Here is a 57,671-nt window from a genome sequence, read left to right on the forward strand (position 1 = left end):
AGCCAGCTCCTACAGAAGGGATGTGTATTCAGCGCATTTTTGTAGGAGCGAGCTTGCTCGCGAAGAACGCAAGGTCGCCGCGTTTCTTCAGGCTTCCCGCGTTGATGGTCCGTCCCTTGAGCGGGCTCCAGGCCCTTGGTGAGGAAATGGGCCGGCGCCTGGCACCGTTCCTGGCCAAGGCCAAAGGCTAACGCTGCAGGAATGCCAGCAGCAGCGTGTTGACCTGCGCGCTCTGCTCCACCTGGATCCAGTGCCCGCAGTTGGCCAGGACATGCTGTTCCAACTGCGGCACCAGCTCGGGCATGCGCTTGAGGGTGTGAGCCTCAAACACCCCCACCGGATCACGGTCGCCGATCAGGAACAGCGTCGGTTGCAGCACCTGCCGGCCCGCCAGGAACTCAGTGCGCTGCCAGTTGCGCTCGAAGTTGCGGTACCAGTTCAACGGCCCGCGAAAGCCATTGGCGAAGGTTTGCACATAGATCTCCAGGTCGTGCTGGCTGCACCAGGCCGGCAAGGCACCCGGCAGCGCGACGCCACCCAGCAAACTGGCCGTGGCCGGCTTTTGTTGCAGGAATACATCCTGATCCTGCATGAACAGGCGCAAGGTGCGCTCGATATCCGCTTCCAACTCCTGCTCCGCCACGCCGGGCTGCTGGAAGTACAGGATGTAGTTGAACCGCTCGGCATACAGCTCACGCATGATCTCGATCACCGGCCTGCGGGAGCGACCGGCGAACGGCACCGACAAGGTGACCAAGGCGCTGATACGCGCAGGTTCCAGCAAGGCCAGGTGCCAGGCAACCACCGCGCCCCAGTCATGGCCGACCATCGCCACCCGCTGATGACCGAACAGGTCCATGGCCCCCTGGATGTCCGCACACAGGGTCAACAGGTCATAGTCGGCAATCTCGGCAGGCGCGCTGCTGCGCCCATAGCCACGCATTTCAGGCACAAACACGCGATACCCGGCAGCGGCCAGCACGGGTATCTGCTGGCGCCAGGAGTGCCAGCACTCGGGAAAGCCATGGAGCAACCACACCGGTGGGCCGCTTTCGGGGCCTGCGATGTACAGGCTCAATTGAATGCCGTTGACCTGGATCGTCTGTTGTTCGATAGCACTCATCACGCAGCTCCATGAGGGGATTGCTGCAGACTGCCCCACCGGCGCGGCTCGTACCAGCATCATTGATGGGGCAAATACCTCAGGTCACCGACCACCAGCGCGGCAGCAGCGGCCGCACCTTGGGCTCGGCAAAGCGGTCATCGATCAGCATCACCACCCCCTGATCCTGCTGGGTACGAATCACGCGTCCGGCCGCCTGCACCACCTTCTGGATCCCGGGATACAGGTAGGTGTAGTCATAACCGGCACCGAACATCGCACCCATGCGCTGCTTCATCTGCTCGTTGACCGGATTGAGTTGCGCCAGGCCCAGGGTAGCGATAAAGGCGCCAATCAAGCGTGTACCGGGTAGGTCGATACCCTCGCCGAACGCCCCGCCCAGCACCGCAAACCCGACGCCCTGGCTGTGTTGGGTGAACTGGTCGAGGAAGGCCTGGCGCTCGGCCTCGGCCATCCCCCGTGATTGATGCCAGGTGGGGATCGAGGGGTGAAGTTGGGCCAGCAATTGCGCGACTTGCTGCTGGTAATCGAAGCTGCTGAAAAATGCCAGGTAGTTGCCGGGGGTACGCTCAAACTGCTGAGCGATCAACGCGACAATAGGCTCCAGGGATGCCTGGCGATGCACGAAGCGCGTGGAGATGCGGTCGATGATGCGCACCTGCAACTGCGCGGCCTCGAAGGGTGATTCCACGTCAACCCACGCCGTATCTGCCGGTAGCCCCAGCAGGTCGGCATAGTAATGCCGGGGGCTCAGGGTCGCAGAAAACAGCACGCTGCTGCGGGCCGCCGTCAAGCGCGGGCGGATGAATTCGGCCGGCACCACATTGCGCAGGCTCAAGCGCGAGAAGCGGCGCTTGGCCAGCGGGTCGCGCTGGCTGATATCAAAAATAAACTGTTCGTTGAACAGCTCCGCCACCTTGGCGAACTGCAATGCGTCGAAGTAGAAACTTTGCAGTTCGCCATTGAGCGCGTGCGGGTGGTCGTTGAAATACTCACCCATGGCGCTGGTACACAGGGCCAGGGCGTGCAGCAGCTTGTCCGGTTTGTGGGTATAGGCCTGATACACCGCGACCTGCTCCTTGTGCAGCGCATTCCATTCACGGTTGAGCCGCTGCAAGGGCTTTTTCAACGGTTCGGGGGCCGTATCGCGCAGGGTCTTCAGGGCGAACTGATCAAGATCGGCGCTGTACATTGCGCGGCCCCGTTCCACCAGGTTATGGGCTTCGTCCACCAGCACCGCGACCCGCCATTGATTGAGCTGGGCCAGGCCAAACAGCAGCGCGCCAAAATCGAAGTAATAGTTGTAGTCGGCAACCACCATGTCGCACCAGCGCGCCATTTCCTGGCTCAGGTAATAAGGGCAGACATCGTGGGCCAATGCCACTTCCCGCAGGTTGCGCTGGTCCAGCAGGCGGACCTTGGCCGTCGCTTCGCGCGCGGCCGGCAAACGATCGTAAAAGCCTTTGGCCAGCGGGCAGGAGTCGCCGTGGCAGGCTTTGTCCAGGTGTTCGCAGGCCTTGTCCCGAGCCACCAGTTCCAGCACACGCAATGGCAGGTCGGCGCTTGCGTGCAGTACCTGCACCGCGTCCAGGGCCAGTTTGCGGCCGGGGGTCTTGGCCGTCAGGAAGAACAGCTTGTCCAACTGCTGCGGCGCCAGGGCCTTGAGCATCGGGAATACCGTGCCAATGGTCTTGCCGATCCCCGTGGGCGCCTGCGCCATCAGGCATCGCCCGGTACTGACCGCCTTGTACACCGACTCAGCGAGGGTGCGCTGGCCGAGGCGAAAGCCTGCGTGGGGAAAGGCCAACGCCTTGGCCGCAGCATCGCGGGCCTGGCGCTGGCGGGCCTGCTGCTCGGCCCAGTCGAGAAACAACACGCATTGCTGATTGAAGAATTGTTCCAGCTCATCCACCGGGTAAACCTGGCTGATCACTGTTTCACGCTCACTGACGATATCGAAGTACACCAGCGCCAGTTCTATCTCGGGCAACCCCAGCTTGCTGCACATCAGCCAGCCGTACACCTTGGCCTGGGCCCAGTGCAGTTGCCGGTGGTTGGCCGGCTGGGCATCCAGGTCGCCACGGTAGGTCTTGACCTCTTCCAGCACATGGCGATCCGGGTCAAAGCCGTCGGCACGACCACGCACGGTCAGTTGCTGGTAGAGCCCTTCCAGCGCGACTTCGCTCTGATAGTGCGCGCTACGGCGTGACGCCACGGTGCGATGGCCGAGCATGCCTTCCTGGGCACTGGGCGACGGCGTGAACCGCAGATCGAGGTCCCCGACCTTGGCGGTGAACTCGCACAAGGCCCGTACGGCGACCGTGTAGCTCAAGCGCCCTGCTCCGCCCAGCGCACATAACACACAGTGACTGGCATCTGGTGCTCGCCACAGAACTCCAGCCAGCGCAGTTGGTTGTCTTGCAGGCGGTCGCCCGGGCCTTTGACTTCGATCATGCGGTAGGTTTTCTGCGCCGGCCAGAACTGGATCAGGTCCGGCATCCCGGCGCGATTGGCGCGGATATCCAGCAACAGGCGCTCGAACCAGTGCCGCAGGTGGTCGGCGGGCAGGCAATCGAGGGCCTGGTCGAGCAGTTCTTCGCTCAACACATTCCAGAATACAAAGGGCGACTGGATCCCCCACTTTTCGGCGTAGCGCTGGCGGATCGTGGTTTTGTAGCGCTGGTCGTGCAGTTGGTCCAGGCAGGCGGCAAACAGCTCGGCACGCCGCTGGTGGAAGTCCTCACTGTGTAAATCCACCGGCCCGCGCTGGAACGGGTGAAAGAACGAGCCGGGCAACGGCGCAAAGATCGCCGGCCAGCACAATAGGCCGAACAGCGAGTTGATCAGGGTGTTCTCGACGTAGTGCACCGGCCCCTCCTCATCCCCCAAGTGCGCCTGCACGCAAAACTCCACGCCAGCCACCGGTTCCGGGAATGGCAGTTCCAGGTCCAGGCGCTGGATCACCTGGGGTTTGGGCCTGGGCTGCGCCGGCTCGCCCAGTTTACGCCGCAACCGCGGCAGCACACGTAACAGGTGCTGCTGCTCGGCCGCGCTGTGGGGGGCGGCGTGTGCCTGCAGTGCCAGGGCCAGCGCCTGGGCAAAATCCTCCTGGCGCTCCAGCACCCGGATCAGCCGTGCGCGAGCGCCGGGATAGGCACAATCGCGGTAGATCGTTTGCGCCAGGGCCAGTTCGGCGAGGCGTTCGCAATGCTGGCCGACCTGGAACAACAGCTTGGCCCGGCGTTTTTCCAGCCAAGGGTTATCGGTGTTCAGTGTGGCAATCTGGGCCAGTACCTCTTCCAGTGGTGCGCCTGCCTCGAAGGCTTGCTGGCACTGGTGCAGGAACAGCAGGCCAGACACATCGTCACGATGGCGCAACCCACGGGACTCGGCGCAGAACTCGACCTTCTCGTAGGTGTAGATCCCCAGGTCCGCCAGTACAAACTCCGACCAGTCCTGGTACAGATTGCCGAAGAACATCAGGCGCAGGCGGTCACACAGGTCCATCACCGTGAGGCTGTAAAGCCGGTCGTCCAGCGCCGGGCACCATTGGTCGAAGGTGCGTTGCTCTGTGAATTGGCTGGATAACGGCGCCAACCAGTCGGTTTTCTTGCCTTTGGGTTGCTCGATCCAGGGCTTGAACGCCTGCAGGATCTCTGCTTTCTGTAACTGGCCCCACAGCTCGTCAATCGATAACAGCCCCTGCTCACTGACCCAGCCTTGCGCCAACAGCGGCTGCACCGCCGCATCGGCCACGCCAATTTCCCCATAGTTGAGCTTGCTGGCGCGAAAGTGCACGCCCTTGCGCATCACCATCCGCACCAGCAACGCCTGGGAAGTCTGCGGCAACTGGGCAAACTGCGTCATGAAGAGCTGTTCTTCGGCGTCCAGCAGATCGGCATAGCGCTGCTCCAGCCAGTCGAGCACTTGCTGAAAGTTATGCAGGTAGTAGAACGGCTCTTCGAGGGGATTGGACATGACAGGCACTTGGGCAACCACTGGTTATGCATACAGAGTGCCGTTGCATGGCGAGTGTTGCAATCGGTAATAGATCAGTGGCGCACGCAACTTTTTGTATAAAAACGATCAGATGGGGGGTGTATCCGCGTAACATTTGTTACCCGCCGCCGTTGAGCACGGGGTTTTCGAAGGATGAAGGTAAGGGTTATGAACATGAAAAACTGTGGCCTGGCGCTGGTTGCAATGACTTTTCTGGTATTGGCCGGCTGCTCGACGCAAACCGTCGTGACCTTGCAAAACGGTACCCAGTACCTGACCAAGGACACGCCGAATGCCAAGACACCGGATGGTTTCTACGAATTTACCGATATCGCGGGCAAGCGTGTACGCGTCAAGGCCGCTGATGTAGCCACCGTACGCGAAGAAAAATAAGAGATTCCCTGTAGGAGCTGGCTTGCCAGCGAAAAACGCCCAGGCACTGCAGTGATCCAGGTGCCCGGCGTTTTCGTTAACGACCATCGCCGGCAAGCCGGCTCCCACAGGGGCAGTGCCTTGCCTCAGGTGATGACGATCCCATCCGCCGACAGACTGCCAAGCCCTACGCCCACCAACGTCACCGAGTTATCCCCGAACGTCAGCAGCGTGTCGCTACCCACCGCCTTGGCATGATCGAGGTAGTTGTACTGCCCATTCACGCCCTCGACACCCATGAACACCAATTTGTCGCTCGACTGGTAGCCCACGATCCGGTCCTGACCAAAGTCCCCGTCAAACAGAAAGGTATTGCGCCCTCCCCCCGCTTCCAGCAGGTCATTGCCCGCACCGCCCACCAGCACATCATTGCCCTTGCCGCCGATCAGGTGGTCATTGCCGTCCAGGCCAAACAGCCATTTCCCGCCATCGCCCGCCTTGAGCAGATTGGCACCGGCATCACCCTTGAGCGATGCGGCGTAGGCCGTCAGGTCCCGGCCCGCCAGCAGACCTTGGTCGGTGACGCTGTGGGTCACGTCCTTGCTGAGAATCCACAGGTAGCTTTCCTTGCTTACCACCGCGCCCATATCGCGGGTCATGCTGATGCCGCCTTGTCCGTCGCGGATATACAAAGTGCCTGCGCCATCGTTGGCCACTTCGACGTTTTTCAGCGACTGCTGCAAGTCCAGGGTATTGAACCCTTTGCCGCCCAGCAGGATGTTGTAGCCACCGCCATCGCGGAAGGTGTCGTTGCCTGCACGGCCTTCCAGATAGTCATTGCCCCGGCCACCCTGGATCAGGTCATCGTTATCGCTGCCGATGATGAACGTGCTGCCCTTGTGGGGCTCGGCATTGCGATTGAGATCCTGCACCCAGGTATTGGCCCGGGCCGGGTCGGACAGGTTGGCGACAATGATGGTCGAGTCCCGCGTGGTCAGGTCATAGAACTGCGATTCAAGGATGCGGCCCATGCCATCGCCATAACCGGTGGGTAAATGGGAGATCCAGGTCGGCAGGTTGAGGATGGAGAACGGCAGGATGTTCCACAGCGTCGAGGCGTAGTGGTCGTTGAAGCTGACGATGTTATCGGCGCTGGATGCGTGCGGTTGGTCGTGCACCCCAAGGGACGACAGGTTGAACGACGAACCGTCGAGCGCCCGATACACCGGGTCGTTCTCATAGCCGATGTTCAGCACCTTGTCGCCACTGCTCTGGGTCGGCGAGGCATAGGCCACGTAGTTGGCGTCCTGGTAGAAACCCGCCCAGCTATTGTTGCTCAAGTCCGCCATGCTGTTGACCGCCAGGCCACCCAGGCTATGGCCACTGACCAGTACATCCTGGCCACTCAGGCCTTGGGCGCTGGCATACGCGGCGACCTTGCCCAGCAAATCGCCAAACGCTTGGCCCGCGTAGTTTTTCGCATAGTCCGCAGGGCCGAAAGCGGCCAGCAAGTCATTGATCACATCGCCGATTGAATCAAGGATCAGGTTCTCCCTGGGCCCTGAAGTCCCACGAAAGGCGATGCCGATTTCCAGCAGTTTGCCGGCGTCATCGTATTTGCCCAGCACCTCGACCTGGGCGCTGGTGTAGCCGGCTTTCTCGCCAAAGAACGTGCCCCGGGCATCGACCTTGCCGCCATAGTCGAGGGTGCTCGCGCTGATGGGTGTCCAGCCAGCCTTTTGCACCGCATCCAGGGCAGCCTTTTCCGAGTCGGGGTTCCACGGGATACCCGGGATCACGCCTTGGGAGTTGCCGCTGCCTATCAATGCCTGCACCAGGGTGGCCGGCAACCCCAGGCCGAAGCCGTATTGCTGGTACCCCGCGGCAAAGCCGTTATCCAGGTTGTGGTAGGAATACAACGTGATCGCCATGGCATCGGCGAACAGTGCTTTGGAATCCTCGGTCGTGAGGTTTTTGTAGTCATAGACACCCATGGTATTGCCTCTCTTTTGTTGGAATTGTCGAGAAAGCCAAAACAGTTGGAATGCGGTCAGTGTGGGAGCGGGCTTGCCCGCGATAGCGGTTTACCTAGCCAATACGCGTTATCGTTGACGTCCTTCGCGAGCAAGCTCGCTCCTACAGTTTCGATCTTCAGCGTTTAAAAGGCCCAGTCGAGGCTCAAGCCCACGCCGTGGATTTTCTCCTTGCTGGCCAGCAGGCCGTTGTAGTCAAAGTTCAGCCGCGCCTCCTTGCTCAGCGCCAGGCTGGCGCGCGCGCCCACCAAGGCGGCATCGCGCACCATTGGCGAACTTTCTACGGCAAACGAGGTGCCGCCCGAAGCAAACGCCAGGTGACGTTCGGAGTCGGTGGAGCTGAGGTTGTGCTGCCAGCCCAGGGTGCCGGAAACGTCCAGCGCCTGATGGTCGGTGAGGTTGAAGGTCTTCAAGGCCCGTACACCGAGGGTGCTGAGGACCAGGTCGCGCGTGTCGTCGCCGCCCTTGAGCGCTGCGGCATCGCCTTTCTCGCTGAACCCATCGCTGTCCAGGTGTACATAGGCCAGGTTGGCGAACGGCTCCAGTGCCAGCGGTTGCAGGTTCAAACGGTAAGCCGCTTCGGTGAAGACCTGGGTACTGCGAGCATCGACCTTGGCTTTTTGCTTGCCGGCAACCTCGCCGTATTGCAATTCACGCTTCACATCGGCGCGATGCCAGCTGTAGGTCGCCCCACCGCTCAGACGCCAGGCACCGATTTCGTGACCGGCATAGGCGCCAAAGTGGTAGCTGTCCACTGATGCCCGCGAGTGGGTGCCATCACCCATGTTCAGCGACGTGTCGCTGTAGCCGGCAACCAGTCCCAGGCGCGTGTCTTCATCCAGTGCCCCGTCCACACCGGCCAGCAGGCCGCCGATAGAGGTGGTGTAGCCCGCCGTGTCGCTGCTGCTGTCGGTTTTACCCCAGGCGCCGAGGGCCTTGACCCAGACGTTGCCACGCGTGTCGATGGTCTGTGGCGAGGTGCCCATTTCCCCCTGCTGCAGGCGCTCGCCCACCGCTTCACGCAGGTAGCGGTTGTCATTGACCAGCGCGGTTTCCAGGGCCGGGTAGATTTCCCCCGACAGCTGTTGGAACGCACCTTGCGCCGACGACGCACTCGGCGCCAGCAGCAGGCTTTCATAGACACCGTTACCAGTGCCCAGTTGCTCGGCAGCGGCCGCCACGGCACGTTGGTTATCGGTCACTGCCACGCTGGCGAAGCTGTTGGCCGTGCGCGCGACATCCAGTTGCACGCCATTGGCGCCATAGTTCAGGTTGCCGCCGACAAACAGGTAGTTGGGCAATACCTGCGCGAAGCTGCCGGTAATTCCCCCGGCCGCCTGCAAGATGTTGTACTGGCGGCCGATCAGGCTTTGGGCTTCAGGCTGGCTGAGCAGTGTCGGGCTGTTCTCCAGGGCCAGGGTCACGGTGCCGCCGTTGAGGGTCGCCTTGCCGCCGGCGACGATGCGGTCACTGCTGGTGTTCGACAGCTCTACCGCATAGGTGGAGCCGGCATCGAAGTTGACGTCGCCAGCCACGTTCAAGGTGCCGATGGAATTGCCCGGGGCCACGGTGCCGCCGCTTTTCGCCGTCAGCGCGCCGATGCTGCCGGAACCGCCCAGCACCCCGCTGTTGCTGACCGTAACCTGCGATGTAAGCGAACCATTGACCGCCAACAGCCCTTGATTGACCAGGGTCGGCCCGCTGTAGGTGTTGTTGCCGGTCAGGACCAGCGTACCGATACCCTGCTTGGTCAGGCCGCCGTGACCGGAAATGTCGTTGCTCCACACATCCCGCCCGCAGTGCACATCGTTGCACACACGCTCGGTGGGTTTGCCTGCGTCGACCACCGCCCCAACCCCCGGCAAGTCTGCGACAAACTGGCCGCTGCCATAGCCGCCGTCGATGCGAAACTCAGCCGGAATGTCCTCGGCAGTGATGAACATCCCCGGCCCGCTGACCGCCTTGCCCAGGTTGATCATGCCCCAGCCGTACAACGAGTCGATGCCTGCTGCGCCAAGGTCGGTGGCCGTGGTCTTGAGCAGCGTGGAAATCTGCTCGCCGCTCATATACGGGAACCGCTCCATCAACACGGCGGCGGCGCCAGCCACGTGGGGGGCGGCCATCGAGGTGCCGTTTTTATTGTTCCAGCCCAAGGTCATGTTATCGACCGTAGTGCCTACCATCACCGAGCTGTAAATCGCGGTGCCCGGTGCCGACACACAGAAGCTGGCGGCATAACCGCAGCGCGATGAGAAGGTGCTGATCACATAAGGGTTGGCGCTGCTGGTGTCCGGGTTGCGCTGCAACGCCGCCACTGACAGCCAATTAGGCGCGATCTCGGGTACAAAATAGGCCAGGCCGGAAATCGCATCCGGGTTGTTCAGGTTGTAGTCGTTACCGGCGGCAAAGATCGTCAGCACCCCGCTGCGCGCTGCATTGATCGCCCCCGTATAGGCGCCACCGGGTGCCGTGCCCAGCAACGGCTTGATCTGGTCGAACTGGGCCTGCGCATCGCTGAGGCTGAAATGCGGGAACGCCGGATCCTTGCCGCCCTTGGCAAACTGGTCACCGATGCCGATGCCCCAGCTGTTGTTGATGATGCGCGCGCCATGGGCCACCAGGCTGTCCCAGCCGGCCTGGTACACCGCACCGTCGTTGCCCAGGATGATCCCGTCTTCGGGCCCCGGGTCGCCGTTCTCGGCGCTGAGGATCTGCGCGTTGTACGCCACGCCATGCATCGGCCCACCGTTACGGTCGCCGGCAGCAATACCGCCGACATGGGTGCCGTGGTCACCCAGTTTGCCGTTGGAGCCCAGGGACGGCGTGCCGTCGTAGCGGAACGCATCACCGGCCTTCACCGGGATATACGGGTCGGTGTATTGGCGGATGCCTTCGGTGACCAGCACCTGCACCTTGCCAGGGCTGGAAAACTCCGGGTGCTGGGCATACACCGGCTGGTCGAAAATCCCCAGCTTCACGCCCTTGCCGCTATAGCCGGCGGCATAGGCCACATCGGCGTTGACCGCGCCCAGGCCCCAATCAGCCTTGAATTCACTGCTGCGCCAACTGGCGGCATCCCCCAGTTTGCCGGTTTCCACGTAGGGTGCGGCCTGGGCGGTACCCAGGCTGGCCAGGCAACACAGCAACGCGCCGTATGGCACGCAGCTCAGGGCCTTGAGCGGGTAGCCCGGGCCTGTTGGGATGGCGGAGTGAAACCCTCGTTGTTTTACGTTCACGGTGACCTTCCTTAGTTTTGTTGCGTTTGTTGTTCTTTTTGTTGGAGCCGATTCAGAACTGCCAATCGAGGCTCAAGCCCACGCCTTGGTTCTTCTCCCTGGAAGCCAATTGGCCGCTGTAGTCGAGGTTGACCCGCGTCGCCGCGTTCAACGCCAGGCTGGCCTTCAACCCCACCAGCGCGGCATCGCGTTGCAACGGTGTACTGCGCACGGCGAACGATGGACCGCCGGCAACAAAGGCCAGGTGCTCCTCGGATTCCACCGGCGACAGGCTGTGCTGCCAGCCCAGGGAAGCGGAAAGCTCCAGTTGCTGCTGGTCATTGAGCGCCAGGGTTTTGAGGGCGCGCAGGCCCAGGGTGCCGAGGGTTGCGTCACGACGATCACTGCCGCGCTGCAGGGCTGCGCTATCACCTTTTTCATGGAAACGTTCGCTGTCCAGGTGCACATAGGCCAGGTTGGCAAACGGCTCCAGGGCCAGCGCTTGCAGGTTCAAGCGGTAGGCCGCTTCGGTGAATACCTGGAGGCTGCGCGCATCCAACTTGGCCTTTTGTTTGCCGCTGACGTCGCCGTATTGCAGGTCGCGCTGCACATCACCGCGATGCCAGCTGTAGGCGCCGCCTGCACTGAGGCGCCAGTTACCCAGCTCGCGCCCGGCATAAGTACCCAGGTGATAGCTGTCGACATCGGCCGACGAGTGCGTGCCATCGCCCATGTTCAGCGAGCTGTTGCTGTAACCGGCCATCACGCCCACGCGGGTCTGTTCGTCCAACTGGCCATCAACCCCGAGCAGCATCCCGCCGATCGAACGGGTGTAACCGGCATATTCGCTACGGCTGTCGGCCTTGCCCCAGGCACCGAGGGCCTTGATCCAGAGGTTGCTTTCGCCCGTGGCCGGCACATGGCGCAGGCGCTCACCGACCGCATCGCGCACATGGCGGCTGTCATTGATCAACATCGCGCCAACCGCCGGGTAGATCTCACCGGACAACTGCTGGAAGGCCTGGCGGGCAACCACCGTAGAGTCGGCACTCAGCACGCTTTCATACACCGGGTTGCCGGCCCCCAACTGCTCGGCAGCGGTGGCCACGGCGCGCTGGTTGCGGGTCGCTGCGACGCTGGCAAAGCTCGCGTCATTACGGGCAATCGCCAGTTGCACACCGTTGGCCGCGTAATCGAGGTTGCCCCCCAGGAACAGGTAGTTGGGCAAGACCTCACCAAAACTGCCGGTAACCCCGCCCGCCGCCTGCAAGATGGTGTACTGGCGGCCAATCAGGCTTTGCGCCTGGGGCTGGCTGAGCAGGGTCGGGCTGTTTTCCAGGGCCAGGGTCACTATGCCGCCATTGAGGGTGGCCTGGCCGCCCGCGACGATCCGGTCACTGCTGCTGTCCGACAGCTCCACGGCATAGGTGGAGCCTGCCTCGAAACGCACATCCCCGGCCACGTTCAAGGTACCGATGGAGTTGCCCGGCGCCACCGTAGCGCCGCTGTTGGCGAGCAGCGCACCGACGCGCCCGGCACCGCCGAGGGTGCCACCCTTGTTGACCGTGACCTGCGATACCAGAGAACCATCGACCTTCAACACGCCGGCATTGACTGTGGTCGGGCCGCGGTAAGTGCTGTCGCCACTGAGCACCAGGCTCCCGGCGCCGGACTTGATCAGGCTGCCTTGATAGATGCGCTGGGAGGCCGCCGCATCGCGGGCCATGCCCACGGCATAGTCGGTCTGCTCCTGCTGGCTGGCATTGGCACCCAAGCCATTTTCCCAGCCCTTGTCATTCAAGGTCTGCTGCCATGCCAGGTGCTCGGCGCTGTCTTCGGCCTGACGCTGCAGCAGTGCCTTGTCCGAGATGCCATTGCTCCATACATCGCCCTGCCCGGCCGCCAGATTGACGTCCATCGTCCCAAGCAACTGCCCTGGCCCGTGCATCGCCCGATCCAGGTCTGGCACGCCCCAGCCGACCTTGGTGGTTGGCGCCTCGGTCACGGAACCATCCAGTTGCGTGGCGGTGGTCAGCAGCACTTGCAGGGCCTGCTCATTGTTCAGGTACGGGTAGCGTTCCATCACCAGCGCCAAGGCGCCCGTGGCATGGGGCGCCGACATCGAGGTGCCGGACTTCACGGCGTAACCACCGCCGGGAATGGTGCTGTCGATTTTTGCGCCGGGGGTGGAAATGCACCAGTACTTGGCAATGCCACACTGGTTGTATTTCTGGTTGTTCGCCTGGTCCAACCCCGACACCGCCAGCCAGTGGCCTTCCAACTCCGGTTCAAAGTACGGCAAGGCCGAACGCACGCTGGCGTTGGCATAGCCGCTGTTACCGGCGCTGAACACATTGATCACCCCGGCCCGGGCCACATCGGCGGCGGCATCCAGCCACGTGCCCTGGTTGAAGTGTTGCGCGTAGGCGGCGTGCAGGCCGGCCAGGGTCTGATAGCTGACATCCTTGGGTTGGCTGCCCCAACTGTTGTTGATCGCCCGCACTCCAGAGTCGACCATGGCGCTGTACACCGCCTTGAAATATTTGGGGTCGGGTGTTGGGCCAAACAGGAAGCTGTCGTTGGCGTTGGTATTGCCCACATAGATCTGCGCGTTGTAGGCAACGCCATGCATGCCGTTGCCGTCACGGGCCGCGCCCATGGTGCCGGTGACGTGGGTGCCGTGGGAGTCGTTGTTGGGGTTCAGTGCGCCAGTGGTGGAGAACGGGTTGCCATCTACATAAGTACCGCTGGCGGTCACTGGGCGAAAGCGCTCCGGGGAGGCCTCCGGATGGCTGGCATCGAAGCCCGAGTCCAGCGCACCGATCTTGACCCCGGCACCGCTGATTCCCGCGGCATAGGCTTGCTCGGCCTGCATACGCCCCAGGCCCCAGTCCCGCTGGAACTCGGCCGAACGCCAACTGGCGGGGTCGCCCAACTTACCGGTTTCCACATAGGGGGCGGCCTGGGCGGTCCCCAGGGAGGCCAGCCCACACAGCATCACGCAGTGATAGCCTCGTTGCTTTACGTTCACGGTGACCTTCCTCTTTTTATTGTGTTTGTTACGCCCCTGTAGGCACCGGCTTACCGGCCCCTACAGGGTCAGCGTTGGGCTGGGCCGAAGGCTTCGTCGACCTTGGCCAGGTCGGTGTCGCGCAGGCTGCCCGCGTAGTAATGCAATTTGGTCCAGGCCATCAGGTAGTCGTAACGGGCCTGGGCCAGGTCGCGACGGGTGCTGTACAGCTGCTGTTCGGCGTTGAGGGCATCGAGGTTGACGCGCTCGCCGCCAAGGATGCTTTGCTTGGTCGACACCACCAGCGCTTCGGCGGAGGCCAGGGCCTTTTGATAGGCGCGCAGCTTGCTCACACCAGACAGACAAGCGCTGAACTGGCGGCGCAGTTCGATCAGCGTTTCGCGGGTCTTGCCCTCCAATTCGTACTCGGCCTGTTCCATCGAGCGGGCGGCCTGGCGAGTGGACGCCGAGACACCGCCACCGGCATACAGCGGCACGCTGACTTCAATGCCGATGGTGTTGGTGTCGTAGCGCTGGTTGTAGGTGTTACTGCTGTCGGACTCTTGCTGGCGCGAGCTGGCGTAGGCAGTCACCCGTGGCAGGTGCCCGGCACGGTTGCGCTCCACTTCATAACGCGCCACTTCCACGGCCTGGCGCTGAGAGGCCAGTGTCGGGTTGTTGGTGATTGCCAGCTCATGCCAACTGTCATAGTTGGCCGGTGTCAGGGTGAAGGCGGCAAAGTCCTGATTCAACGGTGCCAGGTCGGCGATATCGACGCTGTGCACACCGAGCAATGCCCCCAATTCACGCAGCGACGCATCCTGCTCATCCAGGGCCTGGATCTCTTCGGCGGTGGCCAGCTCATAACGCGACTCCGCCTCCAGAATGTCGGTGCGCGTGCCCTCGCCTTGCTGGAACAGGTGCTGGTTCTGCTGGAACTGCTGCTCGAACGCCTTCTTCTTGGCCCGGGCAATCTCGATCTGGTCCTGGGCGAACAGGGCCTGGGTGTAATAGGTCAGTACCCGCACCAACAGCGCCTGGCTCTTGTCGCGGAAACTCTCGTCGGCAAACAGCGCCTGGGCCACGCCCTTGCGGTAGTTGGCATAGGCTTCGTAGTCGAACAGCGGCTGTTGCAGGGTGAAGGTCGAGCCGAAGCTGTTGTAGTTGCGGTCGTCGTGATAGTGACCACCACGGCCATCGGGCAGGTTGGCCTGGGAGTTGTTGCGGCCCTTGTTGTAGTTGTAGGACAGCCGGGGCAACAGGCCGGCGCGGCCAATGGTGCGGTTTTCCAGGCCGGCGTCACGCTCCTTGATCGCGCCAAGGAATACCGGATCATTACGCAGGGCCTGCTCATACACATCAAACGGTCCCATGGCGGCCTGGGCGCTGCTGCACGCGAGCAGCAAGGCGATGAACACTGGTTTCATGCTCATTCCTCGGTCAGCGCCGAGCCGGCACGATCGAGCAGCGGCTTGAACAGATAGTTGAGCAACGAGCGCTCGCCGGTACGCACAAACATCTCGGCGGGCATGCCGGGCTTGATCACCAGGCCGTGGAGTTTTTCCAGGGCGTCGTCGCTGACCGTGGTGCGCAGCACGTAATACGGCGCCCCGGTCTTTTCGTCGAGCATCTGGTCGGCAGAGATCAGGCTCACTTCCCCCGGCACCCGTGGCGTACGGCTCTGGTTGAAAGCGGTGAACAGAATGTCCACCGGCAGATGAGTGCCGACCTTGTCCACCAGGTTCACCGGCAGGCGCCCCTCCACTTCCAGGCGCGTGCCCTGGGGCACGATTTCCAGCAGGGTTTCCCCGGCCCGCACCACGGCACCTTCGGTGTGTACGCCGAGGTTGACGGCAATGCCATCGGCTGGGGCGTTGATTTCACTGTGTTGCAGGTCGAAACCGGCCGATGTCAGTTGTTGCTCCAGGGTCAGGCTGCGCAGTTGCGCGTCGGCCAACTGGCTGCGGACTTCCTTTTGATACTCCTCGCTGTGCTGTTGCAACTTGAGGCGTGATTCGAGAATGCCTTGCTCGATACGCCCGCTTTCACCGGTGTTCTGCGCCAGGTCCTGCTGCACCTGGGACAGTTGGCGCTGGTACTCCAGCAAGCGGTTGCGCGGGATGTAGCCATTGTCGGCCAACGGTTGCAGGTTGCTCAGTTGATCACGCAGCGATTGCGCCTGGGCGTTCAAGTCCGTGCGCGCACGGCGCATACCATTGAGCTGGGCGCTGGCGCCTTCGATACTGGCGCGGATCCCGGCCTGTTCGCGGGCAAAGGCCTCACGCCGGCTGCTGAACAACTGGCGCTGGCCCTCCAGCACCAAGGCCAGCGCAGGATCGGGGCTAGCGCTCAGTTCGGCGGGAAACATCACCGAAGGTAAGCTGTCGCGCTCGCTCTGCCAGCGGGCAACACTGGCCCAGGCCATGCGGTACTGGGCTTGCAAGGAATGCACGTCGGCCTGGCTTTGGGTCTGGTCGAGGCGAAACAACGGCTGGCCTTGCTTGACCACCTCGCCTTCGCGCACCAGGATCCGGCTGACCACGCCAGGGCTCAGGGTTTGCACGGCCTTGCGTTTGCCGGACACCACCACCGTACCCTGCACAGGAATGCCCTGGTCCAGGGGCGCCAGGCTGGCCCAGAGGAAGAACCCGCCGGCACCGACCACCGTCATCAGCCAGCCCAGGCGGGAGAAAAAACGCGCATCGCGCTCGGGAAAGGTCTGTTCGTTTGGCAGGCTGTTATCGGTGCTCATTGGCCTGGATTCCTTGCCGCAGGGTATTGACGGTTGAGGCTGACGCCGGCCTTTTCACGGGGTTGTTCCGGTTGCCCGGACAGCGCTCGCAGCACCTCCTGGCTCGGGCCGAACGCTTGCAGGCGGCCCTCGTTGAGCACCAGCAGTTTGTCGGCCTGGGCCAGCGCCGAAGAGCGGTGGGTCACCAGGATCACGCTGCTGCCCTGGGCTTTCATCTGCATGATGGCGCTGGCCAAAGCGGCCTCGCCCACGGTATCGAGGTTGGAATTGGGTTCGTCGAGCACGATCAGGCGCGGCCCGCCATACAGCGCGCGGGCCAGGGCCACCCGTTGTTTCTGCCCGCCGGACAGGCCGCTGCCGTCGTCGCCCAAGACCGTGTCGTAGCCCTGGGGCAAGCGCAGGATCAAGTCATGCACACCGGCTTGCTGGGCAGCCTGCACCACCTGCTCGGGGTCAGCCTGGCGAAAGCGCGCGATGTTATCGGCGATGCTGCCGCTGAACAGTTCGATGTCCTGGGGCAAGTAACCGACGTGCGGACCGAGGTCGTCGCGGTCCCAGCGATGAATGTCGGCGCCATCCAGGCGCACCGTGCCGGCCAGGGTCGGCCACACGCCCACCAGCACCCGCGCCAGGGTCGACTTGCCGGAGCCGGAGGCCCCCAGCACACCCAGTACTTCGCCGGCCGCCAGGTTGAAACTGACCTGATGCAAGGTCGCCACCCGCCGCCCCGGAGGCCCGGCGCTGACCTGCTCGAAACTCACCTGCCCCTTGGGCGCCGGCAATGCCATGGCCTGCGCCCCGGGCGGAAACTCCTGCAACAGCTCATCCAGGCGCTGGTAGGCCAGCTTGGCCGAGCTCCATTGCTTCCACACCGCGATCAACTGGTCGATCGGGCTGAGCACTCGGCCCATCAGAATGGTCCCGGCGATCATCATCCCGGCGGTCATCTGGCCCTTGATCACCAACAAGGCACCGAGCCCCAGCACCAAAGATTGCAGGAGCAGGCGCAGGGATTTGCTCAGGGAACTGATCACCGAACCGGTGTCGCTGGCCTGGTTCTGCAAGCCGAGGAACCGTGAATGCACCTGGAACCAACGGCTGCGCAACGCCCCAAGCATGCCCATGGCCTGGATGGTCTCGGCATTGTGCAAGTGACTGGTGGCCAATTGGGTGGACTGCTGGGAATAACCGCTGGCTTCGCGCAACGGTTTTTTGGTCAGGTATTCATTGAGGCAAGCCAAAGCGATCAACAACACTGCACCCGCCGTGGCCAACACCCCGAGCCACACGTTGAACAGGAAGATCACCAGCAAGTAGATGGGGAACCACGGCGCATCAAAGAAGGCAAACAGCGCAGGCCCCGTGAGGAACTGGCGAATATGGGTCAAATCCCCCAGGGATTGCCCGGCGTGGCCTTCGCCACGTTGCAGGTTGCGCTCGAAAGCAGCCTTGTACACCTGCAGGTTGAACCGTCGCTCCAACTGGCTGCCGATGCGGATCACGATAAAGCTGCGCACCACTTCCAGGGTGCCGATAAAGGCAAAGAAGCCCACCACCATCAGGGTCAGCATGACCAGGGTGGTTTCGTTCTGTGATGACAGCACCCGGTCATAGACTTGCAACATATAAATGGACGGCACCAGCATCAGCAGGTTAATCAACGCCGTAAAACAGCCGACGCTGATCAGGATACTTTTATAAGCGCCAAGGGCCTTAAACAAGGGTGCGGCAGGAGTGGTCTTCGCCATGTTGCTTGATCTTCCCCGGGGCTGAAATACACACAGCAGTTTGCCCGGCGCGCCATAATGGGGCAGGCAACTACTTCAATTATGCTTAGTTCATCAAAAGTGACAGATAGACGACTATCACTTTCAATAAATGACTCTACGGTCAGTGGTTATAACGATATAACCATTTGTTCAATTATTGTGTGCGCTGCAATATCAAGGCGAGTCCGGACTTGGAAGTCACCGTATATTCACCGTCTTTCTGCCGGCTCAAATGGGCAATCCCCGTCCCCTCGGCATTTATCAGCAGTATTCCATCTGGCGTGGGCAGCCATGTCTGGGGTTTTTCTCCCAGCCACTGTTGCGCACACTGCACATCCCCTTTGAGGCCGTTGGGCTGGGCAATCAGATCCAGCTCGCAGACCTGCTCCTGCTGTCGCAGCTGCCAATGGCCGGCCAGTTGCGTGGTGCTGGGTAAAACAAGACTGCTTGCCATTGCGTGGGCTCCTGCCGACACCAGCAATGCCGGGATCAACCAGGCGATTGCGTTGCGAAAAATAGTCATCACCATTACCCGTTCACGGGGTTGTTGCAAGCAAAGAGCAGCGCCAGGGCGCCGCCCTTCGTTAAGCCTTGATCAAGCCACGATGTCGCTGTAGGCCGCCTGGCCTACGGTGGTGACGAGGAAGTCCGCCACGCCGTGCCCAGAGAAGTCCACCGCCAACGTGCCCAGGTTGGTACCCGAGGCGTAGGTCAGCACGGCATCACCGGCGCTGCCTGTGAAGGCGTTGACGAAATTCAGGCCGCTCCCCTGGGTGATACCGGTCAGGTCGATCTTGTCCGAACCCGAGGTGAAGTCGAGGATCTGATCCGCTGCACCTGGCTTGGAATCGGAACTGGCACCGAACACAAAGGTGTCCGAACCCGCACCGCCCCACAGTTTGTCAGCACCGCCGCCACCGTAGATCAGGTCATTGCCGGCACCACCCTTGAGGGTGTTGGCCGCCGCATTACCGATCAGCAGGTCGTTGCCCGAGCCACCGAAGGCGTTTTCCACGGTCACACCCTGGGCGATCGACACGTTACCCACCAGGCCGCCCACGTCAGAGAACGAGGTCTCGTTGAGGTTGATTTTCTGGTTCTGGGTAAAGCCGGAGAAGTCCAGGGTGTCATTGCCACCGCCGTCCCACACCGAGAACACCAGCTTGTCGGCATTGGACGTGGCGCTGAGGTGGTCGCGCCCGGTGTTGGAGTTGAACCCGTAGGTGGTATCACCGGCACGGGTGTTGTAGTTGGCACCATAGAGCTTCTGGATTGCCGCAATATCGTCGATCAGCGGGCCGGAGGCATAGGCCTCTACCCCGCCCTTGGTGAAGTTCTGGTTGGTGTTGAACTCACTCCAGTAGCTCATGACGCTGTAGCCACGGGTGTCCTGGCCGTAGTCCGCGTCTTTGTAAGACGGGTTGCCGGTCCCGGCGTTGTAGTCGCCAGGGTGATCCAGGCCCAGGGTGTGGCCGATTTCGTGAGTCAGGGTCTGGCGTCCGTAGTTGTTCAGGCCAGGGTTGATGTTATCGGTGTAGCCTCGGTTGATCAGGTACCAGGAAGTGCCATCCGTGCCACTTGTGTTGTACTTCTCATTGGTGCCCGGCAGATAGGCAAAAGCCGCGGCGCCATCCTGGCCCGCACTGTAGTTGCCGAAGGTCATGTGGAAGTCGCCGCCCGAGGCTTTCTCGGTGAAGGTGACATTGGCCACATCGGCCCAGGATTGCATGGCCAGTACGGCCTGGCCTTTTTGCAGGTTGCTGAACTGGCTGAACCCGGAGATACCATGCTTGTTCATGGTCGCCGAGGAGGCCGAAGTCAGGAAGGTGTAGGTAAGATCGATCCTGCCGTTGCCGTCAACGTCCCGGTAGGCCGCGTTTTCGCGCAGCAAATGGTCCGCTGCCTGGTCGACAGAGAACGAAGGTTTGCCATTGACCGTGAGATTGCCGCCACGGTCATACAAATGGCTAAAGCTATCGATCTGTGAATAGGCACTACTTGCTTGAGCTGCCGAGACAATAGCTTTGTCTTTTACTTTCGACATAAACGTACTTCCTTGTTTGCAAGTGGAACAGTTTTTGTCCGATAGCGACGCTCTCCGGCGAGAGCGTCCTATCACTCGCCTCTTATGAAGGCGAAAGAAAACTGACACAATTTTAAATCAGACGTCCAGCACTTTTTTTGCCAGGAAAGTGCGCAGAACGAATAATGCCTGCAAACATTGGGAAATACGTCTTCTATCCTGCGTAATGAGCAGCGCGACGCAAGCCCGGCTATTTAAATATTAAATAATGCTAAACAGTTAAATGCCAGACAGGTCACATTTCAATATTGAATGGATCCAATATATTGAGTGGGGTGCACTTTTAAAGTGCCACCGTGTCATTGTAAATATTAAGCAGCCATTGTTTTATTATTATTGACAGCTTGCTAATACGTCGATGATTCGCTGGCGATTTCAAGGTCGTTGCCAACCAGTCTGGTGCAGCGCTTCGAGCAACGTCCGCCCATCCAAACCCGGCACCAGCACACCTTCGGCAGTGGTCATGTCCTCCCCTGCGAGGATCGCGTTGATGATGGCTTCTTCCACCGCCTCCGCCGCCGCACTGAACAACGGCGAAATATGATCGTTATTGACCATGTTCAGTGCCGTGCTGAGCGGTAAATCCTTGCGCCCGTAATCTGCCGCCGGCAGGTCCTGGTTGCCGGTGGCAAACGCCAGGAACAGATCGCCACTGGAATCCTCGGTACCGCCGCCGGTGCGTGCAATACCGATGGATGCGCGTTGCGCCAGGCGCTGACACTGGTGGGGCAATAACGGTGCGTCGGTAGCGATAATCACCACAATGGAGCCCATGCCCGGGGTGCCACGAGCGGCAAACGGCGAGGCAATTTCCATCAGGTGTCGCCCCACCGGATAGCCATCGACTCGCAGTTCCTGGCGCTTGCCGTGGTTGGCCTGCACCAGCACGCCAACGGTCCAGCCGCCCTGCTCCCCTGGCAACTTGCGCGAGGCGCTGCCAATGCCGCCCTTGAACTCATGGCAAATCATCCCGGTGCCGCCACCCACCGCGCCTTCCTGCACCGGGCCCGATTCTGCATTGGCCATGGCTTGGAGCACATGCTCCGGGCCGATGTGCTGGCCCCAGATATCGTTGAGCAGGCCGTCATAGGTTTCCATCACCACCGGCATGCACCAGTACACCGCCGGGTCAGCCAGGCTGTCGCGCTCCAGGGCGATCAAGGTGTCGCGCACAATACCGATACTGTGGGTATTGGTGATCGCCAGGGGCGTGGTCAACAGCCCGGCTTCGCCGATCCACTCAAGGCCGGTGGCGTCGCCGTTGCCATTGAGCACGTGATACCCGGCAAAACACGGCTGCAGGCGAGCAGCACCGGCCCGCGGCTGGATCAGCGTGACCCCGGTGCGCACCTGCTTGCCATCGATCTGCGCCTTGACCGTGCTGTGACCGACCCGAACCCCAGGGACATCGGTAATCGCATTCAATTCGCCGGGTATCCCCAGCCCCAACGTAATGCCCAATTGACGTGCGCGCATAATCACTCCTTACAGTTTCTGAAACGCCGGACTCGACCGGCCGCTGATGCAATACAGGACCACCGACAACGCCAGCAGGCCGATGATAATCATGATGTCGCGCATGGATGCTGCGATAAACAAGGTGAGCAACAGATAACCCGCGCCGGCCACGGCCAGCAATGCCGGTACCGGCCACAGGGGCATGCGGTACGGATGCTCGCGGTCGCGCAACAGCACCCGGCTCATCAGCGCGCTCAAGGCGACGATCAGGTACACCAGCATGATCAGCAACACACTGAAGGACGTCAGGTCGGCCAGGTTGGAGCTGAAACTGAGTAGCGCCGAAGGGACCGCCAGGAACAGCGTGGCCAGCCATGGCGAATCCCAGCGCGGGTGGATACGGGTGAAGAGTTTGTTGATGGTCGGTGTCCACAGCGCATCGCGACCGCTGCTGAACACTACCCGGCCGATCTGGATCACGATGGCGACAATCGCATTGAACACCGAGAGGAAGATCCCGGCACTGACCAGCCGCGACAGGGTTTCGTTGCCATGGCTGGTCAGCAGATAGCCGATGGGGTCCGGGCTGCTGATCATCTCACTGAGCGAGGGAGCGCCGATCAACAGCGCGGTGATTGGCACCAACTCGATCACCACCACCAGGCCCAGGGACCACAGCACTGCCTTGTGCACGCCCTTGCCGCCGCATTTCATGTCTTCGGCCAACAACACCGCCGGGCCATAACCATTGAACGAGAACAGGCCGATGCCGACAGCACCGATCACCAGGGCCCAGGGCGCGAGGTGCAGCACGCCGTTTTCGACGATCTGCGGCTGGAACAGCACGCTGGCGGGCTGCACCGGGTTACCGAAACCGATAAACACAATCACCAGCAAAGCCGCCACCTCCAACAGCAGGCAGGTGCCGGTAATCCATGCATTGAGCTTGATGTTGAGAATGCCCAGGGCGTAGCTGCACACCACAATCACCAGGGCCACGGTTTGTGAGTCGAACTTCGTACCCAAGGCGTTATTGAGGTAAGTCGCCGCGCCGGTGGCCAGGACCGGCGGGATAAACAGCAGCATCACCAGCACCGTGAGGAAGGTCGCGTAGCCGGCCATGCCGCCAAACACGCGCTTGGCGTACACATACTCGCCACCTGCACTGTTATGGGCGCGCCCCAGTTCGGCGTAGCAAAAGGCGAACATCAGCGCCAGCAGCCCGGCCATTACAAACGCCAGGAACACACCGCTCCCGGCTTGCTGGATTGCAAACGGGGCGATAACAAACACGGAACTGGCCGGAGTCACCGCCGAAACGGTAATGGCCACCACATCGAACACACTCAAGGTAGGTTTCAGCACGCCGTCGGGCGCGGGGGTTGTGCTCATATCGTTATCCTCTTGTTTATTCTTGGTTTGAGGCAGAAACGAAAAAGTAGGGGCGATCAATTTTTTTATTGTAGGAGCGAGCTTGCTCGCGAAAGACGTCAACGCAAACCCGTGCTGACTGGGTAACCGCAGCGCGCTCAGGTTTTTCGCGAGCAAGCTCGCTCCTACAGGGAATTTAGGTGTTGCCACTGCGCCGGCCAATTCCCCTATTGGAGTACTCCCCTTGACGGGGCCGGGTAAAAACCGAACCCTTGGCCAATCTTTCAGCCATCGGAACCCTTCACATGAGCCTGTTTCGGGAAATCGGCATGCATGCGGGCCTGGGCCGTACGGTGTCGCAAATTGGCACCGAGCGCTTCTGGAAGCAACTGGTGCTGTTGCTGCACCAGAACCTGGCCTTCGATAACGCCCTGGCGATCTTCTACCCGGTGGACGGCCCACCCCAGGCGCTGGAAGAGTACGACGCGCAGCCGACCAGCAAACCGGCGTCGATGCTGGTGTATCTCAATGGTTTGTACTTGCTCGACCCGTTCTTCCAGGCCTGCCGCGAAGGTTATGCCAGCGGCGTGTATCGCCTGGAAGAAGTGGCGCCAGACCATTTCCGCCAGAGTGAATACTTCCTCAATTACTTCCATGACAACGTGCTGGAGGATGAAGTGCAATTCATCCTGCAACTGCCCGGGGTGGGCACCTTGTCGTTGTCACTGGGTATGCAGCGGGTATTTACCGCGACTGAAACCGGGCTGCTGACGCTATTGGCGGCGTGGGTGCTGCCGTTGATGCAGCAGCATTGGCAGCAAAGCACCCAGCGCGCACCGGCGGGCGAAGCCATGGCCAGCCAGATACGCGATGCGTTGAGTCATTTTGGCAGTGGCGTGCTGTCAGAGCGCGAACTGGAAATCGCCCGCCTGGTATTGCGCGGGTTTTCGTCCAAGGCCATGGCCGAACGCCTGAGTATCTCGCCGGACACGGTCAAGGTGCATCGGCGGCACCTGTACGCCAAGCTGGATATCTCGTCGCAGCCGGAGTTGTTTTCGTTGTTTATCCAGTCGTTGGGGCATGACCTGGATAACCCCTAGGGACGCCGCCGCTTGCCCAATACCGCTCCCACACCCGTGATGTGATCAGATCACGAAGCGCGCGACCATCCCATTCAAGTCCACCGCCAGGCGCGACAGTTCATGACTGGCGGCGCTGGTCTGGTTGGCTCCGGCCGCTGACTGGGTGGCCAGGTCGCGGATGTTCACCAGGTTACGGTCCACCTCGCGGGATACCTGGGCCTGTTCTTCGGACGCACTGGCGATCACCAGGTTGCGTTCGTTGATCAGGCTGATGGACTGGGTGATCTGCTCCAGCGCCACACCAGCGGCGCGGGCCATTTCCAGAGTGCTTTGAGTGCGCTGGTTGCTCTGTTGCATGGACTGCACCGCGTCCCCGGTGCCGTTCTGGATCCCGGCGACCATTTTCTCGATCTCCTGGGTCGACTGCTGGGTGCGATGAGCCAGGGCCCGTACTTCATCGGCTACCACGGCAAACCCGCGCCCGGCTTCACCCGCACGAGCGGCTTCGATCGCCGCGTTGAGGGCCAGCAAGTTGGTTTGCTCGGCAATCGCCCGAATCACGTCCAGCACCTTGCCGATATCACGCCCCTGGGTGGCCAGGCCTTCGATCAGCACCGAGGTGTTCTGCACGTCCTGGGTCATGGTCTGGATCGCATCCACGGTTTCCACCACCCGGTCGCGCCCTTCCCGCGCGGCCTGGTTCGACTGGGCCGATGCCTCGGAGGTGGACACCGCGTTGCGCGCCACCTCTTCTACGGCGGCGGTCATTTCATTGACAGCCGTGGCGGCCTGGTCGATTTCATTGTTCTGCTGCTGCAAGCCCTTGGAGGCTTCTTCGGTTACCGCACTGAGTTCTTCGGCGGCCGATGCCAGTTGCGTGGCTGAACCGGCGATGTGCTGGATGGTCTGGCGCAAGTTACCCTGCATGGTCGCCAGGGCGCCAATCAGGCGGGCGGGCTCGTCCTTGCCGTCGTCCTCGATGACCTTGCTCAGGTCGCCACTGGAGATGGTTTGCGCGGCCGCCACGGCCTTGCGCAGCGGCGTGACAATGCTGCGCGTCAGCAGCCAGGCGAGCAATACGGTCATCAGCGCCGCGACTACCGACACCACAACTATCCCGCTGATCGCATCGTTATAGCTGCGACCGGCGTCTTCACCGGCCTGCTTGGCATCGGCGGCATTGATTGCAATCAACTTATTGAGCTGTTCGCCCATCTGATCCGTGCCGTCCTTGATGCGACTGTTGATCAAGGCGCGCATCTCCTCGACCTTGTTCTGCTGGGACAGCGCAAGCATTTCAGCCTGGGCTTTGAGGTAGTTGTCCAGCGTGGCCGCAAAGGTCTTGTACAACGCAGCTTCTTCGGCACCCGCCGGCGTCGCGGCATATCCCGCCTGGGCTTGCCGGGCCTTGTCGACCAAGACCCCGATGCGCACCTGAGCCTCTTGCAGGGCGACCGGATCGCGATTGACCAAGACACGGAATGACAGAATGCGCAGGCGCAACACGTTCTCGGTGATGTTGGCCAGGTAACCGACACTGGGCAACTGGTTGGTGCCCATGTCCAGCGAGGCCTGGCGGATCAGCGTCATACGGTTGACGGCAAACACCCCCAGAACAATCACTAACAACGCAATAAACGCAAAACCGAGAAACGCCCGAGGTGCGATGTTCAGATTACGAAGGGACATAGGAAAGCTCTCAAAGAGGGATGACTGCGAGCGTCCTTGCCACGACACGATCACTTAGCGTCAACGCGCTTAGATGACTGTTCGGCGCCACTGTTATAAAGGTTGTGTGGGCCTATAAGAGGTATCGGCCGGCTTGAGGCTTTTTGCATGGATCGGAGAAATATATTTTCACACTTTTGACAGCGGGCGCTTTCTGGCATCCTGCGCCTCCATTTTCTGACCCGAGCACGTATTTTGTCTGACGCTCAAGCCCCTCAGCCACGTTACAAATCGGACCTGATCTATGGTCTGGAAGACCGTCCGCACTTCACTGCGGCGATGTTTGCCGCCCTGCAGCATGTGCTCGCCAGCTTTGTCGGGATCATTACCCCGACCCTGATCGTCGGGGGTGTATTGGGCCTGGAAAGCGAAGTGCCCTACCTGGTCAGCATGGCGCTGTTCGTCTCCGGCCTGGGCACCTTTGTCCAGGCGCGGCGCTTTGGCCCGGTGGGCTCTGGCTTGCTGTGCCTGCAAGGCACCAGCTTTTCGTTCATCAGCGTGATTCTCAGTGCCGGATTCATGGTCAAGGCGCGAGGCGGCGGCACTGATGAAATACTCTCGACGATCTTCGGCATTTGTTTCTTTGCGGCGTTTATCGAAGTGGTGCTCAGTCAGTTCATCGGCAAGCTGCGCAAGCTGATTACCCCGGTGGTCACCGGCACCATCATCACCTTGATGGGCCTGTCGCTGATCAAGGTCGCCGTCACCGACATGGCCGGCGGCTACGGCGCCGCCGACTTGGGCGCGGCCAGCAATATGGGGCTGGCAGCCCTGGTATTGCTGACCATCGTGGTGCTCAACCGCTTCAATAACCCGTTCCTGCGCCTGGGCTCGATTGTCATCGGCCTGACCCTGGGCTTTATCGTGGCCTGGTGGCTGGGACGGGTCGACCTGGCGGCATTGCCTCAGGTGCCGCTGGTCAGCGTGCCGGTGCCGTTCAAGTACGGTTTCTCGTTTGACTGGGTGGCGTTTATCCCGGTGGCAGTGATCTTCCTGATTTCCCCGCTGGAAGCAGCCGGTGATCTGACAGCCAACTCGATGATTTCCCAACAACCGGTCAAAGGCCCGCTGTACATCAAGCGCATCAAGTCCGGCCTGCTGGCTGATGGCCTGAACTCGGTCATGGCCGCCACCTTCAATAGCCTGCCGATGGTGACCTTCGCCCAGAACAACGGCGTGATCCAGTTGACCGGCGTGGCCAGCCGCTACGTGGCGTATTTCATCGCCGGCCTACTGGTGTTGCTCGGCCTGTTCCCGATGATTGGCGCGGTGCTGCAACTGATGCCCAAGCCGGTATTGGGTGGCGCGACCCTGATCATGTTCGGCACCGTAGCCGTGGCCGGGATCAAGATCCTCGCCGAGGCCGGACTGCATCGGCGCAATGTGCTGATCGTGGCCATTTCCCTGGGGATGGGCCTGGGCGTGGCGGCGGTACCGGAAGTGCTGCGCGAACTGCCCAAGGCCTTGCATAACATCTTCGAGTCGCCGATTACCGTTGGTGCATTCTGTGCGATCCTGCTGAACATCTTCCTGCCTGAAGAGTTCATGGAACTGGAAGAAGATGAATTTGATCCGGAAGCCTCGACCCTCAAAGTGATGCAGGACCCGGACCCGACGAAATAGGAACCCTTATGCGCAGATTGATCGGCCTGACCCTGTCCCTGATATTGCTCAGCCTGAGTGCCTGCGCCCTGTTTCCCAATCGCGACCCGGTCAACATCAATGTGGTCGGGATCGAACCCCTGCAAAGCCAGGACCTGGAAGTGCGCTTTGCCGTCAAGCTGCGGGTGCAGAACCCCAACGAAACAGCGATCGACTACAACGGTGTAGCCCTGGATCTGGAGGTCAATGGCCGGCCGCTGGCCTCTGGGGTCAGCGATCAACAGGGATCTATCCCACGTTTTTCCGAGACCGTACTGATGGTGCCAGTCAGCGTTTCGGCGTTTTCGGTGTTGCGCCAGACCCTGGGCCTGAGCCAGACCCAGAGTCTGAACAACCTGCCCTATGTGCTGCGCGGCAAACTGGCCGGTGGGTTGTTTGGCACGATGCGTTTTGTTGATCGCGGCACGTTGGACTTACCCAAGTAAACAGCCTGGAGTTCACTGGCACATGGATGCGCTGGCTGCTCCTACTTCGCGGCCATCAGGCGGTTGACTTCACTGCGCACCATGTTGGCAAATTCTGGTGGCGACATGCTGTCCAGTTCCGAACGCACCCATTCGGCCCATTTGCCCTTGCGCTTGGAACGCTCGCCAAACAGCCGGGCGCCCTCGCCCTTGGCCTTGCCCAGGTTGCTTTGCCACAAGTCATACAGGCGGGACTTTTCATCTTCAAGCGCAGCGCGCTCGGCAAGGGGCTTGTTGGCCAGATTGAAGCTCATGTGGAATTACCTGCTGCACAAATAGGTGACATCTTACACTGTAGGTCGAAAGGTCCGAATTCGGATTTTTCATTGCCCCGGCAGCTGACGAAAAAAAACTGCAACTTTTGCCGTGCTTGAAGACTCCATTGTTCACTGCCCACTTACCCCGCAAGGAGCTACTCCATGGCCCGTAAAACCGCTGCCCAAGCTGTCGAAGAGCAAATCAAGGACCAGGCGTTCAGCGAACTCCAGGCCCTGATCGAAGAATCGGACAAACTGCTCAAAAGCAGCGCATCGCTGGTGGGAGAAGAAGGTGAAACCCTGCGTGAACAGGTAGCGATCAAGCTCAAGCAGGCCCTGGACTCGGTGTCCAGCGTGCGTGAGCGCAGCAAGCCGGTGGTGGATGCCACCGAAACCTACATCGGTGGCCACCCTTGGCAGACCGTGGCGATTTCAGCCGGCTTTGGCCTGGTGGTTGGCCTGCTGCTTGGCCGTCGCCACTGATCGATTCCACGGCCGGGGCGGCTCAGTCCGCCCCGGCCATCAGCCCTGCGCCAACTTACGCAACCGCGCCAGCTCATCACCGTCCAGAACAATTCCTTCCACTTCTGCCTTGGCCCGCGTGCGATGACGCCGGTCGCCCGGCAAGCGTCGCAGCCCTGCCGCATGCATCTGCCGCACCAGTTCCTGGCTGCGCTCGGCAAAGTCTTGCCCGGCGGCTTTGCTGGGGTCGATCACGATCAGCAACTGGCCTGTCCAGGGGGTCTTGGCGCCGGGATGGTTTGACCAGTCGAATTCGAACGAGAAGTTGCCCCCGGTCAGCGCGGCTGCCAGCAACTCCACCATCATCGACAAGGCCGAGCCCTTGTGCCCGCCAAATGGCAACAACGCCCCGCCTTCGAGGATCGCCTTTGGGTCCTGGGTCGGCTGGCCCAGGCTGTCGACGCCAGTGCCCGGTGGAACACGTTCACCCTTGCGGGCGGCAATCTGGACATCGCCATGGGCGATTGCGCTGGTGGCCAGATCAAACACAATCGGTGGCCCGTCAGCACGTGGCGCCGCGAACGCGATGGGATTGGTGCCGAACAAGGGCCGATCGGCGCCATGAGGGACCACGCAAGTCATGCTATTGACCACGCTCAGGGCGACCAAACCCTCTTCGGCAAACGGCTCGACATCCGGCCACAAGGCAGCAAAGTGGTGAGAGTTACGAATCGCCAGTACGGCAATCCCAGCACTGCGGGCTTTTGCCACCAATAACGGGCGGGCCGCCGCCAGCGCCGGCTGGGCAAATCCATTGGCGGCATCCACACGCACGAACCCCGAGGCCACATCCTCGACCACCGGCACCGCCTGGCCATTGACCCAGCCGCTGTCCAGAGTCGAGACATAGCCGGGTATGCGAAACACCCCGTGGCTGTGCGCTCCGTCCTGTTCAGCGCGGGCGCAGTTGTCAGCCAGTACGCTGGCAACATCCGGCGAAGCGCCGTGACGGATGAAAATGGCCTTGAGCAGCGTCACAAGTTGCGTGAAGACAATTGAAGTGTTCGCAGCGGTAATGGGCGTGGCTGACATCTGAAGCTCCAGAATTGTTATTGGAGGGGGCAACAGCCTGCTGGATTCGGCCCATTGATTAACAACGCGCGACAAGTGAGCTGTCAACCACCGACGCGGCTTCGATGTTATTTATTTAATGCCCACCTGATGCCGTCGACTCCAGTTGGAGTGATTTTGGTGCAGCCCCAGAAACCGAGTACATCAAGGGTCAGATACTTGCGCCGCGGGGATGAATTTGAGTAATGCGAGAGGGATGTTCAGGACCAACCTGGCCAGGCGAGTCGGCACTATCCTGGATAATGCCGACTCCGTGGCGTTGCCTATCACTAACCTGAGGCGTCAGTTGAGCCCGATGCCCATCAGTCACAGGGAATCTAATCGGGATCAGTCCTTCTGGTCGCGCAACACATTGCCCGAGGCGCCGTCGATGCGGATTTCATAAACGCTACCATCAGCTTTGCGACCTTTGACTTCCCAATAACCATTGTCGTCAGCTTCGGCCTGGTAGACCTCAATGTAACCAGCCTTGGTCTTGGCAGTTTCGATGGCTTTCTCGATGGTGATCCAGCCGGCCCCAGGTTTGTCGGCCAAGGCGGCGCCAGCGCCGAACAAGGTGGCAGTGGCAAGCATGGCAGTGAGGGTATTCTTCAGCATTTTCTTACTCCGTTAGAGAGAATGACTTACAGATCCAGATTTTTAGGGTGTTTACAGCCCGAATTAGTTCCACATTGATGCTCATTCGCCATGATGGCTGTTCTCGGCACCACGCCGGGAAGGTTAGAATGTAGGAAATCAGGAAGCACCAATGACCGAACAGCCCCTTTCAGAAGCCGAATATGATGCAGTCACCGATGCCGCCGCGCATTGGTGTATGCGTCTGCACGCTTTTGATTGCACCGTGGCAGAACGGCAGGCTTTCGAACAGTGGCACGATGCGCACCCTCTGCATGCCTTCGAATATGCCGCCATGCTGGAAATCTGGGATGTTGCCGACCACTTGCCGCGCACCAGCGAAGCACCACCGCCGGTTGTGCGGGTCACACCACCCAGCCGCTGGCGCACCTATGCAGTCGCCGCCGCCATTTCCCTGGTGGCGTTGCCACTGGCCGCCTTCACCAGTTGGGAGGCCGGTTGGCTGCCCAGCTCTTATGAGCATTACGAAGCCACCAGTGGCCTGCGCCACGTGACGCTGACTGATGGCAGTGAAGTTGAGCTGAACCTGGGCACCGAGCTGGTCTACAGCAACTACAAGGATGAGCGCCGGGCCACGCTGAAAAAAGGTGAAGCGTTCTTCAAGGTCAGCCATGACCTCGCACACCCGTTTGTGGTGCGCGCCGGCACGGGGCAAATCCGGGTGACGGGCACCCAGTTCAACGTCTGGAAGTATGACGATCAAGTACGGGTGATGTTGCTGGAAGGCTCGGTAAAAATCACCAGCGACGCCAGCCACAGCGGCCTGAGCCTGACGCCCGGAATGCAGGCCAGTTACAACCTGGGGGACGCGCAACCGCAATTACAGGCCTTCTCCCCCCATGACCCGGCGCTGGCCTGGCGCACCGGCAAGTTGATTCTCGACAATCTGCCACTGGTGGATGCCTTGCCACTGATCAACCGTTACTTGAGCAAACCGGTGATGCTGGCCGATACGGGCACCGGGAATATTCGCATTGGCGGGATCTACGATATCCATGAAGTCACCCATCTGGTGTCCTCCCTGCCCAACGTGCTGCCGGTCTACCTGACTCAGAACCAGGACGGCAACACCGTACTCAATTCAATCCCGCGCAAAACTCCCAAGACCTGATCAAGAGCCGTGACTACCGCGTACTGCGGTGGCACGGCTATCGTTCGCAACGCCTTGTCCACTTTTGAAACACCCCTCACCGCGCAGCAGCCCAGTGGCTGCGGGTTCATCGTTTCGTCATCACAAGTGTTTCAGCCCTGAAACACCCCGGGCCCAAGCCTGGCGCAGCTCATTGGCCGCCATCCTGTTTCATGCCTGATACACCCTGCCCACAGGCACCTCGCACATAATCCCAAGCTGTTGAATAACCAGCCAATATAAAAAGCGGCACAGCTTCTGCTCTCTTCCTTGCAACGCTGTTTAGGGTCAGCGTTAAAAAACAAGGAATGCTGCCGTGGCGACTCTCAATCCAGGCTCACTGAGCCTACTGCTGATCAGCTGTGTACTCAGCGCCAGTGTGAGCGTGAGCGCTTTTGCGGGAGACGGCATCATCGTGACCGGGCGCAATGTTCAAGGTTTCCACGTTGGTCGCCCAGCCTTTGGTCCCGACCCTTATCCAACCACAGTGAATGCCAACCCAAGCAGTCAGATTCAGCGTGCTACCGGCGAACTCAGCGATAGCGATTTTGCAGGCCTGAGTAGCGGTTCCGGCATTACCCGCACGATCCTGCCAAACGGCGAACTCCCCGGCCTGAGCAACACTCTGGGCACCAATTCGGCTGGCTTGGGCACTGGCGCAGCTGCGAGTCATGGCGGCGGGAACAGCCTGGGTGGCCAGATCAGCGGCACGATTGAACGTGGCCTGGCCCCCTTGAACAACATCGGCAGCATGATGGGGGCTCAGTAATGAATCGCTCATGGCTGATCCCTGCACTGTTCAGTTGCTCTTGCGCAATGGCCGGCGACGGTCACGAAGCGCTCATCGACAACTCCGGCAAACAATACACCGGCGTTATTTCGGTCAACCAGGCCGCCGGCAATCAGCAACAACAGATCAACAGCCGGAGCATCACAGTCGGCGGTCAAGCCAGCACTGTGCTCATACAGAAGCTCGACGGCAAGGCCGACCCTTCCCTCAACGCCAACACGGCGATCCAGGGAACCTCTTTCAGCAATGGCAACGGTGTACTGGGCGTCAACCAGTCGGCCGGGGCCAATAACCAGATGATCAATGCGGTGCGGATCAGTATCAATCCTGGCCCGCAAAGCATCGATGACAGCGTCTTGTCGCAACAGAACACGACGCTGTTACCAGACTCAAGGTCCTCCTCTACCACTGGCAGCCGCCAGGTCGTTACCAGCGACCAGGCCTTCACCGGCAGCCGTGGAGTGGTACAGGTGAATCAGAGTGCAGGGGTGGGGAACCGAATGGCTAACACCCTCGGTATCACTATCAAGTAACGACTTGATAGGTGTTTGTTAGACCGTACCAACACTTAACCAACTAATTAGAAGCAAGGAGATACACCATGAAACCTACAATGGCTCTCAAACCACTGGTTTTTGCTCTGGCTGCGCTCATGGCTGTTGCTGTACAAGCTGACGCTAACAAGTGGTACCCAACCCCTGCACCCACCGGCACCGTAGCCGCCGTCGTCACGGACACCCAAATCAGCAAAGACAACAAGTTCGATGACACCAAAACCACCAACAATGCCTCGGCCAACCACTCGTTGAACCGCAGCAACGGCAACCTGGGTGGCAACGTCGCCGCTGGCTCCGGCAACCAGCAAGATAACGCCGCAGCAATCACCAGCAGCGCTGACGATTCAAACCTGGTTTTCGCCCTGGTCGATGTCGATCAGCAAAGCAAACAGAACGACTTCGAAAGCAAGGGCGTGCAAAACAATGCCTCGCTGAACAACTCGGCCAACAACAGTTCCGGCAACGTGGGTGTCAACGTCGCCGCCGGTCAAGGCAACCAGCAGAAAAACAACCTGGCGATTGTGGTTGCAGACGGCAACAACGTCGCCGCAGCCTCGAACACCGTGCAAACCTCGGTGGATAACGAGTTCCTCAATACTGCCTCTACCGGTAATGGCAACAACGGCAACAGCTTCGGTAATGGCAATGGCAACGGCAATGGCAATGGCAACGGCAACGGCAACGGCAACGGCAACGGCAATGGCAACGGCAACGGCAATGGCAACGGCAACGGCAACGGCAATGGCAATGGCCAAGCCTCTTATGTCGTCAACAACGCCAGCCTGAACCACTCGGCCAACAACGCCTCTGGCAACATCGGCGTCAACGTGGCTGCAGGCATTGGCAACCAGCAGAGCAACACTCTCTCCCTCGGCAGCGGCTGCACCGTCTGCGCAGCGGGTAGCGGCGTACGCTTCTGATGCAATCGGGCCTTGGCAACAAGGCCCTTTTTTATTTCCGTGTCCAACAGGTCATCCGATCATGCGCCTCGCGACCCTCACCCTTCTATTACTGCTTGCTGGCCCTTCCTGGGCAGGGCAAATGGCTATTTCCGCCATGCCCGGCGGTGCAGTGATTTTCAAGAAGGTCGAGAGCATCCGCGAACGCCGGTTCGCTAACCTGGTGGAACAAAAAACCGATTTCAGCTGTGGTGCGGCAGCACTGGCCACCATCCTGCGCCAAGCCTATTGGATGGACGTTGATGAAGAACACGTCATCAAGGGCATGCTGGTCAACGCTGACCAGGACCTGGTACGTACCCAGGGTTTCTCCATGCTCGACATGAAACGCTACCTCGAAAGCATCGGCATGCGTGCCAGGGGCTACAAAATCGGCCCGGACACCCTGCTGACCGTGAAAATCCCTGTGGTGGTGTTAGTGGAGATCCGTGGCTATAAGCACTTCGTCGTGATGCAGCGTGCCGAAAAAGACTGGGTCTATATCGGTGACCCTGTCCTGGGCAATAAACGCTATGCACGGGACGACTTTGTCAAAGGCTGGAACGGTGTGGTGTTTGCCGTGTTGGGTGAGGGCTATGACAAGACCAACGCCCTGCTCGATCCTCCCACACCATTGACCGCCAAGACCAAAATGAACGAGTTCCGGCCCGTGGGCGATGCAGAGCTGATGGACTTCGGTTTTATCCAGAGCGATTTCTTCTAGAAGCGCGATAAGGAGCAGGAAGCTCCAGGAGCAAAACATGAACACTTATCGTTGGCTTACGGTCCTGTGCCTGGCAGCCTCGATGCCTGCCTATGCTTCCTCAGCGTTCAAGCCCATCGAAATGAAAGACTCGGAACTGGCTGAACTGCGCGGCCGTTTCGTGATGCCAGGGCGAATTGTCAGCTTCGGTATTGTCATGAGCACCACCTGGACCAACGCCGCTGGCGACACCAGTACGGTGAACGCCAATATGCACATCGACTCCGCCACCATCACCCCGCAATTCTATGTGCAGTCCACCGGCTCAGTCGGCAGCGGTACCAATCGCGACCCTGGCACCGGCACTGTCGTGGGTGGCGCCGGCCTGGGCAGTGGCCAGGGCGTGACCCAAACCGTACGCGCCGCCGGCGATGGCAATACGGCCTATAACAACGTCGGGATCAATGTCAGTGAAAACGGCCTGTCACCGGCCAACGTGGCGCAGTCGGGGCATGCGTTGATGGCGGGCGGCTCCTTCACGACCGACAGTGCGGCCGGTCGAGTCAGTGTTTCGGCCAACAATGGCGGCGTGCAGATGGCCATCCAAGCCAATAACAATCAGGGGAGCGCCCTGCAGCAGATCGGTGGCGGCAATGTACTGCAAGGCACGGTTTTGCAAGGCAACAGTAACTTCGTCAACAACATGACGCAGCTCAATGTGGTGCTAGGCAACAATGGTCTGAACGCGGGCGCATTGAACTGCAACCTGGATCAACTCAAAGGCCTACGCACGCTCGGTTATTGAACTACGCTGACCCTCGACACTTCCGCATTAGAAAAGGACGGCTTATTTCATGCATCGATCGTTATCACTACGTGCCGTTGTCTGTTTAAGTACGCTCTTGCCAGCGAGTATGTTGTACGCAGCACCAGACGCGGACATAGAAACCCTCAAACAAGAACTTCTGGAGCTCAAGCAGCGCTACGAAGTCCAGCAAAAAGCCCTGGCAGTCCTGGAACAACGGGTGCGCCAGGTGGAAGACCAGCCAGCAACCCCGGCGCCCAAACGCCTGGCCAAATCGCCAGCCGACTTCAAGCAAAGTGGCAGCACCGTGGCCGCCAGCGGCGGTACGGGTGGAGCCACAGGCGGCAGCTCCTACGGGCAATCGCTCAAGGATGATTCGGCGCCAGCGCAAAGTGTCAGCAACTTGTATAACGAAGCCAGCGGTTTCTTCGGTAACGGCAAATTCAGTTTTGAAACCGGCATTACCTACGCACGCTATGACGCCCGTCAATTGACCCTCAATGGTTTTCTCGCGCTGGACTCGATTTTCCTGGGCAATATCAACCTGGACCGTATCAAGGCAGATAACTGGACCTTGGACCTGACGGGCCGCTACAACCTTGATAACCGCTGGCAGTTCGACGTTAACGTTCCGGTGGTCTACCGCGAGTCGACCTACCAGTCTGGTGGGGCCAGTGGTGGTGACCCGCAAGCGACCTCAGAAGAGTCGGTGAGCCGTGATCCAACCATCGGCGACGTCAACTTCGGGATTGCCTACAAATTCCTCGACGAATCACCGACGATGCCCGATGCCGTGGTCTCAGTGCGCGTCAAGGCCCCCACCGGCAAGGAACCCTTCGGGATCAAGCTGGTGCGCTCAACGGCCAACGACAACCTGTTTGTACCGGAGAACCTGCCAACCGGTAACGGTGTCTGGTCGATAACCCCTGGGATATCCCTGGTCAAGACCTTCGATCCGGCAGTGCTGTTCGGCAGCCTTTCCTACACTCATAACTTCGAAGATTCGTTTGACGATATCAGCAGTGACGTCAACCAGAAGGTCGGTGGCAAGGTGCGCCTGGGCGACAGTTTCCAATTTGGCGTAGGCGTGGCGTTTGCCTTGAACGAGCGCATGAGTATGTCGTTCTCGGTATCTGACCTGATTCAGCGCAAGAGCAAGCTCAAGCCTGATGGCGGTGACTGGCAGTCGATTGTCTCCAGCGACGCCAACGCCGGCTACTTCAACGTCGGCATGACCATTGCCGCCAGTGAGAACCTGACCATCGTGCCCAACCTGGCTATCGGCATGACCGATGACGCGCCTGATTTCACCTTCAGCCTGAAATTCCCGTACTACTTCTAAACGCCATACCTCCTACAGGGGATGGTGGGTTTAGGGAAAGGAAAAGCCCCGCCGCGATAAGGGTCGCGACGGGGCTTTTTTACCCGCCCTAGCGGATCTGGTGTTTGTGCAGCAACCGGTAGAACGTGGGCCGGGAAACTCCCAGCACTCGGGCAGCGACACTCAGGTTGTCGCTGTGCCGGTTCAGCACATCGCACAACGCCTGACGTTCGGCGCGGTGCTTGTAATCTTCCAGTGTAGCCATCGGCAATATGATTGCCTGGTGGCTTTGCAACCCCAGGTCGATCGCTTCGATTTGTCGCCCTTCGGCCAGTACCAACCCGCGCCGTACCCGGTTGGCCAACTCACGCACATTACCCGGCCATCCATGCTTGCCCATGGCGACCAGGGCATCCTCGCTGAAGCTACGCGGGCGACGTCCGGTTTCCTGGCTGTAGAAACGGGAGAAATGGTTGGCCAACATGCCCACATCGCCATGCCGTTCACGCAGGGGGGCGGTGGTCACTTGCAAGACATTCAGGCGGTAGTACAAGTCTTCGCGAAATGTGCCCTTCTCGATCGCCGCCTCCAGATCGATATGGGTCGCCGCCAGTACCCGCACATCCACCGGGATCGGCTGGCTGCCACCGACACGTTCTATGTGTTTTTCCTGGAGAAAACGCAGCAGGTTGGCTTGCAATTCCATCGGCAGATCGCCGATTTCATCGAGGAACAAGGTGCCGCCGTTGGCCGCTTCGATACGCCCGATCTTGCGCTGATGAGCGCCGGTGAACGCGCCCTTTTCATGACCGAACAGTTCGGACTGGATCAAATGTTCTGGAATCGCCCCGCAATTGATCGCCACAAACGGCTTGGCGTGGCGCTGGGATTGCCGGTGCAGGGTCTTTGCCACCAACTCCTTGCCGGTGCCACTGTCGCCACGGATCAGAATCGGCGATTCGGTGGGCGCCAGTTTAGCCAGCAACTTGCGCAACTCGCGGATCGGCCGGCTGTCGCCCAGCAGCTCATGTTCTGGCTCATCCACGTGGGCAATGCCTTTACCACGCAAGCGCGCCATGCCAAACGCACGACCGAGGGTGACCTGGACCCGCGACACATCAAATGGCAAGGTGTGAAAGTCGAAAAACCATTCACAGACAAAGTCGCCGACCTTCTGCAGACGCAGCACTTCGGGGCTGAGCACGGCAATCCATTCAGTACCGCTGCGGCTAATCAGCTCTTTAACCGCTTCGGGCCGCTGCAAGTGAGCGGGCTGCAGCCGTAACAATCCCACATCACAGGTACGATCCCCGAGGGCGTCCAAGGCACAGCTGTCGACATCCCACCCGGCCGCCCGCAAACCAGGTAATAACTGGTGGCAGTCATCACAGGGATCGACCACAAGTAAACGACGCAGTGGGGGTGTAACAATCATGACTATTCCTTGGCGTCAAAATCATTAAAGTTATTTAGAAACAACAGTTTGAGGCGACTGTTGATAACCCTAGCAAGATCTTGACACCCCCTTGTATCGTTTTGCGATAACACCCCCCTGAATACAGCATTTGGCGATCAGGCACCTTTGCACGGCGCTACTTCAATCTTTCATTCAGCTTTCAAATGGGCCTCTTACATGACGTTAATCACGAAAAGTTGAATTTTCTTGTTTTAAGATGTGACCCGTACCCCGTCATCGTGCATCAGTACAGGTACTAGCCGAACGGTAAGCCCAACCGACGGCACATCATTTGATTGGGCACTTAGAGAGAAGACCCCATGAACGCCCCGCTCCGTATCAACGAAGCTCTTTTGATCGCAGACCGTGCTTTCCAGCCCTTTCACTGCGTGGCCTGGGCCCCACAAGACGGGACTGGCGAATTGAGCCTGACCGTTATCGACCGCACCGAAAACCGTATTGGTCGCAAGCAGATTCCTTGCAGCACTTATTCCGATCCCAAGCAATTGGAAACCCTGCTGCTGCAAGCCCGCGCCGAACTCAATGGCGAAGGTTATCAACTACAGTCCTGGGCAATGCCTAAGTAAGCTCACGCGCTTACTGCAACTTTGTAAGTGCTGATCGGTTATTCGCTGACTGACGCATTTACTGTAGGAGCGAGCTTGTCTCCGGGCGGCTTTCCGACGAAAAACTTTAACAATGCCGCAGGGCACCAGGATGTATGCGGCACCCTCAGGTTTTTCGCGAGCAAGCTCGCTCCTACATTGGGTGAACATCGGGCACCTTGCGCGCTTCTCGCCCCAAGGAGCACCCCATGTCCGGATCAATGGCCCAGGCCTTCGCCCATAATTTTCTTGGGCACTCGCCCCGTTGGTACAAGGCCAGCATCCTCGCATTCCTGATTATCAACCCCCTGGTACTGTGGGTTTTCGGCCCGGTGGCGGCCGGGTGGCTACTGGTGGCAGAGTTCATTTTCACCCTGGCCATGGCGCTGCACTGCTACCCGTTGATGCCCGGTGGGCTGTTGATGGTCGAGGCGCTGTTGCTGCGCATGACCACGCCCCAGGCGCTGTACGACGAACTGCTGCACAACTTTCCGGTGATCCTGCTGCTGATGTTTATGGTGGCCGGCATCTACTTTATGAAGGACTTGCTGCTGTTTCTGTTTTCGCGCCTGTTACTCGGTGTGCGCTCCAAGGCGCTGTTGGGGCTGATGTTCTGCTTTTTGTCTGCCTTTCTGTCCGCTTTTCTCGATGCCTTGACTGTGACGGCGGTGATTATCAGCGCCGCCGTGGGGTTCTATTCGGTCTATCACCGCGTGGCCAGTGGCAACGATCCGCGCCAGGACAGTGAATTTAGCGACGACCAACAGTTGCCCACCTTGCACCACGCCGACCTTGAGCAGTTCCGCGCGTTTCTGCGCAGCCTATTGATGCATGGCGCCGTCGGCACAGCCCTGGGTGGCGTGTGCACCTTGGTGGGCGAGCCACAGAACCTGCTGATCGGCCATGAGATGGGTTGGAACTTCAGCGAGTTCTTCCAGCGGATTGCTCCGGTATCCCTGCCCGTGTTGGTCGCCGGTCTGGCCACCTGCGTCCTGCTGGAAAAGTTGCGCTGGTTTGGCTACGGCACGCTGCTGCCGGATAACGTACGCCAGGTGCTGGCCAACTACGCCCGTGAAGACAATGCCGAGCGCACGCCACGCCAGCGTGCGGCGCTGATTGTCCAGGGCTTGGCGGCGCTGATCCTGATCGCCGGCCTGGCCTTTCATATCGCCGAAGTAGGCCTGATCGGCTTGCTGGTGATTGTGCTGATCACCGCCTTTACCGGGATTACCGAAGAGCACCGCATCGGCAATGCCTTCAAGGACGCCCTGCCCTTTACCGCGTTGCTGGTGGTGTTTTTTGCCGTGGTGGCGGTGATTCATGATCAACAACTGTTCACCCCATTGATCCAATGGGTGCTGGCCCTGCCCGCCGAACAACAACCGGGCATGCTGTTTATTGCCAATGGCCTGTTGTCCGCGATCAGCGATAACGTGTTTGTGGCGACGATCTACATCACCGAGGTCAAGCAGGCGTTTGTGTCCGGCCATATGAGCCGCGAGCACTTCGAGACCCTGGCCATTGCGATCAATACCGGGACCAACCTGCCCAGCGTGGCGACGCCCAATGGCCAGGCGGCGTTCCTGTTCTTATTGACGTCGGCGATTGCACCGCTGATTCGCCTGTCCTACGGGCGCATGGTGTGGATGGCGCTGCCGTATACGGTGGTGATGGGTGTGCTGGGCTGGTACGGGGTCAGTTACTGGCTGTGAAGGGATGGCGAGCGCTCAAGCGCTCGCCAGGATAAACCGCTCAATCGCCTGGGCCGCGCCGTCCTCGACATTGCTGCCAGTGACCACATTGGCCTGACGCTTGACCGCCTCTTCGGCCTGGCCCATGGCAATCGACAGCCCGGCGACATGAAACATCGCCGGGTCATTGCCGCCATCGCCGATAGCCGCCGTTTGCTCCAGCGCCACCCCAAGATGGGCTGCCAGGGTTTTCAGGGCATCGCCCTTATTGGCCTGCATTGCCGTGACATCGAGATAGACCGGCTGCGAACGCGACACCTGCGCCAGCCCCTGGACCTTGGGCTGCAATTGCGCCTCCAGTTCAATCAGCAGTTGCGTGTTGTTACTGGCAGCGACGATCTTATCGATCCGTTCCAGGAACGGCTCGAAACTCTCCACCACCACGGGCGCGTACCCCAGGCCGTGTTGCTCACGCGGCACCATGGGACCGCTGGCGTCTCGTAACAGCCAGTCGCCATCGGCAAACACCCAGACTTCCACATCCGGATGCGGGGAAAACAGCGCCAGTGCTACCAGGGCCGCTTCCGCTGGCAAGTGGTGAGCCACCAGGATGCTGCCGTCCGGATTGACCAGGGTGCCACCATTAAAGCCTGCTGTTGGCACATCGACGCCCAGGGCTTCGATCTGCTGCAGCATGGCCTTGGGCGGCCGCCCGGTGGCGAGGCTGAAAAACACCCCGGCGTCGCGCAACGCACGCACCGCGTCAATGGTGCGCTGGCTCAGGCTGTGATCGGGCAGCAACAGGGTGCCGTCCATATCACTCAACAAAAATCGGATGGGGTGAATCGTCGCCTCACTCATCCCAGGCTATGCCAGGCACGGCCATCACGGGCCAGCAATGCATCCGCCGCTGCGGGGCCGTCTTCGCCTGCCTTGTAGGCCTCAATTCCATCGTCCTCCTTCCAGGCATCGAGGAACGGCTGCACGGCACGCCAGCCATTTTCGATGTTGTCGGCGCGCTGGAACAACGTCTGGTCACCGGTCAGGCAGTCATAGATCAACGTTTCATAGCCAGTGGAAGGCTGCATCTCGAAGAAATCCTTGTAGGCAAACCCTAGCTGGATGTTGGCCATGTCCAGGGTCGGCCCGGGCTTTTTCGCCAGCAGGTCGAACCACATGCCTTCATTGGGCTGGATCTGGATCTTCAGGTATGTCGGCTTGAGTTCGTCGACTTCGGTGTCGCGGAACTGCGCATAGGGCGCCGGCTTGAAGCAGATGACGATTTCGGTGTCGCGCACGCTCATGCGCTTGCCGGTACGCAGGTAGAACGGCACGCCGACCCAGCGCCAGTTATCGATCATCACCTTCAGCGCCACGAAGGTCTCGGTGCTGCTGTCGGGTGCGACATTCGCCTCTTCCCGGTAGCCCGGCAGTGACTTGCCGCCGATCTCGCCGGCGCTGTACTGGCCACGCACCGAGTTGGCCCGCGCATCCGCAATCGACCATGGGCGCACGGCACCAATCACCTTGGCCTTCTCGCCACGCACCGCGTCGGCGCCAAAGGCCGCCGGCGGCTCCATGGCAATCATTGCCAGCAGCTGGAACAGGTGATTGGGCACCATATCGCGCAAGGTCCCGGTGTTTTCGAAGAAACTGCCCCGGGTTTCCACACCGACGGTTTCGGCAGCGGTGATCTGCACGTGGTCGATGTAGTGGTTGTTCCAGAACGCTTCGAACAGCACGTTGGAGAAACGGCTGATCAGAATGTTCTGCACCGTCTCCTTGCCCAGGTAATGGTCGATGCGATAGATCTGTTTTTCGCTCATGACCTTGAGCAGGCAGGCGTTCAGCGCCTCGGCCGTGGCCAGGTCGGAGCCGAATGGTTTTTCGATCACCACGCGGCGGAAAGCCTCGGGGCTTTCCTCCAGCAGGTTGGCCCGGCCCAGGCGCTGCACCACTTCACTGAAGAAGCGCGGCGCAGTGGCCAGGTAGAACACCGCATTGCCAGTGCCACTGTCGGCGATCTTCTGTGCGATATCGGCATAGGTGCCGTCATCGAGAAAATCCCCCTGCACGTAGCTGATGCCCTTGGCCAACTGGGCCCACAACTGTGGGTCCAGTGCATGTTCGGCATTGCCCTTGACCTTGCTCGCCGCTTCGGTGCGGATGAAGTCTTCGAGTTTCTTGGCGAAGTCGGCATCGCTGATAGCGTTGTGATCCACCCCGACAATCCGCAGCCCATCGCCCAACAGGCCATCGCGACTGAGGTTGTACAGCGCCGGCATCAGCAGGCGCTTGACCAGGTCGCCATGGGCGCCGAACAGGAACAAGGTAGTGGGTGGAGCGGGTTCGGCCTTGGGTTTCTTGCCGTTGGCCGTCATTTTTTGGAAGTCTCCACATGGCCGCCGAAGCCGAAGCGCATGGCCGACAGCAACTTGTCACCGTAAGTGCTTTGCTGACGCGAGCGGAAACGGGCGAACAACGAGTTGGACAGCACCGGCACCGGCACCGATTGCTCCATGGCCGCTTCAATGGTCCAGCGCCCTTCACCGCTGTCGGCCACGGAACCTGAATAACCGTCGAGCTTGGGGTCGGTCGCCAGGGCATCGGCGGTCAGGTCCAGCAGCCAGGAGGAAACCACGCTGCCACGACGCCAGACTTCGGCAATGTCGGCCACGTTCAGGTCAAAACGCTGGTCTTGCGGCAGGTTTTCCGAGTTCTTGGTCTTGAGGATGTCAAAGCCTTCGGCAAACGCCTGCATCATTCCGTATTCGATGCCGTTGTGGATCATCTTCACGAAATGCCCGGAGCCGGCGGGGCCTGCATGGATGTAGCCACGCTCGGCGCGATCATCAGTGGCGGTACGGTCCTTGGTGCGTGGGATATCGCCCAGGCCTGGCGCGAGGGTGGCGAAGATCGGGTCCAAGTGCTTGACGGTCTCGGCGTCGCCGCCAATCATCATGCAGTAGCCACGCTCCAGGCCCCAGACGCCACCGGACGTCCCGACGTCCACGTAGTGCAGGCCTTTTTCCGCCAGGGCCTTGCCGCGACGCACGTCGTCTTTATAGAAGGTGTTGCCGCCGTCGATGATCACATCGCCGGCTTCCATCAGTTCGCTGAGGTCGTTGATCGTGGTTTCGGTCGCCTCGCCCGCCGGCAGCATGACCCAGATCGCCCGCGGTTTTTGCAGGCCGGCAACCAGGGCAGCGAGGTCGGCAACGCCGGTCGCACCCTCTTCGCTCAAGCCTTTGACGAATGCTTCATTGCGGTCGTAGACCACGGTGGTATGCCCATTGAGCATCAAGCGGCGCGCAATATTCCCGCCCATGCGGCCTAGTCCGATAATCCCCAGTTGCATGTGTTGATGCTCCTAACTACAAATCAAAAAAATGTGTGACACAGTTTATAGCGCAATGAGGGATTAGTCCGGCGCCAATCGCACTAGTTTCATCAGAAAAAGTGGCCATCCTTTCACCATCACCCCCGGAAAAGTCACATCGACCGTGAAAAATAAAAAAGTTCCATTGAGACAAAAAAGAAATCAGAATCGCCCCTGACTCCTGCCAAGCGCCTTCAATCACGCGCTCTGGCACCGCAATACACCGGCTATTTGCGAGGTAAGCAATGCGCACTGCACAGATGACACGCCCGCCACAGACCCTTTACGTGACCGTGCGCCGCGACGAACTGCGCCAGTTGAAAGACGAACGTGAACAGTTGCAGCAGGAAGTGCTACGTCTGCGTGCGCAGTTGCAGGCCCAGCTCACGAATCAAGCCATCACCTGCTGACCCTTTGCAGGAGCCGGCAAGGATTGCCACCTCGGATCCAACTCACAAAGTTTTCACCCGCCCTTCCCGATAATCCCCCGCCAGAACGCCGCCTCACGCATGGGCGGTGGTAATTATTGGGTTGGAGCGCTGCATGGCGATGTTCAAACGCAGCACGAAGTCTGCAAAAGGGTTTGATTGGGCCGGCCTTGGCTGGATGTTCCTGTTTTTCTGGTATTTCTCAGGCATTACCCAACTGCTGATCCAACTGACCGGCACTTCCGGTTTCAGTGGTTTCCGCCAGGCGTTCTTCATGAGCGCATTGTGGTTGGCGCCCATGCTTCTCTTCCCACATCGCACCCGGCTGCTGGCCGCGTTGATCGGCGTGGTGTTGTGGGCCTGTTCCATGGCCAGCCTGGGCTATTTCTTTATTTACCAGCAGGAATTTTCCCAGAGCGTCATCTTCATCATGTTCGAGTCGAACATCTCTGAAGCCGGCGAGTACGCCACCCAATATTTTGCTTGGTGGATCGTGCTGGCCTTCATTGCCCACACCGCCCTGGCCATTTTCCTGTGGACCCGCGTGCGCCCGGTCTATCTGCCAAGGGGCCGGGCAATGGTCGCGGCGACCGCGATTGTGCTGGCGATTGTTGGTTATCCGCTGGTCAAGCAGATCGCCACCAACGACACCCTGGAGCGGGCCATCGATGGTTTCGAAACCCGTGTCGAACCGGCTGTACCGTGGCAGATGATCGTCGCCTATCGTCGCTACACCCAGCAACTGAATAACATGCAGGGCATGCTCGACAACGCCAGCAAGATCCCACCCCTGAGCAACTTCAAGGACAGCATGGCCGGCCAGCCGTCGACCCTGGTCCTGGTGATCGGCGAGTCCACCAACCGCCAGCGCATGAGCCTCTACGGCTACCCACGCAAGACCACCCCGGAGCTGGACAAGCTGCGCGACCAACTGGACGTCTTCGACAACGTCATCACCCCGCGCCCCTACACCATCGAGGCGCTGCAACAGGTGCTGACCTTTGCCGACGAAGAGCACCCGGACCTGTACCTCAAGACCCCGTCCATCGTCAGCATGATGAAACAGGCCGGCTACAAGACCTTCTGGATCACCAACCAGCAGACGATGACCAAGCGCAATACCATGCTCACCACGTTCTCCGAACAGGCCGACGAGCAGGTGTACCTCAATAACAACCGCAACCAGAACGCCCGCCAGTACGATGGCGATGTGCTGGAGCCGTTCTCCAAGGCCCTCGCCGACAAGGCCGAGCGCAAGCTGATCGTGGTGCACCTGTTGGGCACCCACATGAGTTATCAGTACCGCTACCCGCCGAGCTTCAACACGTTTACCGACCGTCAGGGCGTCCCGGACGGTGTGAACGATGATCAACTGCCGACCTACAACAGCTATGACAACGCGGTGCGCTACAACGATTTCGTGGTGTCGAGCCTGATCAAGGACTACGCCAAGACCGACCCCAATGGGTTCCTGCTCTACCTGTCCGACCACGGCGAGGATGTGTTCGACTCGGCAGGCCACGACACCCTGGGCCGCAACGAAGGCAAGCCGACGGCGCCGATGTACACCATTCCCTTCATGACCTGGGCGTCGCCAAAGTGGCGCGCCACCCACGACTGGAATATGCAAGGCGACGTGCAACGGCCCTACAGTAGCTCGCAGCTGATTCACACCTGGGCCGACCTGGCGGGCCTGAGCTTCGACGAATTGGACCGCAGTCGCAGCCTGGTCAGCGATAGCTTCAAGCCACGGCCGTTGTTGATTGGCGATCCCTACCAGCGTCCGCAGAAGGCCTTGATCGACTTCAGCCTGATCAAGCCCAAGGCCAGCACCGCCCCAAGGAATGTGGTGCAGAAGTAACCCCCTCCGCACGCCATCCAAAGCTAACCGTCCCGTTAACTTTGGATGTTCTTGACGTTAATTCCCACTTAATAAGTTTCCTACAGACTATTCCCATAAATCTGATCAGGGACGGTGCAGATACCGATCACTTTTAATGGGAATACATGCGATGAAACTTTCAGCCTTGATGCTCGCCGGCCTGCTGGGCCTGACCTCCGTTGCCGCCTTCGCCGAAGGCGGCTCGGATCGCGTGAAGGAGCATTTCAACAACTTCAGCTTTATCCAGGAGCAGACCCGCAGCAGCACCGAGCAAACTGCGGCCGCCGATACCAAGGGTGCTAAATCCGGATCCGCCGAACAGGCGCGGGACACCGAGCAACCCAAGAGCTGATGCACTGAGTACTACCCGGCACCATTGTGCTCCGATGGTGAAGGTTAACTTGGCGCCCTGTATCGGGCGCTTTTTTTTGCCCGATGATTCCCATGCTTCGCGTGAAAACCATCAGCATTGATTAGAGCGCCTTGCTCCAGAACAACATGCGGCCATGGGCTGGGTCGAATACCGAATCATCAAAACCAAACTTGCGGTATGACGCCTGTGCCACTGGATTACCTTCCAGCACCTCCAGGGTGATCTTGCAGCAACCGCGCTGACGGGCGATTTCCTCGACCTTTTGCAGCATTTTCTGGCTCAGGCCCAAGCCACGAAATTGCTCCATGACCACCACATCATGCACGTTGACCAGCGGACGACAGGCGAAGGTCGAGAAACCTTCGAAGCAATTCACCAGCCCGGCCGGCTCACCGCCGACAAAGGCCAGCACGCTGAATGCATGGGGACGCTTGGCCAACTCAGCCGGCAGTTGCGCCAACAGATCGGCGGACAAGGCCTTGCCCCCGCCCATGGGGTCTTGTGCGTAGTGATTGAGCAACAGGCCGATGGCCTCGGCCTGTACGGGGTTGCTGTAGCTGGCTTGCAGCACCAGTATTTCTGCGGCTTCCATTTCCTTCCTCGATAGCAGATAGGCAGGGATCACCTCCCCGCAAAACCTCGATTGTAAGCGGGCTGTAGGCCATAGATGAAGGAGATTAATGACAGGTTGGTGCAGGAAAGTGCGATCGCGCTTTCAATCGACAGAAGATGGCTCAAGGCCATTATCTACCAAAGCGCTGCAGCTGCATTTCTTGCAAGCGACTGAGGGTCCGGCGGAACGCAAACTCCAGGTAACCCTCGGTATAAAGCGACACCAAGGGCACCTTGGCCTCGATATACAACGGTACTTTACGGTCGTAACACTCATCGACCAGGGCGATAAAGCGCCGCACGCTGTCGTCGTGCACAGACAGTTGCGGTAACTCACGATCCCCCGCATCCACACGCTGGGCACCGTCTTCGGTGCCGCGGGCGATACGTCCGGGACGCTGCTGTGCACTCAAGCTGGGGACTTCGCCGAGTAATATGGCGCTGTAGCGATCACACAGCTGCATGAAATCCATGGCCGCCAGCGGTTGCTCGCACAAGTCAGCGTAACGGCACCACAGCACCGTCTCGCACGACTGCACCGTGGCAATACTGCGCGAACCCACGACAACCGGCGCAGCGCTGCAGGCTTGCCCCTCGCTCAAGCGCGCAAAGACCTGTGCCAATGCCTGAGGCTCATCCACCCAGTAGCGCTGCTCAGCGGTTCCCGGATGCAAGCGGTGATCTTCACTCCCGGCGACCGGCACCACCTGCATATGGGCCTTGATCGCCTCAATGGCCGGCAGGAAACGCTCACGGTTGAAACCGCCGGTGTACAACTGCTCCGGCGGTTGGTTGGAGGTGCAGACCATCACCACCCCTTCGTCGAACATCACCTGGAACAGGCGCCCCAGAATGATCGCGTCACCGATGTCATTGACGAACAGTTCGTCAAAACACAACACCCGCACGTCCCCGGCCAATTCACGGGCCAGGGCCTGCAAAGGATCGGGGGTGCCGGTCAACTGGAACGAGCGCTGGTGCACCCAGCCCATGAAGTGATGAAAGTGCTGGCGCCGCGCAGGCACCCGCAGGCTCTGATAGAACTGATCCATCAGCCAGGTCTTGCCACGCCCCACCGGCCCCCAGAGGTAAACCCCGGTGACCGGTGTTTCGGCGCTTTGGTGCAGCGCCGCATGGCATGCCTGCAACGCCTCGACCGCCTGGCGTTGCGCATCGTCAGCCACAAAACCATTGGCCAGGGCCTGCTGGTAGGCGGCCAGGGGTGAGTCAAACGTCATGCGAGGCTTTTGCTGACCACCTCGAACACATCGCTGGACAACTCGCCCGAACCCCGGATGCGCTCAAGCTCGGCCTTCATCAGCGCCTGGCGGGCGCTATCGTATTTGCGCCAGCGAGTCAGCGGCGCCAACTGCCGCGAGGCAATCTGCGGGTTGAAGGCATTGAGCTCGATCACCAGATCAGCCAGGAAGCGATAGCCCGAGCCATCGGCGGCGTGGAAGTTGATCAGGTTCTGCCCGGCGAATGCACCGACCAGAGCACGTACCTTGTTCGGGTTCTTGAGGGTGAACGCCGGGTGTTGCATCAGCGTTTTGACCCGCGCAAGGCCGCCTGGCAACGCACTGCCAGCCTGGACGCTGAACCATTGGTCCATGACCAGCGGGTTGTCCTTGAAGTTCTCGGCAAACACTTGCAGGGCCTTGGCCTTCTCGGCGTCGAACGGCGAATTGACCAGCACCGCCAGGGCCGTCAGGCGTTCGGTCATGTTGTCACAGGCGTCGAACTGCTCCAGGGTCGCGGCCAGCACTTCAGGCTTGCCACTGAGCATCACGTAGGACAGCGCAATATTCTGCAAGGCGCGGCGTGCAAAGTGCTCGGCCGTTGCCACGTAAGGCGTCTTGCGCGACAGGTCGCGATTGGCCTGGTAACGCAGCCACAGGCCTTCGAACAGGTTGTCGGCCAACTGCTTGCGCGCAAACTCGCGGGCGGTATGGATGGCTTCGACGTCGGCCACTTCGCTGATTTCGGTCAGGTAGGCTTCGCCCGGCAACGAAAGCATTTCCGCGACCATGGCCTGGTCCAGGCTGTCGTCGCTCAACACGCTGCGCAGCGCGCTGATCAGGCGCGGGTCCAGGACCAGGGGCTTGCCCTGCTGGTGTTGGCCGATCAGTTCCTGCAACACCTGCACCGCCAGTTGCTGGCCGGCATCCCAGCGATTGAAACCGTCGCTGTCGTGCTGCATCAGGAACATCAACTGGTCGCGGCTGTAGGGGAAGCTCAGCTTCACCGGTGCCGAGAAGCCACGCAGCAGCGACGGCAACGGCTGCTCAGCGATATCAACGAAGGTAAACGTCTGCTCGGCCTCAGTCACCGACACCACCCGCGACGTACCCTGCGCAGCCGCTTCACCGGCCAGGCGCAACGGCAGGTCAGCACCGTTGGCGCCCAGCAGGCCCAGGGCCACGGGAATCACGAACGGCAGCTTTTCCACGTTATCCGGGGTTTGCGGGCAGCTCTGGCGGAAGGTCAGGCTGTAGGTCTTGGCTGCGGCATCGTAGGACTCGCTCACCGCCAGACGTGGCGTACCGGCCTGGCTGTACCAGCGCTTGAACTGGGTCAGGTCGGTGCCATTGGCGTCTTCCATGGCCTTGATGAAGTCATCGCAGGTCACGGCCTGGCCGTCGTGGCGCTCAAAGTACAGGTCACTGCCTTTGCGGAAACCTTCGGCGCCGAGCAAGGTATGGATCATGCCCACTACTTCCGAGCCCTTTTCGTACACGGTCAGGGTGTAGAAGTTGGAAATCTCGATAAAGCTGTCAGGGCGCACGGCGTGAGCCATCGGTCCTGCGTCTTCGGCGAACTGGTGGGTACGCAGGTAAGCCACATCCTGGATCCGCTTGACGGTGGCCGAGTTCATGTCGGCGGAGAAATGCGAATCCCGGAATACCGTGAAGCCTTCCTTGAGCGACAGTTGGAACCAGTCGCGGCAGGTCACGCGGTTGCCCGACCAGTTGTGGAAATACTCGTGGGCGACGATCGCTTCGACCCGCTGATGCGCGGCGTCGGTCGCCGTCTCGGCGCGGGCCAGCACCGCGCTGGAGTTGAAGATATTCAGGCCCTTGTTTTCCATGGCGCCCATGTTGAAGTCGTTCACGGCCACGATCATGAAGATATCCAGGTCGTATTCGCGACCGTAGACCTCTTCATCCCAGCGCATGGACTTCTTCAGGCTGTTCATGGCGTGCTGGCACTTGTCGATGTTTTCCGGCTCGACATAGATGCGCAACGCGACGGTGCGCTGGCTCATGGTGGTGAAGGTGTCTTCGACGCACCACAGGTCGCCGGCCACCAGGGCGAACAGGTAGGCCGGTTTCTTGAAAGGGTCTTCCCAGGTCGCCCAGTGCCGGCCGTCTTCGCCGGGGCCGCTGGCAATCGGGTTGCCGTTGGACAGCAGCACCGGATAGCTGTGCTGCTCGGCGATCACGGTGGTGGTGAACGTGCTCATCACGTCCGGGCGATCCAGGTAATAAGTGATCTTGCGAAAGCCCTCGGCCTCGCATTGGGTGCAGAACATGCCGCTGGATTTGTACAGGCCTTCCAGGGCGGTGTTGGTTTGCGGGTGGATGCGTACGCTGGTATCGACCGTAAAGGTGTCGCTGGCCGGGTGCAAGGTCAGGTGGCTGTCAGTCAACTGGTAGTCGTCGACGCTCAGTTCCCGGTCGCCCAGGGTCACGCTCAACAGCTCCAGTTGCTGGCCGTCCAGTACCAGTGGCGGCAAGCCGGCGCCGCGCTCGGGATTGCGGCGCATCACCAGCTGCGCGTGGACCAGGCTGTGGTCCTCGAACAACTCGAAGGTCAGGTGGGTCTCGTCGATCAGGTACTCGGGCGCCTGATAGTCCTTCAGGTGAATCATCTTCGGTTGTTCGGTGCGCATGCGTGAAATCCTTCTACTGATGCACGGCGAGCTGGTAAGCCGTGTATTTACGAATATTGATAACGCCGGTATCGAAGATCAGGTATTGGCCCTTGATCCCCAGCAGCGTGCCTTCGGCAATCGGGTTCTTGTCCAGGTTGAAGCTGACGATCTTGGCCGGATATTGCTCCACCGGGTAGCGGATTTCGAGGGGTTCGATATCGGTTACCGGTTGGATGGCCTGCAGGCCAAAGCGTTCCTGCAATTGCAGCAGGCCATCGGCGCAGGAGACGAACAGCTCGTCGCGTACCTGCTTGAGGTCCACCGCCGCCGCGTCGCCCTTGAGCAACGCGCGCCAGTTGGTCTTGTCGGCCACTTGGCTGCGCAACACGTCCTCGACGAAGCCCGATTGCTGGCGTGTGGCCACGCGCATGATCGGCAGCGCCTGGCTTGCACCCTGGTCCAGCCAGCGCGTGGGCAACTGGGTGGCGCGGGTGATGCCGACCTTGATCCCCGACGAATTCGCCAGGTACACCACATGGTCGGTCATGCAGAATTTTTCGCCCCAGGCCGGGTCGCGGCAAGTGCCGGCATCAAAATGGCAGCGCTCGGGGCTCATGATGCACAGGTCGCACTGGGCCAGCTTGGTCATGCACGGGTAGCAATAGCCCTGGCTGAAGCTGGTCTTGGTCTTGCGTCCGCAATGGGTGCAATGGATCGCACCGAGGTATTCCAGGCGCACATGCGTGCCGATCAACGGGTTGACCGGCACCTCGGTATCGCCCAGGCGAAAAGCGTATTGAACGGTCGGCGAACCCAGTTGCGCCGACATCTTGCTGACTGCACCACGGCCAATCTCAATCAATGGATGGCATCCGACTTGAACAGGATGTTTTCCACCGGGGTCGACTTCGATTGGCATTCCTGCGGGCCCATATAGCCGGTGCGCTGGTCTTCCGGCAGGTTTTGCAGCTCCCAGGCGATCATCGCCTGCAGGGACAGCTCGCGCTGTTCGGCGGTGAGCTTACGGCCATCGGACCATTTGCCGATTTCCACGGCGAGCTTGAGGCTCTGGTAGATATCCGGGGTGATGTTTTCGATCATTTCAGCAAAAGAGGACATAAGACTCTTCCTTAACAAATTAGAAGGTTTACTGGGCCTGCCTGTGACGGCTGTACAAGCCGCCCAGCAAGCCCGTCAGGCATCCGACCAGCAAGCCGCCGACATGGGCCGCATTGGCGATTTCGCCGAAACCGATCATCGAGACCAGCCCCGACAGGCAAAGCAACAACCACACCAGCATCATCACCAGCACGCCACGCGGCAGGCGATACGCCGGGTTGGGCGCGAGCATCTGGTAGATCCAGCAATGGCCCAGCAGGCCGTACAGCACGCCAGACAAACCACCGAACAGGCCAGGCCCGCCAAAAGTGTATTGCGCGTAGTTGGACGCCAGGCTGAACAGCAGGGTCAGGCCCAGCAGGTTGATACTGCCCTGGCGCGACTCGATGCGCCGCCCCAGTTCCCAGTACCACATGCCGTTCATGGCCAGGTGCAGGATGCCGAAGTGGATCAGCATCGGCGTCACCAACCGCCACCACTGCCCCGCCGCCAGGCTGTCGGCCAGGGGGGTGAAGTACAGGTATTCACCGGCCACGTGGAAATTCAGGAAAGTCAGCCAGCTCATGGTTTGCAGGTTATCGCCAAGCAGGGTCAGCACAGCGACGATCAGGCTCAGCAGCAATACACCGGCCGTCAGTGGGCTGTGGCGCAATTGCTGGAGAAAACCGGGACGCTTGGCCATCTGTTCCTGGGGAATATCCAGCTGCTGGTCCGGGTCGCCGGCAGGAAAGCGTTGATACAGGCTGCGCACGTCCTCGCTGATCGCGTCCGGCACCCACAGCACTTGCTCGCCGGCCTCTTCGCTGACGCGATGGGGCACCTGCATGCGCTGCAACAGCTTGACGAAGCCGCCCAGGTCCACATTCAGCGGCAAACGTAAAACCGCCACACTACTCATGAAATCACCTCGGGGCGCTCGACATCGACCCAGACAAACTTGTTCGGATCGAGGCGGGTTTCCTGGTCCAGTCGGTACGCTACCAGCTTGCCGTACAGCACTGCGCTGTAGTCCAGGCAGGCCAGGTTCGAGCGAATCGGCGCCGGTTTGCCACTGCGCCAGTAGTGGCCGACGAACAACAGCGGTTCATCGACGCCATAGCGCAGCAGGGAATTTTTCTCGCTCGACGACAGCGGCGTACGCGCCACAGGGTCGGGCAAGGCATCGGGCTGGAACACGATATCGCCGTAGGTTTTCGGATCGTCTTCCCAGAATTTGGTGCGAAAGAACGAGCGGGTCAGCCCGTCGCCGCCGGTCAGCGTCAGGCCGTCCGGCAGGCGCATGTCGGTGCCGCGCAGCAGGCGGTCGAAGGCGTTGCAGGCAAAACTGCCAGGTACCGCTGCGGCCTGCAGGAAGTGCTCGTCGATACAGCCGTCCGGGAATTGCCCGCGCAGCGGTTCGATCAGCCCCGAATCCCAGCAGGCGTGTACCACCCGGAAACGCCCGGCGTCGACAAACAACGGCATGTCGTAGAACCAGCCGAGGAAGTCGTGCCAGTCAGCCGGATGGTGTTCGAACTGGGTCAAAGTCTCGTGGATCAGCCGCGCATGGCGTGGCGAATGCTCACGCACGTACTGCTTGCCACTGCCAGGCGGCGCCAATGTGCTCCAGCCCAGGGCGTTGAATTCATGGTTGCCCATGATGCACAGCGCCTGGCCGGCTTCGGCCATGTCATGGACGATATGCAGCGCCTCGCGAATGCGCGGGCCACGGTCGATGATATCGCCGAGGAATACCGCCATGCGTGAAGGATGGCGCCAGGTGCCGCCCTGCTTGTGGTAACCCATCTGGTCGAGCAGGTGCTCAAGGGTATGAGCGCAACCGTGCACGTCACCAATCAGGTCGTAGCTACGCGCGGGATCGAGCATCAGTCGCCTCCACCCCCCAAGCGGCTGCCCCAGCCCAGCTTGGTGCGGCACACTTCGTAGTAGTTGTGATCCAGCGGGTGAATCAACCGCAACTTCTGCGCCTTTTTGCTTACGGTGATAGTGTCACCGGGGGCGCAGGTAAAGTGGTTCTGCCCGTCACAGGAGACTTGCGGGTAGATCTGCATGTCTTTGGAAACCACGATTTTCAGCTCACTGTTGCCATCGACCACAATCGGCCGGCTGGACAACATATGGGGGTACATCGGCACGATCACAATGGCATCGAGCTTGGGATGCATGATCGGCCCGCCCGCCGACAGCGCGTAGGCCGTGGAACCGGTGGGCGTGGCGACGATCAGGCCGTCAGCCTTCTGGCTGCACACGAACTGGCCGTCGATGTACAGCTCGAACTCGATCATCCGCGTCGATTTGCCAGGGTGCAGCACCACATCATTGAGGGCATCGCCCTGGCCGATGGCTTCGCCGTGGCGACGCACTTCGGCTTGCAGCAGGAAGCGGTTTTCCACCAGGTAATGACCGTCCAGCACCTTGGCCACTTCGACTTCCAGGTCGTCGGGGCGGATATCGGTGAGGAACCCCAGGCTGCCCCGGTTGATCCCCAGCACCGGCACGTTATGCCGCGCCAGGGCCCGGGCTGCGCCGAGCAGGCTGCCGTCGCCGCCGACCACGATCACCATGTCACAGACTTCACCGAGCATTTTGCGCGACGAGGTCTGCAGGCCGTGGCCTGGCAGAATCTCGGCGATGGTGTCTTCGAGGATCACATGCAGGTGGCGCTCAAGCAGAAACTTTTTCAGCCGGCGGACGGTGTCCAGAACCTGGGTACTGCCCAGGCGACCGATGATGCCGATATTGCGAAATTGCTCCATGGGGCTCCTGCGGGGTTTGGGTCTGGCAAAAAGAACGATTATGGGCGAAAGGCCGCGTTAGACAAAATCCTTTGTCGCCCCAGGGCCCAGACGACAACGGTTCTCAACATCCGCGACGGTCACGCGGCGAGTCGGAAACAGCTATGCTCGGACCATGAATCCGTTTCCCGCCTTGCATCATTTGCCCCGTCAACTACGTCATCCCGAGGTGCGGGACCTGGCGTGGGTGATCCTCGCCCCGCCGATGCTGGAACAGACACCCTGGCCCCAGCGTCATCCCCTGGCCGGCAGCGACTGGGTACAGCAACCCGCGGCACTGGAGCAATGGCTCAAGCAACTGGACCAGGACAGCAGCGCCCTGCTGCATTGGCTGAGCCTGGCCCGTACCCGGCGCCTGGGCCTGTATTACGAGCGCCTTTGGCAGTTTGCGGTGCAACATGCCCCAGGCGTGCAATTGCTGGCGGCCAACCTGCCGATCCGCCAGGCCGGGCATACCCTGGGCGAGCTGGACATGCTGCTGCGCGACCGCGACGGCGTGCATCACCTGGAACTGGCGATCAAACTCTACCTCGGCCCCCAGGACGGCAGCGGCCAGGACACGGCACAGTGGCTGGGCCCTGGCTGCCATGACCGACTGGATCGCAAACTGGCGCATCTGGCTGACCATCAACTGCCCATCTCGGCCAGGGCGGAAAGTCGCGAGGTACTGGCGGCGCTGGATATCCAACAGTTCGATGCCCATCTGTGGCTGGGAGGCTACTTGCTGTACCCCTGGCCCGGCGAGGCTGGGCCGCCCCTTGGCGCCCACCCCCAGCACTTGCGGGGGCGCTGGTTGCATCAGCGTGACTGGCTGGATTTTATCCGCAACAGTCCAGCGGGCCGCTGGCAGCCGCTGCCCCGCCATGCCTGGCTTGCACCGGCGCATTACCCTGCCGGGGAAATCTGGAGTGAAGAACAGATGCAGCGCTGGCTGGCCGACCTTGACCCGATGGCGCCGGCACAGTTGTTGGTGCGGATGATTCCGAACGGCGGGGACTGGGAGGAAGCGGAACGGCTGTTTCTGGTGGCGGATCTTTGGCCGAATGTGCCGGGGGCGGGTTGATATTTGTGGGGTGGGTTTGCGGGCCTCAGCGCTACAGACTATCAATATGCCGATAATCGACCTGCAACCCGGCAGCCAGCTCCCGAGCCCGCCCCAGCCGGATCGGCCCACGTTCGATATCCACCAACAACCCCGGACAATCCAGCAGCGGTAATGGACCGATATCCTTGAGCCGGCCATCGGTCATCACCAGCAACCGTTGCTGCTCGGCCGGGTAGCGCTGACGGCGGGCCTTGAGCCAGTGCCCGGCCTCGGTCAATGCCGCCAGCAGCGGTGTACCACCACCGGCGCCCAACGCTTGCAACCAGCGGCCCAAATCTTTGGCGGCCTTCAAGCCTTGTACCTGCCAGCTCGGCACTTGCCCGCTCACCGTCAACAACGCCAATCGCGCGCGCTGGCGATAAGCATCGTCAAACACCTGGGCAAGCACGCCTTTGGCGTCACTCAAGGCTTGATGGCGACGGGTAGACGCCGACGCATCGACAATCACCAACCACAGTTCATGGGGCGAACGACTGCGCAGTCGATACACCAGGTCTGCCCGACGTTGCGGCCGCCCGCCGAGCAAGGTCGCCGGCCAGTTGACCGAGCCCTCGGCGCCATTGCGTGCCCGCCCCTGCCTGCCCTTGTCCAGTCGACCCGCCTTGGGCCGGGCATCCGCCCCCACGTCAGGCCGGGGGCGAATGCCTAGGGCTTTTTTGGCCAGGCCGGCACTTCACGCCGGGCGCCCATGGCTTGCGCAGGCGCAGGCATTTCGCCCCACTGGCCCTGGCCAACAGAAGACTCAGGGGACTCAGAGGGCTTGGGCGCCTGAGCGCTGTCGGGCGGGCTTGCGGGCGATACTTGCTCCTGGCGCCGATGACGCAAGGCAAACTCGGCTACCGCTTCTATATCTTCCTCACTGATCGCCGGGGCCCCACGCCAGGCCGCATGCGCCCGCGCCCCGCGCAGCCACACCAGGTCGGCGCGCAGGCCATCGACACCGGCCGCAAAGCAGCGCTCGGTAATCTGTGCCAGGGCCTGATCATCCAGGGCGATGCTGTCCAGTCGCGCGCGAGCCTGGGTACAACGCTCGCGCAACGCGGCCTGTTGTCCAGCCCACTGCGCACAGAAACCCTGGGCATCGCTGTCGAAATCCAGGCGCCGACGGATGATCTGCCCACGCTCGGCCGGCAACGTCTGCCCGCTCAACGCCACATTGAAACCAAAGCGATCCAGCAGTTGCGGGCGCAATTCACCCTCTTCCGGGTTCATGGTGCCGATCAGCACGAAGCGCGCCGCATGCCGGTGGGAGATACCGTCGCGCTCGATCAGGTTGGTGCCGCTGGCGGCGACGTCGAGCAACAGGTCCACCAAGTGGTCGGGCAGCAAGTTGACTTCATCGACATACAGCACGCCGCCGTCGGCCTTGGCCAATACACCGGGGGAAAACTGCGCCCGGCCTTCGCCAAGTGCTGCATCCAGGTCGAGGGTGCCCACCAGGCGCTCTTCAGTGGCGCCCAAAGGCAAGGTGACAAACTGCCCGCTGGCCAGCAGGTCTGCCA

General features: G+C 60.6%; 49 protein-coding genes and 1 pseudogene (1 of these 50 running past the window's edge). 19 read left to right on the forward strand and 31 right to left on the reverse strand.

Translation table 11 applies throughout. The features are described from left to right. Positions 1 to 101 precede the first annotated feature (101 nt). Positions 102 to 191, forward strand: a pseudogene (locus H097_RS27850) (nuclear transport factor 2 family protein); the annotation flags it as partial. Here the strand turns inward: H097_RS27850 and H097_RS16690 are convergent. From H097_RS16690 to H097_RS16700, 3 genes are all read right to left on the reverse strand, one after another. Further along, positions 188 to 1,123 carry an alpha/beta hydrolase gene (locus H097_RS16690; protein ID WP_032861131.1) on the reverse strand — a complete coding sequence of 312 codons (936 nt, stop codon included), beginning with the start codon at positions 1,121 to 1,123 and terminating at the stop codon, positions 188 to 190. The pseudogene H097_RS27850 and the gene H097_RS16690 sit on opposite strands and share 4 nt — an antisense overlap. Before the next feature lie 79 nt (positions 1,124 to 1,202). Beyond that, on the reverse strand, positions 1,203 to 3,455 hold the full coding sequence (locus H097_RS16695) for an ATP-dependent DNA helicase (protein ID WP_032861132.1): 2,253 nt from the start codon (positions 3,453 to 3,455) through the stop codon (positions 1,203 to 1,205). Further along, positions 3,452 to 5,101 (reverse strand): VRR-NUC domain-containing protein, encoded by a 1,650-nt coding sequence (locus tag H097_RS16700; RefSeq protein ID WP_032861134.1) that lies wholly within the window; start codon positions 5,099 to 5,101, stop codon positions 3,452 to 3,454. Before H097_RS16700 ends, H097_RS16695 begins: the two co-directional genes overlap by 4 nt. A 189-nt stretch (positions 5,102 to 5,290) precedes the next feature. Here H097_RS16700 and H097_RS16705 point away from each other — a divergent pair, with 189 nt between their 5' ends. Then, positions 5,291 to 5,515: a YgdI/YgdR family lipoprotein gene (locus H097_RS16705; RefSeq protein ID WP_032861135.1), complete on the forward strand. Its 225-nt coding sequence runs from the start codon at positions 5,291 to 5,293 to the stop codon at positions 5,513 to 5,515. A 125-nt stretch (positions 5,516 to 5,640) separates the two neighbouring features. Here H097_RS16705 and H097_RS16710 read toward each other — a convergent pair whose 3' ends face one another. From H097_RS16710 to H097_RS16755, 10 genes are all read right to left on the reverse strand, one after another. Next, a complete protein-coding gene (locus H097_RS16710; RefSeq protein WP_032861137.1) occupies positions 5,641 to 7,488 on the reverse strand; it encodes a polyurethanase in 1,848 nt (615 codons plus the stop codon). Between the two features lie 164 nt (positions 7,489 to 7,652). Beyond that, the gene (locus H097_RS16715) at positions 7,653 to 10,763 is read right to left on the reverse strand and encodes an autotransporter serine protease (RefSeq protein WP_032861139.1); all 3,111 of its coding nucleotides are present in this window, start codon (positions 10,761 to 10,763) and stop codon (positions 7,653 to 7,655) included. Positions 10,764 to 10,815: 52 nt separating this feature from the next. Next, positions 10,816 to 13,740, reverse strand: coding sequence for an autotransporter serine protease (locus H097_RS16720; protein WP_050593387.1), 2,925 nt, complete (start codon positions 13,738 to 13,740; stop codon positions 10,816 to 10,818). A gap of 101 nt (positions 13,741 to 13,841) precedes the next feature. Then, entirely contained in the window at positions 13,842 to 15,179 is a 1,338-nt protein-coding gene (locus H097_RS16725; protein ID WP_032861142.1) for a TolC family outer membrane protein, read from the reverse strand. Between the two features lie 2 nt (positions 15,180 to 15,181). Further along, the gene (locus tag H097_RS16730; protein WP_032861144.1) at positions 15,182 to 16,504 is read right to left on the reverse strand and encodes an HlyD family type I secretion periplasmic adaptor subunit; all 1,323 of its coding nucleotides are present in this window, start codon (positions 16,502 to 16,504) and stop codon (positions 15,182 to 15,184) included. After that, a complete protein-coding gene (locus H097_RS16735) occupies positions 16,501 to 18,252 on the reverse strand; it encodes a type I secretion system permease/ATPase (RefSeq protein ID WP_032861145.1) in 1,752 nt (583 codons plus the stop codon). The genes H097_RS16730 and H097_RS16735 overlap by 4 nt, the downstream gene beginning before the upstream one ends. A gap of 175 nt (positions 18,253 to 18,427) precedes the next feature. Then, the gene (locus H097_RS16740) at positions 18,428 to 18,796 is read right to left on the reverse strand and encodes an AprI/Inh family metalloprotease inhibitor (protein WP_032861439.1); all 369 of its coding nucleotides are present in this window, start codon (positions 18,794 to 18,796) and stop codon (positions 18,428 to 18,430) included. A 72-nt stretch (positions 18,797 to 18,868) separates the two neighbouring features. Then, a complete protein-coding gene (locus H097_RS16745; RefSeq protein ID WP_032861147.1) occupies positions 18,869 to 20,317 on the reverse strand; it encodes a serralysin family metalloprotease in 1,449 nt (482 codons plus the stop codon). 414 nt (positions 20,318 to 20,731) lie between these two features. After that, on the reverse strand, positions 20,732 to 21,832 hold the full coding sequence (locus tag H097_RS16750) for a P1 family peptidase (protein WP_032861148.1): 1,101 nt from the start codon (positions 21,830 to 21,832) through the stop codon (positions 20,732 to 20,734). A 9-nt stretch (positions 21,833 to 21,841) separates the two neighbouring features. After that, the gene (locus H097_RS16755) at positions 21,842 to 23,206 is read right to left on the reverse strand and encodes an APC family permease (protein WP_032861149.1); all 1,365 of its coding nucleotides are present in this window, start codon (positions 23,204 to 23,206) and stop codon (positions 21,842 to 21,844) included. Between the two features lie 284 nt (positions 23,207 to 23,490). Between H097_RS16755 and H097_RS16760 the strand changes: the two genes are divergently transcribed. Further along, complete coding sequence (locus H097_RS16760; RefSeq protein WP_032861150.1) at positions 23,491 to 24,285, forward strand: helix-turn-helix transcriptional regulator; 795 nt, start codon at positions 23,491 to 23,493, stop codon at positions 24,283 to 24,285. Positions 24,286 to 24,330: 45 nt separating this feature from the next. Here H097_RS16760 and H097_RS16765 read toward each other — a convergent pair whose 3' ends face one another. After that, positions 24,331 to 25,956 carry a methyl-accepting chemotaxis protein gene (locus H097_RS16765; protein ID WP_032861151.1) on the reverse strand — a complete coding sequence of 542 codons (1,626 nt, stop codon included), beginning with the start codon at positions 25,954 to 25,956 and terminating at the stop codon, positions 24,331 to 24,333. 234 nt (positions 25,957 to 26,190) lie between these two features. On the opposite strand from H097_RS16765, the gene H097_RS16770 reads away from it, so the two are divergent. Both H097_RS16770 and H097_RS16775 read left to right on the forward strand, forming a co-directional pair. Beyond that, entirely contained in the window at positions 26,191 to 27,618 is a 1,428-nt protein-coding gene (locus H097_RS16770; RefSeq protein WP_032861152.1) for a nucleobase:cation symporter-2 family protein, read from the forward strand. An 8-nt stretch (positions 27,619 to 27,626) separates the two neighbouring features. Beyond that, entirely contained in the window at positions 27,627 to 28,082 is a 456-nt protein-coding gene (locus H097_RS16775) for an LEA type 2 family protein (RefSeq protein ID WP_032861153.1), read from the forward strand. A 41-nt stretch (positions 28,083 to 28,123) separates the two neighbouring features. Here H097_RS16775 and H097_RS16780 read toward each other — a convergent pair whose 3' ends face one another. Continuing rightward, positions 28,124 to 28,375 carry a hypothetical protein gene (locus H097_RS16780; protein ID WP_032861154.1) on the reverse strand — a complete coding sequence of 84 codons (252 nt, stop codon included), beginning with the start codon at positions 28,373 to 28,375 and terminating at the stop codon, positions 28,124 to 28,126. A 165-nt stretch (positions 28,376 to 28,540) separates the two neighbouring features. Here H097_RS16780 and H097_RS16785 point away from each other — a divergent pair, with 165 nt between their 5' ends. Beyond that, complete coding sequence (locus tag H097_RS16785) at positions 28,541 to 28,861, forward strand: DUF883 family protein (protein ID WP_032861155.1); 321 nt, start codon at positions 28,541 to 28,543, stop codon at positions 28,859 to 28,861. A gap of 39 nt (positions 28,862 to 28,900) precedes the next feature. Here the strand turns inward: H097_RS16785 and H097_RS16790 are convergent, their stop codons facing one another. Together H097_RS16790 and H097_RS16795 are read right to left on the reverse strand one after the other, a co-directional pair. Beyond that, positions 28,901 to 29,932: an Ldh family oxidoreductase gene (locus H097_RS16790; protein ID WP_032861156.1), complete on the reverse strand. Its 1,032-nt coding sequence runs from the start codon at positions 29,930 to 29,932 to the stop codon at positions 28,901 to 28,903. A 366-nt stretch (positions 29,933 to 30,298) separates the two neighbouring features. After that, positions 30,299 to 30,568 (reverse strand): PepSY domain-containing protein, encoded by a 270-nt coding sequence (locus H097_RS16795; RefSeq protein WP_032861157.1) that lies wholly within the window; start codon positions 30,566 to 30,568, stop codon positions 30,299 to 30,301. Positions 30,569 to 30,719: 151 nt separating this feature from the next. Between H097_RS16795 and H097_RS16800 the strand changes: the two genes are divergently transcribed. The 7 genes from H097_RS16800 to H097_RS16830 all read left to right on the forward strand — a co-directional run bounded on the left by H097_RS16800 (position 30,720) and on the right by H097_RS16830 (position 36,871). Next, positions 30,720 to 31,718, forward strand: a complete 999-nt coding sequence (locus H097_RS16800; protein WP_032861158.1) for a FecR family protein — start codon at positions 30,720 to 30,722, stop codon at positions 31,716 to 31,718. Positions 31,719 to 32,052: 334 nt separating this feature from the next. Next, entirely contained in the window at positions 32,053 to 32,505 is a 453-nt protein-coding gene (locus H097_RS16805; RefSeq protein WP_032861160.1) for a hypothetical protein, read from the forward strand. After that, on the forward strand, positions 32,505 to 33,059 hold the full coding sequence (locus tag H097_RS16810) for a hypothetical protein (protein ID WP_032861161.1): 555 nt from the start codon (positions 32,505 to 32,507) through the stop codon (positions 33,057 to 33,059). The genes H097_RS16805 and H097_RS16810 overlap by 1 nt, the downstream gene beginning before the upstream one ends. 68 nt (positions 33,060 to 33,127) lie before the next feature. Then, the gene (locus H097_RS28230; protein WP_032861162.1) at positions 33,128 to 34,003 is read left to right on the forward strand and encodes a hypothetical protein; all 876 of its coding nucleotides are present in this window, start codon (positions 33,128 to 33,130) and stop codon (positions 34,001 to 34,003) included. Between the two features lie 61 nt (positions 34,004 to 34,064). Next, the gene (locus H097_RS16820) at positions 34,065 to 34,745 is read left to right on the forward strand and encodes a C39 family peptidase (RefSeq protein WP_032861163.1); all 681 of its coding nucleotides are present in this window, start codon (positions 34,065 to 34,067) and stop codon (positions 34,743 to 34,745) included. A 37-nt stretch (positions 34,746 to 34,782) separates the two neighbouring features. Then, on the forward strand, positions 34,783 to 35,529 hold the full coding sequence (locus tag H097_RS16825) for a hypothetical protein (RefSeq protein WP_032861164.1): 747 nt from the start codon (positions 34,783 to 34,785) through the stop codon (positions 35,527 to 35,529). 49 nt (positions 35,530 to 35,578) lie between these two features. Continuing rightward, positions 35,579 to 36,871 carry a hypothetical protein gene (locus H097_RS16830; RefSeq protein ID WP_032861165.1) on the forward strand — a complete coding sequence of 431 codons (1,293 nt, stop codon included), beginning with the start codon at positions 35,579 to 35,581 and terminating at the stop codon, positions 36,869 to 36,871. Between the two features lie 88 nt (positions 36,872 to 36,959). On the opposite strand, the gene H097_RS16835 is transcribed toward H097_RS16830, so the two are convergent. After that, positions 36,960 to 38,285 (reverse strand): sigma-54 dependent transcriptional regulator, encoded by a 1,326-nt coding sequence (locus tag H097_RS16835; protein ID WP_032861166.1) that lies wholly within the window; start codon positions 38,283 to 38,285, stop codon positions 36,960 to 36,962. A gap of 341 nt (positions 38,286 to 38,626) precedes the next feature. Between H097_RS16835 and H097_RS16840 the strand changes: the two genes are divergently transcribed. Both H097_RS16840 and nhaB read left to right on the forward strand, forming a co-directional pair. Further along, positions 38,627 to 38,893, forward strand: a complete 267-nt coding sequence (locus tag H097_RS16840; protein WP_032861167.1) for a hypothetical protein — start codon at positions 38,627 to 38,629, stop codon at positions 38,891 to 38,893. A 227-nt stretch (positions 38,894 to 39,120) separates the two neighbouring features. After that, the gene (gene nhaB / locus H097_RS16845; RefSeq protein WP_032861168.1) at positions 39,121 to 40,623 is read left to right on the forward strand and encodes a sodium/proton antiporter NhaB; all 1,503 of its coding nucleotides are present in this window, start codon (positions 39,121 to 39,123) and stop codon (positions 40,621 to 40,623) included. Between the two features lie 15 nt (positions 40,624 to 40,638). On the opposite strand, the gene H097_RS16850 is transcribed toward nhaB, so the two are convergent. Genes H097_RS16850 through gnd form a run of 3 tightly spaced genes read right to left on the reverse strand, consistent with a single transcriptional unit; the run spans position 40,639 to position 43,960 of the window. Further along, the gene (locus H097_RS16850; protein ID WP_032861169.1) at positions 40,639 to 41,463 is read right to left on the reverse strand and encodes a Cof-type HAD-IIB family hydrolase; all 825 of its coding nucleotides are present in this window, start codon (positions 41,461 to 41,463) and stop codon (positions 40,639 to 40,641) included. Beyond that, positions 41,460 to 42,983, reverse strand: a complete 1,524-nt coding sequence (zwf, locus tag H097_RS16855) for a glucose-6-phosphate dehydrogenase (protein ID WP_032861170.1) — start codon at positions 42,981 to 42,983, stop codon at positions 41,460 to 41,462. Before zwf ends, H097_RS16850 begins: the two co-directional genes overlap by 4 nt. Next, complete coding sequence (gene gnd / locus H097_RS16860; protein ID WP_032861171.1) at positions 42,980 to 43,960, reverse strand: phosphogluconate dehydrogenase (NAD(+)-dependent, decarboxylating); 981 nt, start codon at positions 43,958 to 43,960, stop codon at positions 42,980 to 42,982. The genes zwf and gnd overlap by 4 nt, the downstream gene beginning before the upstream one ends. Before the next feature lie 266 nt (positions 43,961 to 44,226). Here gnd and H097_RS28235 point away from each other — a divergent pair, with 266 nt between their 5' ends. The 3 genes from H097_RS28235 (at position 44,227) to H097_RS16870 (ending at position 46,643) form a co-directional block, all read left to right on the forward strand. Further along, on the forward strand, positions 44,227 to 44,391 hold the full coding sequence (locus H097_RS28235) for a DUF6026 family protein (RefSeq protein ID WP_156356811.1): 165 nt from the start codon (positions 44,227 to 44,229) through the stop codon (positions 44,389 to 44,391). A 133-nt stretch (positions 44,392 to 44,524) separates the two neighbouring features. After that, positions 44,525 to 46,270: a phosphoethanolamine transferase CptA gene (locus tag H097_RS16865; protein WP_032861172.1), complete on the forward strand. Its 1,746-nt coding sequence runs from the start codon at positions 44,525 to 44,527 to the stop codon at positions 46,268 to 46,270. A 151-nt stretch (positions 46,271 to 46,421) separates the two neighbouring features. Beyond that, positions 46,422 to 46,643 (forward strand): hypothetical protein, encoded by a 222-nt coding sequence (locus tag H097_RS16870; RefSeq protein WP_032861173.1) that lies wholly within the window; start codon positions 46,422 to 46,424, stop codon positions 46,641 to 46,643. A gap of 121 nt (positions 46,644 to 46,764) precedes the next feature. Here H097_RS16870 and H097_RS16875 read toward each other — a convergent pair whose 3' ends face one another. The 8 genes from H097_RS16875 to H097_RS16910 form a co-directional block, all read right to left on the reverse strand. Continuing rightward, positions 46,765 to 47,256, reverse strand: a complete 492-nt coding sequence (locus H097_RS16875; RefSeq protein WP_032861175.1) for a GNAT family N-acetyltransferase — start codon at positions 47,254 to 47,256, stop codon at positions 46,765 to 46,767. 151 nt (positions 47,257 to 47,407) lie between these two features. Then, positions 47,408 to 48,514, reverse strand: coding sequence for a cell division protein ZapE (gene zapE, locus H097_RS16880; protein ID WP_032861177.1), 1,107 nt, complete (start codon positions 48,512 to 48,514; stop codon positions 47,408 to 47,410). After that, positions 48,511 to 51,168: an aminopeptidase N gene (pepN, locus tag H097_RS16885; protein ID WP_032861179.1), complete on the reverse strand. Its 2,658-nt coding sequence runs from the start codon at positions 51,166 to 51,168 to the stop codon at positions 48,511 to 48,513. The genes zapE and pepN overlap by 4 nt, the downstream gene beginning before the upstream one ends. Before the next feature lie 13 nt (positions 51,169 to 51,181). Next, positions 51,182 to 52,012, reverse strand: coding sequence for a DUF2797 domain-containing protein (locus H097_RS16890; protein ID WP_032861181.1), 831 nt, complete (start codon positions 52,010 to 52,012; stop codon positions 51,182 to 51,184). Further along, positions 52,009 to 52,269, reverse strand: coding sequence for a DUF1315 family protein (locus tag H097_RS16895; protein ID WP_029291449.1), 261 nt, complete (start codon positions 52,267 to 52,269; stop codon positions 52,009 to 52,011). Before H097_RS16895 ends, H097_RS16890 begins: the two co-directional genes overlap by 4 nt. A 28-nt stretch (positions 52,270 to 52,297) precedes the next feature. Continuing rightward, complete coding sequence (locus tag H097_RS16900; protein ID WP_032861183.1) at positions 52,298 to 53,167, reverse strand: rhomboid family intramembrane serine protease; 870 nt, start codon at positions 53,165 to 53,167, stop codon at positions 52,298 to 52,300. Beyond that, positions 53,164 to 54,138 (reverse strand): metallophosphoesterase, encoded by a 975-nt coding sequence (locus H097_RS16905; protein ID WP_162237648.1) that lies wholly within the window; start codon positions 54,136 to 54,138, stop codon positions 53,164 to 53,166. The genes H097_RS16900 and H097_RS16905 overlap by 4 nt, the downstream gene beginning before the upstream one ends. Continuing rightward, complete coding sequence (locus H097_RS16910) at positions 54,135 to 55,025, reverse strand: NAD(+) kinase (RefSeq protein ID WP_010210870.1); 891 nt, start codon at positions 55,023 to 55,025, stop codon at positions 54,135 to 54,137. Before H097_RS16910 ends, H097_RS16905 begins: the two co-directional genes overlap by 4 nt. Before the next feature lie 154 nt (positions 55,026 to 55,179). On the opposite strand from H097_RS16910, the gene H097_RS16915 reads away from it, so the two are divergent. After that, positions 55,180 to 56,127: a DUF1853 family protein gene (locus tag H097_RS16915; RefSeq protein WP_032861185.1), complete on the forward strand. Its 948-nt coding sequence runs from the start codon at positions 55,180 to 55,182 to the stop codon at positions 56,125 to 56,127. Between the two features lie 31 nt (positions 56,128 to 56,158). On the opposite strand, the gene H097_RS16920 is transcribed toward H097_RS16915, so the two are convergent. Together H097_RS16920 and H097_RS16925 are read right to left on the reverse strand one after the other, a co-directional pair. Beyond that, complete coding sequence (locus tag H097_RS16920; protein WP_032861440.1) at positions 56,159 to 56,761, reverse strand: VWA domain-containing protein; 603 nt, start codon at positions 56,759 to 56,761, stop codon at positions 56,159 to 56,161. A 53-nt stretch (positions 56,762 to 56,814) separates the two neighbouring features. After that, positions 56,815 to 57,671, reverse strand: the 3' portion of a protein-coding gene (locus H097_RS16925; protein WP_032861186.1) for an AAA family ATPase. It continues 151 nt past the right edge of the window; only the last 857 of its 1,008 coding nucleotides appear in the window; the start codon falls outside the window, past its right edge — the gene reads right to left on this strand; the stop codon is at positions 56,815 to 56,817.

This window comes from Pseudomonas sp. FH4 (assembly GCF_000510915.2).
Taxonomy (GTDB): domain Bacteria; phylum Pseudomonadota; class Gammaproteobacteria; order Pseudomonadales; family Pseudomonadaceae; genus Aquipseudomonas; species Aquipseudomonas brenneri.

What these genes read in the sequence shown, in the direction of transcription:
- H097_RS16690 (WP_032861131.1), bottom strand. Translation starts at nt 1,123, where the DNA reads ATGAGTGCTATCGAACAACAGACGATCCAGGTCAACGGCATTCAATTG.
- H097_RS16700 (WP_032861134.1), bottom strand. Translation starts at nt 5,101, where the DNA reads ATGTCCAATCCCCTCGAAGAGCCGTTCTACTACCTGCATAACTTTCAG.
- H097_RS16705 (WP_032861135.1), top strand. Translation starts at nt 5,291, where the DNA reads ATGAACATGAAAAACTGTGGCCTGGCGCTGGTTGCAATGACTTTTCTG.
- H097_RS16710 (WP_032861137.1), bottom strand. Translation starts at nt 7,488, where the DNA reads ATGGGTGTCTATGACTACAAAAACCTCACGACCGAGGATTCCAAAGCA.
- H097_RS16720 (WP_050593387.1), bottom strand. Translation starts at nt 13,740, where the DNA reads ATGCTGTGTGGGCTGGCCTCCCTGGGGACCGCCCAGGCCGCCCCCTAT.
- H097_RS16725 (WP_032861142.1), bottom strand. Translation starts at nt 15,179, where the DNA reads ATGAAACCAGTGTTCATCGCCTTGCTGCTCGCGTGCAGCAGCGCCCAG.
- H097_RS16730 (WP_032861144.1), bottom strand. Translation starts at nt 16,504, where the DNA reads ATGAGCACCGATAACAGCCTGCCAAACGAACAGACCTTTCCCGAGCGC.
- H097_RS16735 (WP_032861145.1), bottom strand. Translation starts at nt 18,252, where the DNA reads ATGGCGAAGACCACTCCTGCCGCACCCTTGTTTAAGGCCCTTGGCGCT.
- H097_RS16740 (WP_032861439.1), bottom strand. Translation starts at nt 18,796, where the DNA reads ATGACTATTTTTCGCAACGCAATCGCCTGGTTGATCCCGGCATTGCTG.
- H097_RS16745 (WP_032861147.1), bottom strand. Translation starts at nt 20,317, where the DNA reads ATGTCGAAAGTAAAAGACAAAGCTATTGTCTCGGCAGCTCAAGCAAGT.
- H097_RS16750 (WP_032861148.1), bottom strand. Translation starts at nt 21,832, where the DNA reads ATGCGCGCACGTCAATTGGGCATTACGTTGGGGCTGGGGATACCCGGC.
- H097_RS16755 (WP_032861149.1), bottom strand. Translation starts at nt 23,206, where the DNA reads ATGAGCACAACCCCCGCGCCCGACGGCGTGCTGAAACCTACCTTGAGT.
- H097_RS16760 (WP_032861150.1), top strand. Translation starts at nt 23,491, where the DNA reads ATGAGCCTGTTTCGGGAAATCGGCATGCATGCGGGCCTGGGCCGTACG.
- H097_RS16765 (WP_032861151.1), bottom strand. Translation starts at nt 25,956, where the DNA reads ATGTCCCTTCGTAATCTGAACATCGCACCTCGGGCGTTTCTCGGTTTT.
- H097_RS16775 (WP_032861153.1), top strand. Translation starts at nt 27,627, where the DNA reads ATGCGCAGATTGATCGGCCTGACCCTGTCCCTGATATTGCTCAGCCTG.
- H097_RS16780 (WP_032861154.1), bottom strand. Translation starts at nt 28,375, where the DNA reads ATGAGCTTCAATCTGGCCAACAAGCCCCTTGCCGAGCGCGCTGCGCTT.
- H097_RS16785 (WP_032861155.1), top strand. Translation starts at nt 28,541, where the DNA reads ATGGCCCGTAAAACCGCTGCCCAAGCTGTCGAAGAGCAAATCAAGGAC.
- H097_RS16790 (WP_032861156.1), bottom strand. Translation starts at nt 29,932, where the DNA reads ATGTCAGCCACGCCCATTACCGCTGCGAACACTTCAATTGTCTTCACG.
- H097_RS16795 (WP_032861157.1), bottom strand. Translation starts at nt 30,568, where the DNA reads ATGCTGAAGAATACCCTCACTGCCATGCTTGCCACTGCCACCTTGTTC.
- H097_RS16800 (WP_032861158.1), top strand. Translation starts at nt 30,720, where the DNA reads ATGACCGAACAGCCCCTTTCAGAAGCCGAATATGATGCAGTCACCGAT.
- H097_RS16810 (WP_032861161.1), top strand. Translation starts at nt 32,505, where the DNA reads ATGAATCGCTCATGGCTGATCCCTGCACTGTTCAGTTGCTCTTGCGCA.
- H097_RS28230 (WP_032861162.1), top strand. Translation starts at nt 33,128, where the DNA reads ATGAAACCTACAATGGCTCTCAAACCACTGGTTTTTGCTCTGGCTGCG.
- H097_RS16820 (WP_032861163.1), top strand. Translation starts at nt 34,065, where the DNA reads ATGCGCCTCGCGACCCTCACCCTTCTATTACTGCTTGCTGGCCCTTCC.
- H097_RS16825 (WP_032861164.1), top strand. Translation starts at nt 34,783, where the DNA reads ATGAACACTTATCGTTGGCTTACGGTCCTGTGCCTGGCAGCCTCGATG.
- H097_RS16830 (WP_032861165.1), top strand. Translation starts at nt 35,579, where the DNA reads ATGCATCGATCGTTATCACTACGTGCCGTTGTCTGTTTAAGTACGCTC.
- H097_RS16835 (WP_032861166.1), bottom strand. Translation starts at nt 38,285, where the DNA reads ATGATTGTTACACCCCCACTGCGTCGTTTACTTGTGGTCGATCCCTGT.
- H097_RS16840 (WP_032861167.1), top strand. Translation starts at nt 38,627, where the DNA reads ATGAACGCCCCGCTCCGTATCAACGAAGCTCTTTTGATCGCAGACCGT.
- nhaB (WP_032861168.1), top strand. Translation starts at nt 39,121, where the DNA reads ATGTCCGGATCAATGGCCCAGGCCTTCGCCCATAATTTTCTTGGGCAC.
- H097_RS16850 (WP_032861169.1), bottom strand. Translation starts at nt 41,463, where the DNA reads ATGAGTGAGGCGACGATTCACCCCATCCGATTTTTGTTGAGTGATATG.
- zwf (WP_032861170.1), bottom strand. Translation starts at nt 42,983, where the DNA reads ATGACGGCCAACGGCAAGAAACCCAAGGCCGAACCCGCTCCACCCACT.
- gnd (WP_032861171.1), bottom strand. Translation starts at nt 43,960, where the DNA reads ATGCAACTGGGGATTATCGGACTAGGCCGCATGGGCGGGAATATTGCG.
- H097_RS28235 (WP_156356811.1), top strand. Translation starts at nt 44,227, where the DNA reads ATGCGCACTGCACAGATGACACGCCCGCCACAGACCCTTTACGTGACC.
- H097_RS16865 (WP_032861172.1), top strand. Translation starts at nt 44,525, where the DNA reads ATGGCGATGTTCAAACGCAGCACGAAGTCTGCAAAAGGGTTTGATTGG.
- H097_RS16870 (WP_032861173.1), top strand. Translation starts at nt 46,422, where the DNA reads ATGAAACTTTCAGCCTTGATGCTCGCCGGCCTGCTGGGCCTGACCTCC.
- H097_RS16875 (WP_032861175.1), bottom strand. Translation starts at nt 47,256, where the DNA reads ATGGAAGCCGCAGAAATACTGGTGCTGCAAGCCAGCTACAGCAACCCC.
- zapE (WP_032861177.1), bottom strand. Translation starts at nt 48,514, where the DNA reads ATGACGTTTGACTCACCCCTGGCCGCCTACCAGCAGGCCCTGGCCAAT.
- pepN (WP_032861179.1), bottom strand. Translation starts at nt 51,168, where the DNA reads ATGCGCACCGAACAACCGAAGATGATTCACCTGAAGGACTATCAGGCG.
- H097_RS16895 (WP_029291449.1), bottom strand. Translation starts at nt 52,269, where the DNA reads ATGTCCTCTTTTGCTGAAATGATCGAAAACATCACCCCGGATATCTAC.
- H097_RS16900 (WP_032861183.1), bottom strand. Translation starts at nt 53,167, where the DNA reads ATGAGTAGTGTGGCGGTTTTACGTTTGCCGCTGAATGTGGACCTGGGC.
- H097_RS16910 (WP_010210870.1), bottom strand. Translation starts at nt 55,025, where the DNA reads ATGGAGCAATTTCGCAATATCGGCATCATCGGTCGCCTGGGCAGTACC.
- H097_RS16915 (WP_032861185.1), top strand. Translation starts at nt 55,180, where the DNA reads ATGAATCCGTTTCCCGCCTTGCATCATTTGCCCCGTCAACTACGTCAT.